General features: G+C 32.1%; 53 protein-coding genes and 1 pseudogene (2 of these 54 cut by a window edge). 35 read left to right on the forward strand and 19 right to left on the reverse strand.

The features are described from left to right. Position 1: a 1-nt sliver of a PTS cellobiose transporter subunit IIC gene (celB, locus tag J4T76_RS08325; protein ID WP_267340583.1), read on the forward strand. 1,343 nt of this gene lie to the left of the window's left edge; only 1 of the gene's 1,344 nt is visible here; the start codon falls outside the window, past its left edge; only part of the stop codon is in view: it crosses the left edge, with 1 base visible at position 1. A gap of 315 nt (positions 2-316) precedes the next feature. Next, positions 317-1,963: a gamma-glutamyltransferase gene (gene ggt / locus J4T76_RS08330; RefSeq protein WP_267345569.1), complete on the forward strand. Its 1,647-nt coding sequence runs from the start codon at positions 317-319 to the stop codon at positions 1,961-1,963. Positions 1,964-2,065: 102 nt separating this feature from the next. Here the strand turns inward: ggt and rplI are convergent, their stop codons facing one another. The 4 genes from rplI to rpsF are packed head-to-tail and all read right to left on the reverse strand — an operon-like array spanning position 2,066 to position 3,445. Then, complete coding sequence (gene rplI / locus J4T76_RS08335) at positions 2,066-2,515, reverse strand: 50S ribosomal protein L9 (RefSeq protein WP_039129438.1); 450 nt, start codon at positions 2,513-2,515, stop codon at positions 2,066-2,068. 22 nt (positions 2,516-2,537) lie between these two features. Further along, complete coding sequence (gene rpsR, locus J4T76_RS08340; RefSeq protein WP_025314965.1) at positions 2,538-2,765, reverse strand: 30S ribosomal protein S18; 228 nt, start codon at positions 2,763-2,765, stop codon at positions 2,538-2,540. Between the two features lie 4 nt (positions 2,766-2,769). Beyond that, complete coding sequence (priB, locus tag J4T76_RS08345) at positions 2,770-3,075, reverse strand: primosomal replication protein N (RefSeq protein ID WP_416380308.1); 306 nt, start codon at positions 3,073-3,075, stop codon at positions 2,770-2,772. Next, a complete protein-coding gene (rpsF, locus tag J4T76_RS08350) occupies positions 3,062-3,445 on the reverse strand; it encodes a 30S ribosomal protein S6 (protein WP_267340580.1) in 384 nt (127 codons plus the stop codon). The genes priB and rpsF overlap by 14 nt, the downstream gene beginning before the upstream one ends. Before the next feature lie 478 nt (positions 3,446-3,923). Here rpsF and J4T76_RS08355 point away from each other — a divergent pair, with 478 nt between their 5' ends. The 5 genes from J4T76_RS08355 to J4T76_RS08375 all read left to right on the forward strand — a co-directional run bounded on the left by J4T76_RS08355 (position 3,924) and on the right by J4T76_RS08375 (position 9,322). Further along, positions 3,924-4,271, forward strand: coding sequence for an HIT domain-containing protein (locus J4T76_RS08355; protein ID WP_267340578.1), 348 nt, complete (start codon positions 3,924-3,926; stop codon positions 4,269-4,271). Between the two features lie 3 nt (positions 4,272-4,274). Next, positions 4,275-4,898, forward strand: a complete 624-nt coding sequence (locus J4T76_RS08360) for a penicillin-binding protein activator LpoB (RefSeq protein WP_267340576.1) — start codon at positions 4,275-4,277, stop codon at positions 4,896-4,898. After that, the gene (nagZ, locus tag J4T76_RS08365; RefSeq protein ID WP_267355636.1) at positions 4,898-5,941 is read left to right on the forward strand and encodes a beta-N-acetylhexosaminidase; all 1,044 of its coding nucleotides are present in this window, start codon (positions 4,898-4,900) and stop codon (positions 5,939-5,941) included. The genes J4T76_RS08360 and nagZ overlap by 1 nt, the downstream gene beginning before the upstream one ends. After that, a complete protein-coding gene (locus J4T76_RS08370) occupies positions 5,922-7,163 on the forward strand; it encodes a sigma 54-interacting transcriptional regulator (protein WP_267340574.1) in 1,242 nt (413 codons plus the stop codon). Before nagZ ends, J4T76_RS08370 begins: the two co-directional genes overlap by 20 nt. 626 nt (positions 7,164-7,789) lie before the next feature. Beyond that, complete coding sequence (locus tag J4T76_RS08375) at positions 7,790-9,322, forward strand: hypothetical protein (RefSeq protein WP_267354690.1); 1,533 nt, start codon at positions 7,790-7,792, stop codon at positions 9,320-9,322. A 99-nt stretch (positions 9,323-9,421) separates the two neighbouring features. Here J4T76_RS08375 and J4T76_RS08380 read toward each other — a convergent pair whose 3' ends face one another. After that, positions 9,422-11,713 carry a glycosyltransferase gene (locus J4T76_RS08380; RefSeq protein WP_267340572.1) on the reverse strand — a complete coding sequence of 764 codons (2,292 nt, stop codon included), beginning with the start codon at positions 11,711-11,713 and terminating at the stop codon, positions 9,422-9,424. A 187-nt stretch (positions 11,714-11,900) separates the two neighbouring features. On the opposite strand from J4T76_RS08380, the gene rfbB reads away from it, so the two are divergent. From rfbB to J4T76_RS08405, 5 genes are read left to right on the forward strand one after another with little or no spacing between them, the layout of a single operon-like run. Further along, positions 11,901-12,968 (forward strand): dTDP-glucose 4,6-dehydratase, encoded by a 1,068-nt coding sequence (gene rfbB / locus J4T76_RS08385; RefSeq protein ID WP_416380547.1) that lies wholly within the window; start codon positions 11,901-11,903, stop codon positions 12,966-12,968. Between the two features lie 16 nt (positions 12,969-12,984). Next, entirely contained in the window at positions 12,985-13,851 is an 867-nt protein-coding gene (rfbA, locus tag J4T76_RS08390) for a glucose-1-phosphate thymidylyltransferase RfbA (protein ID WP_267340569.1), read from the forward strand. 8 nt (positions 13,852-13,859) lie between these two features. Then, positions 13,860-14,390 (forward strand): dTDP-4-dehydrorhamnose 3,5-epimerase, encoded by a 531-nt coding sequence (gene rfbC, locus J4T76_RS08395; protein ID WP_267340567.1) that lies wholly within the window; start codon positions 13,860-13,862, stop codon positions 14,388-14,390. Positions 14,391-14,398: 8 nt separating this feature from the next. Continuing rightward, positions 14,399-15,265: a dTDP-4-dehydrorhamnose reductase gene (gene rfbD, locus J4T76_RS08400; protein ID WP_267340565.1), complete on the forward strand. Its 867-nt coding sequence runs from the start codon at positions 14,399-14,401 to the stop codon at positions 15,263-15,265. 13 nt (positions 15,266-15,278) lie between these two features. After that, positions 15,279-16,289 (forward strand): hypothetical protein, encoded by a 1,011-nt coding sequence (locus tag J4T76_RS08405; protein WP_267340564.1) that lies wholly within the window; start codon positions 15,279-15,281, stop codon positions 16,287-16,289. Between the two features lie 5 nt (positions 16,290-16,294). On the opposite strand, the gene J4T76_RS08410 is transcribed toward J4T76_RS08405, so the two are convergent. Beyond that, positions 16,295-17,311, reverse strand: a complete 1,017-nt coding sequence (locus tag J4T76_RS08410) for a glycosyltransferase (protein ID WP_267340563.1) — start codon at positions 17,309-17,311, stop codon at positions 16,295-16,297. 247 nt (positions 17,312-17,558) lie between these two features. Here J4T76_RS08410 and msbA (J4T76_RS08415) point away from each other — a divergent pair, with 247 nt between their 5' ends. The 4 genes from msbA (J4T76_RS08415) to J4T76_RS08430 are packed head-to-tail and all read left to right on the forward strand — an operon-like array spanning position 17,559 to position 23,489. Next, the gene (gene msbA, locus J4T76_RS08415) at positions 17,559-19,295 is read left to right on the forward strand and encodes a lipid A export permease/ATP-binding protein MsbA (protein WP_267340562.1); all 1,737 of its coding nucleotides are present in this window, start codon (positions 17,559-17,561) and stop codon (positions 19,293-19,295) included. A 34-nt stretch (positions 19,296-19,329) separates the two neighbouring features. Further along, the gene (gene msbA / locus J4T76_RS08420; RefSeq protein WP_416380310.1) at positions 19,330-21,078 is read left to right on the forward strand and encodes a lipid A ABC transporter ATP-binding protein/permease MsbA; all 1,749 of its coding nucleotides are present in this window, start codon (positions 19,330-19,332) and stop codon (positions 21,076-21,078) included. Positions 21,079-21,134: 56 nt separating this feature from the next. After that, the gene (locus J4T76_RS08425; RefSeq protein WP_267355641.1) at positions 21,135-22,250 is read left to right on the forward strand and encodes a glycosyltransferase family 9 protein; all 1,116 of its coding nucleotides are present in this window, start codon (positions 21,135-21,137) and stop codon (positions 22,248-22,250) included. A 39-nt stretch (positions 22,251-22,289) separates the two neighbouring features. Then, positions 22,290-23,489 (forward strand): glycosyltransferase family 9 protein, encoded by a 1,200-nt coding sequence (locus J4T76_RS08430; protein ID WP_267355643.1) that lies wholly within the window; start codon positions 22,290-22,292, stop codon positions 23,487-23,489. 7 nt (positions 23,490-23,496) lie between these two features. Here the strand turns inward: J4T76_RS08430 and J4T76_RS08435 are convergent, their stop codons facing one another. After that, positions 23,497-24,453, reverse strand: coding sequence for a glycosyltransferase family 8 protein (locus J4T76_RS08435; RefSeq protein ID WP_267340558.1), 957 nt, complete (start codon positions 24,451-24,453; stop codon positions 23,497-23,499). A 153-nt stretch (positions 24,454-24,606) separates the two neighbouring features. Between J4T76_RS08435 and J4T76_RS08440 the strand changes: the two genes are divergently transcribed. From J4T76_RS08440 to tsaB, 4 genes are all read left to right on the forward strand, one after another. Further along, positions 24,607-25,587, forward strand: a complete 981-nt coding sequence (locus J4T76_RS08440; RefSeq protein WP_267355645.1) for a glycosyltransferase family 8 protein — start codon at positions 24,607-24,609, stop codon at positions 25,585-25,587. Between the two features lie 11 nt (positions 25,588-25,598). Then, on the forward strand, positions 25,599-26,573 hold the full coding sequence (locus tag J4T76_RS08445) for a glycosyltransferase family 8 protein (protein WP_267355646.1): 975 nt from the start codon (positions 25,599-25,601) through the stop codon (positions 26,571-26,573). 364 nt (positions 26,574-26,937) lie between these two features. After that, positions 26,938-28,854 carry an ATP-dependent DNA helicase gene (locus tag J4T76_RS08450; RefSeq protein ID WP_267340554.1) on the forward strand — a complete coding sequence of 639 codons (1,917 nt, stop codon included), beginning with the start codon at positions 26,938-26,940 and terminating at the stop codon, positions 28,852-28,854. A gap of 17 nt (positions 28,855-28,871) precedes the next feature. Then, positions 28,872-29,552: a tRNA (adenosine(37)-N6)-threonylcarbamoyltransferase complex dimerization subunit type 1 TsaB gene (gene tsaB, locus J4T76_RS08455; protein ID WP_267345586.1), complete on the forward strand. Its 681-nt coding sequence runs from the start codon at positions 28,872-28,874 to the stop codon at positions 29,550-29,552. Between the two features lie 53 nt (positions 29,553-29,605). Here tsaB and J4T76_RS08460 read toward each other — a convergent pair whose 3' ends face one another. Further along, the gene (locus tag J4T76_RS08460; protein WP_267340551.1) at positions 29,606-29,872 is read right to left on the reverse strand and encodes a GrxA family glutaredoxin; all 267 of its coding nucleotides are present in this window, start codon (positions 29,870-29,872) and stop codon (positions 29,606-29,608) included. A gap of 714 nt (positions 29,873-30,586) precedes the next feature. On the opposite strand from J4T76_RS08460, the gene J4T76_RS08465 reads away from it, so the two are divergent. The 4 genes from J4T76_RS08465 (at position 30,587) to J4T76_RS08480 (ending at position 33,505) form a co-directional block, all read left to right on the forward strand. Continuing rightward, a complete protein-coding gene (locus tag J4T76_RS08465) occupies positions 30,587-31,276 on the forward strand; it encodes a DUF2884 family protein (protein WP_267340550.1) in 690 nt (229 codons plus the stop codon). Between the two features lie 69 nt (positions 31,277-31,345). Then, on the forward strand, positions 31,346-32,197 hold the full coding sequence (gene folD, locus J4T76_RS08470) for a bifunctional methylenetetrahydrofolate dehydrogenase/methenyltetrahydrofolate cyclohydrolase FolD (RefSeq protein WP_267345587.1): 852 nt from the start codon (positions 31,346-31,348) through the stop codon (positions 32,195-32,197). A 71-nt stretch (positions 32,198-32,268) separates the two neighbouring features. Beyond that, positions 32,269-32,760 (forward strand): peptidylprolyl isomerase B, encoded by a 492-nt coding sequence (ppiB, locus tag J4T76_RS08475; RefSeq protein ID WP_267340546.1) that lies wholly within the window; start codon positions 32,269-32,271, stop codon positions 32,758-32,760. Then, on the forward strand, positions 32,753-33,505 hold the full coding sequence (locus J4T76_RS08480) for a UDP-2,3-diacylglucosamine diphosphatase (RefSeq protein WP_267345588.1): 753 nt from the start codon (positions 32,753-32,755) through the stop codon (positions 33,503-33,505). The genes ppiB and J4T76_RS08480 overlap by 8 nt, the downstream gene beginning before the upstream one ends. Here J4T76_RS08480 and modC read toward each other — a convergent pair. The 3 genes from modC to modA are packed head-to-tail and all read right to left on the reverse strand — an operon-like array spanning position 33,484 to position 35,636. Beyond that, positions 33,484-34,164 carry a molybdenum ABC transporter ATP-binding protein gene (gene modC, locus J4T76_RS08485; RefSeq protein ID WP_267355648.1) on the reverse strand — a complete coding sequence of 227 codons (681 nt, stop codon included), beginning with the start codon at positions 34,162-34,164 and terminating at the stop codon, positions 33,484-33,486. The genes J4T76_RS08480 and modC overlap by 22 nt on opposite strands. A 2-nt stretch (positions 34,165-34,166) precedes the next feature. After that, positions 34,167-34,859 (reverse strand): molybdate ABC transporter permease subunit, encoded by a 693-nt coding sequence (gene modB / locus J4T76_RS08490; RefSeq protein ID WP_267340540.1) that lies wholly within the window; start codon positions 34,857-34,859, stop codon positions 34,167-34,169. 12 nt (positions 34,860-34,871) lie between these two features. Next, a complete protein-coding gene (gene modA / locus J4T76_RS08495; protein WP_416380305.1) occupies positions 34,872-35,636 on the reverse strand; it encodes a molybdate ABC transporter substrate-binding protein in 765 nt (254 codons plus the stop codon). A gap of 373 nt (positions 35,637-36,009) precedes the next feature. On the opposite strand from modA, the gene J4T76_RS08500 reads away from it, so the two are divergent. From J4T76_RS08500 to amtB, 9 genes and pseudogenes are all read left to right on the forward strand, one after another. Then, a complete protein-coding gene (locus J4T76_RS08500) occupies positions 36,010-36,789 on the forward strand; it encodes a TOBE domain-containing protein (protein WP_267340538.1) in 780 nt (259 codons plus the stop codon). Between the two features lie 15 nt (positions 36,790-36,804). After that, a complete protein-coding gene (gene modF, locus J4T76_RS08505) occupies positions 36,805-38,265 on the forward strand; it encodes a molybdate ABC transporter ATP-binding protein ModF (RefSeq protein ID WP_267355650.1) in 1,461 nt (486 codons plus the stop codon). Between the two features lie 394 nt (positions 38,266-38,659). Then, on the forward strand, positions 38,660-40,663 hold the full coding sequence (uvrB, locus tag J4T76_RS08510) for an excinuclease ABC subunit UvrB (RefSeq protein ID WP_267355652.1): 2,004 nt from the start codon (positions 38,660-38,662) through the stop codon (positions 40,661-40,663). Positions 40,664-40,688: 25 nt separating this feature from the next. Beyond that, positions 40,689-41,039, forward strand: a complete 351-nt coding sequence (locus J4T76_RS08515; RefSeq protein ID WP_267345597.1) for a RidA family protein — start codon at positions 40,689-40,691, stop codon at positions 41,037-41,039. 210 nt (positions 41,040-41,249) lie between these two features. Then, entirely contained in the window at positions 41,250-41,750 is a 501-nt protein-coding gene (purE, locus tag J4T76_RS08520; protein WP_267345599.1) for a 5-(carboxyamino)imidazole ribonucleotide mutase, read from the forward strand. A 7-nt stretch (positions 41,751-41,757) separates the two neighbouring features. Then, the gene (gene purK / locus J4T76_RS08525; protein ID WP_416380311.1) at positions 41,758-42,822 is read left to right on the forward strand and encodes a 5-(carboxyamino)imidazole ribonucleotide synthase; all 1,065 of its coding nucleotides are present in this window, start codon (positions 41,758-41,760) and stop codon (positions 42,820-42,822) included. Between the two features lie 18 nt (positions 42,823-42,840). After that, complete coding sequence (gene dgt / locus J4T76_RS08530; protein ID WP_416380527.1) at positions 42,841-44,337, forward strand: dGTPase; 1,497 nt, start codon at positions 42,841-42,843, stop codon at positions 44,335-44,337. Positions 44,338-44,815: 478 nt separating this feature from the next. Next, a complete protein-coding gene (gene glnK / locus J4T76_RS08535) occupies positions 44,816-45,154 on the forward strand; it encodes a P-II family nitrogen regulator (protein ID WP_267340529.1) in 339 nt (112 codons plus the stop codon). 95 nt (positions 45,155-45,249) lie between these two features. Continuing rightward, positions 45,250-46,458 (forward strand): annotated as a pseudogene (gene amtB, locus J4T76_RS08540) (ammonium transporter AmtB); the annotation flags it as partial. A gap of 187 nt (positions 46,459-46,645) precedes the next feature. Here amtB and J4T76_RS08545 read toward each other — a convergent pair. From J4T76_RS08545 to dsdX, 3 genes are all read right to left on the reverse strand, one after another. Beyond that, entirely contained in the window at positions 46,646-47,125 is a 480-nt protein-coding gene (locus tag J4T76_RS08545; protein WP_267340527.1) for a hypothetical protein, read from the reverse strand. 219 nt (positions 47,126-47,344) lie between these two features. After that, complete coding sequence (locus J4T76_RS08550; protein ID WP_267340526.1) at positions 47,345-48,676, reverse strand: D-serine ammonia-lyase; 1,332 nt, start codon at positions 48,674-48,676, stop codon at positions 47,345-47,347. A gap of 21 nt (positions 48,677-48,697) precedes the next feature. Beyond that, positions 48,698-50,035, reverse strand: a complete 1,338-nt coding sequence (dsdX, locus tag J4T76_RS08555; protein WP_267340525.1) for a D-serine transporter DsdX — start codon at positions 50,033-50,035, stop codon at positions 48,698-48,700. A gap of 233 nt (positions 50,036-50,268) precedes the next feature. On the opposite strand from dsdX, the gene dsdC reads away from it, so the two are divergent. Further along, positions 50,269-51,204 (forward strand): DNA-binding transcriptional regulator DsdC, encoded by a 936-nt coding sequence (gene dsdC, locus J4T76_RS08560; RefSeq protein ID WP_267340524.1) that lies wholly within the window; start codon positions 50,269-50,271, stop codon positions 51,202-51,204. A gap of 89 nt (positions 51,205-51,293) precedes the next feature. On the opposite strand, the gene J4T76_RS08565 is transcribed toward dsdC, so the two are convergent. The 4 genes from J4T76_RS08565 to fdhD all read right to left on the reverse strand — a co-directional run bounded on the left by J4T76_RS08565 (position 51,294) and on the right by fdhD (position 55,721). Then, a complete protein-coding gene (locus J4T76_RS08565; RefSeq protein ID WP_267355654.1) occupies positions 51,294-52,193 on the reverse strand; it encodes an EamA family transporter in 900 nt (299 codons plus the stop codon). Between the two features lie 188 nt (positions 52,194-52,381). Continuing rightward, positions 52,382-53,605 carry a nucleoside permease gene (locus tag J4T76_RS08570; RefSeq protein WP_267340522.1) on the reverse strand — a complete coding sequence of 408 codons (1,224 nt, stop codon included), beginning with the start codon at positions 53,603-53,605 and terminating at the stop codon, positions 52,382-52,384. A gap of 61 nt (positions 53,606-53,666) precedes the next feature. Further along, on the reverse strand, positions 53,667-54,485 hold the full coding sequence (locus tag J4T76_RS08575) for a purine-nucleoside phosphorylase (RefSeq protein ID WP_267340521.1): 819 nt from the start codon (positions 54,483-54,485) through the stop codon (positions 53,667-53,669). A 426-nt stretch (positions 54,486-54,911) separates the two neighbouring features. Further along, complete coding sequence (gene fdhD, locus J4T76_RS08580) at positions 54,912-55,721, reverse strand: formate dehydrogenase accessory sulfurtransferase FdhD (protein ID WP_267340520.1); 810 nt, start codon at positions 55,719-55,721, stop codon at positions 54,912-54,914. A gap of 192 nt (positions 55,722-55,913) precedes the next feature. On the opposite strand from fdhD, the gene J4T76_RS08585 reads away from it, so the two are divergent. Continuing rightward, positions 55,914-56,444 carry a DedA family protein gene (locus J4T76_RS08585; RefSeq protein WP_267340519.1) on the forward strand — a complete coding sequence of 177 codons (531 nt, stop codon included), beginning with the start codon at positions 55,914-55,916 and terminating at the stop codon, positions 56,442-56,444. Here J4T76_RS08585 and mscM read toward each other — a convergent pair. Further along, positions 56,441-57,671, reverse strand: partial view of a miniconductance mechanosensitive channel MscM gene (gene mscM / locus J4T76_RS08590; protein ID WP_267340518.1) — the 3' portion only. 1,391 nt of this gene lie beyond the right edge of the window; only the last 1,231 of its 2,622 coding nucleotides appear in the window; the start codon falls outside the window, past its right edge; its stop codon occupies positions 56,441-56,443. The genes J4T76_RS08585 and mscM overlap by 4 nt on opposite strands.

The raw sequence follows: 57,671 nt of genomic DNA on the forward strand, positions 1-57,671 counted from the left end.
AGCTTAATTGCTGATGAATTGAAAAGAGTGTAGATAATTGTATGTGATTAATTACGCTCTTTCTATTTTCCTGAGTTTCTACCTGAAAAGTAAATAAAGCCCAAAGTTAGATTATCCTGATTTTATTGTTGATTATTATTTGCTCACATCCTTGATTTTATATGGTACGTTGATTAATAGCTTTTCATTAAATACACAATCTCAAGTTTATTTATTTTTTATTTATGGGAAGAAATTAATCATTTATTTTAGGAGATCTAAAATGTTCTATTTTAAACATAGGTTGATCAAGTATAGCTGTTTTGTTGTGTTTTTAATGATAAGTTGGCAAGTAATTCCAACTGAAAATATCCAACCAAAATTTGAATCTGGAGCGGTTGCCTCTCCTGATTATTATGGAGCCATCGCTGCCAAAGAGATGTTAACCAAAAATGGTAATGCTGTCGATGCGGCTGTAGCTACAGCTTTTACATTAGCGGTCACTTATCCTGAAGCAGGTAATATAGGTGGTGGCGGATTTATGACACTTTGGTTCGATGGTAAGCCATATTTTCTTGATTATCGTGAAGTGGCCCCTGCCAAAGCAAATAAAGATATGTTTCTTGATGATAATAAAAATGTCATCGATAATTTGAGTTTATATTCTCATAAAGCGTCCGGAGTTCCAGGTACAGTAGCAGGTATGTGGGCTGTTCATCAACGCTTTGGTCGGTTAACTTGGAAAGAAGTTATGGCGCCAGCAATTCGATTTGCTCAAGATGGATTTATGGTTGATAAGCAATTAGTGACTCGTTATCAAGAAATAGAACAAACGGCACCTACCAATGGTCACTTTAAACACTATTTTGGTACTATGCGAGCAGGGCAGATGTTTAAACAACCTGAACTAAGTAAAGTATTACAACGTATTGCAATTCAGGGTAGTGATGGATTTTATAAAGGAAAAACCGCTAAATTAATAGCGCGGCAAATGTCAAATAATAATGGTTTAATCACCGAAAGTGATTTAGCTAATTATCAAGCAAAATGGCGCAATCCTTTAGTAGCTGATTGGCACGATATGCAGATCATTACAGCACCACCACCAAGCTCAGGTGGAGTAGGTTTAATTCAATTATTATCTATGAAACAAGAGTTATCTAATGATTTTAAAAATATTAAAGTTAATTCATCACAGTATATTCACTTATTGGCAGAGATAGAAAAACGTGTTTTTGCCGATCGAGCTGAATATATGGGAGATCCTGATTTTGTAACAGTACCCGTCTCTCAATTAATTGATACTCATTATATGGCTCACAGAGCAAAACAAGTTAATCCAAAAAGCATTTCTAAAACTGAACAGGTTAAACCTGGTTTGGATAGTCGTGAAAAATTACAAACAACCCATTTTTCTATTGTGGATAAATGGGGTAATGCGGCTTCTAACACCTATACACTTAATGGTTGGTTTGGTTCTGCTGTCGTTGTACAAGGTACGGGTATTATACTAAATAATGAGTTGGATGATTTTAGTAGTAAACCAGGCGTTGCTAACCAATTTGGCGTTATAGGTAAAGATGCAAATGCAATAGAACCATATAAACGACCTTTATCCTCTATGTCACCAACTATCTTCATAAAAGATAATAATGTTGTAATGGTTATTGGTACGCCTGGTGGCTCAAGAATTTTTACCTCCATCTTTCAAGTTGTAGCTAATGTTTTTGATAATCATATGTCTCTTAAACAAGCTGTACAGGCACCACGCTATCATCATCAATTATTACCAAGTAATATTATTTATATCGAAAGTTTTCAAAATAGTGTTCCAGAACCATTGAAGACTGAGCTAGAGCAGATGGGATATAGTTTTTATCAACAAGATTTTAGTGGGGATATTCAGGTTATAAAAATTAGAAATAATGAACCTATTGCAGTATCAGATATCCGTGGGCGGGGTAAAGCAATAATTGTAAAATAAAACATTTATAATAGTAATTTATTTGATTGTATCGAATAAATTGCTAGTAACAGATAATAAAAAAAACCCGCCAATTTGACGGGTTTTTTTATTGAATGATAATTATTCAGGAATAATTTCAATAATAAGTTTAGCAAAAGCTTCGCTGTGTACTTGGAAGAACACTTCGTGTTCACCAGTTGTACGTAACACACCATTTGGTAAACGAACTTCGCTTTTTGATACTTGAACACCACGAGCTTTAACTGCATCAGCGATATCACGAGTACCGATAGAACCAAATAAACGACCTTCGTCACCAGCTTTAGAAGCAATGGTTACTTTTTCAAGTGCGTTAATTTCGTTTACACGTTGTTCAGCGGCTTTTAATGTTTCAGCAAGTTTTGCTTCTAAATCAGCACGACGCGCTTCAAAGAATTCAATATTCTTTTTAGTAGCTGGTACTGCTTTACCTTGTGGAATTAAAAAGTTACGTGCGTAACCCGCTTTAACATTAACTTGGTCGCCTAAGCTGCCTAAATTAGCAACTTTATCGAGTAGAATAATTTGCATTATATGTTCCCTCTGTTGCTAATTACTGATGGTTGTCAGTATATGGTAATAATGCCAAGTAACGAGCGCGTTTAATAGCGCGAGCTAATTGACGTTGATATTTTGCGCTAGTACCAGTAATACGGCTTGGTACAATTTTACCACTTTCTGTGATATAGCTTTTTAATAAAGAAACATCTTTATAATCAATTTCTTTAACGCCTTCTGCTGTAAAACGGCAGAATTTGCGACGACGGAAATAACGTGCCATTTGGCTATTCTCCTAATAGTTTAACTTGGTCAGCATGTAAAACAAGTTGGCTTGTTTTATTACGTTTTGTGTGAGTACTTATAAAACCACTCACTAAAACTTTGCTGCCTTTTTTTATGTAACTTAACTCTTGTTGTCCACTGACAATTACAGGTACTATGCACCATGCTTGTCGGGTAAGTTCTGCTTCAATTTGTTTAGAGACATGTTCTAAATAAAACTGACAATGCGAGATCCCACTTGGACTCACTTTTCGCATCGGTGTTTTTTTTACAATACCCGATAACACTAAACGATTATTCGTCAGAATCATCGTCCATGTTTACTTCGCTAAAATCTTCTTCAGAGTTACGACGCTCATCTTTAGCTTTTAACATAGGTGAAGTTTCAGTTACAGAATTTTTGGTACGCATAATTAAACTGCGAATTACTGCATCATTAAAACGGAAGTTATCTTCAAGTTCATTAACAGCTTCTTGAGTTGCTTCAACATTCATTAACACATAATGTGCTTTGTGCAGCTTTTCGATAGGATAGGCTAATTGACGACGACCCCAATCTTCTAAGCGATGAATTTTACCACCATCAGTGGTTAATGTACCAGTATAACGTTCAATCATACCCGGTACTTGTTCACTTTGATCTGGGTGAACCATAAATACTATTTCGTAATGACGCATTATCGCTCCCTACGGATTAATCAGCTTTCTGTCGGGGCAACCGTAACCCATTGAAAGCAAGGAACATGAAAATAAACGGTTGAAATCGACGGGGCATTATATATCAACTTATTTTAATTGACAAATGAATATATTAAGATTGTCTTCACGTAGACTTAAATTTATATTTAGAAATTTAAGTCTGGGTATAATACTAATGAATCGGTATAGACTCCTGAATAATTTTTACAAAAGTCCGTTTTTTTGATTTTAAATTTGTTTTTGTAAATCATTCTTGACAAAAATCTTGTTGCCTTTTGATTAAACATAAGCTATTTAATAAAATGGCTGGTAGGCTGGTTCTGATATTTTTTATATTTAAATAAAAGGCTACACGCTAAAATGTAACGATATCTATACATTATTGATATCAAAATATGTTATGCTTGAGCCAATACAATTTTTTACTTATAGACATACGATAAAAAGGAGAAACGTGATGGCTCAGGAAACTATTTTTAGTAAAATTATTCGGAAAGAAATTCCTTCTGATATTGTTTTTCAAGACGATAAAGTGACCGCTTTTCGTGATATATCGCCTCAAGCTCCGACACATATTTTAATTATTCCAAATAAACTTATTCCTACCGTTAACGATATTCAAGAAGAAGATGAGATTGTACTTGGGCATATGGTGCTTGTTGCCGCAAAAATAGCCAAACAGGAAGGTATTGATGAAAGTGGTTACCGTTTAATTATGAACTGTAATAAAGATGCGGGACAAGAAGTCTTTCATATTCACATGCATTTGTTGGGTGGAAAAAAATTAGGTCGATTAATAGGTTAATATATGAAACAGATAAAACGCATAGTTGTTACTTCGGCAATAGCTTTTGTTTTAACGGGTTGTCATCTTTTAGATAATATGAGCGGAACAGTAACGCCTCCAGTTATTGTAAAACCTTCTGATGGAGATGTGATTGAAACCCCACCTTTAATCACTATGAAAACGGATTGGTATACAATTTTATCACCATTTACAAATAAATTGATGAATGATTTATCTTCTTTAAATGATGAAAACAAAATTTTGTTAATTAGTGATATTCAAAATCGAAGTGGTGATTATCTGGTAAATAACCAAATTGATGAAGTGTTACATCAGTTAATGAATAAACAAAATAAATTTACTGTCGCCAGTCGACAATCTATCAATCAAGCTAAACAAGCGTTGGGCATTTCGCCTGATGATAAGTTGGTTTCTCGGGGTAAAATGATTGGATTAGCCAAATCAATGAATGCTAGTTATGTTCTTTTTACCACTATTTACAAAATACCGACTGAGAATGACGACGCTAATCTTTCTATGGAATTAATTTCAACCCGAACAGGTGAAATCTTAAATCGGGTAACATCTAAAGATTTTCCTAAGCAACGTACCATAGATAATCATTTTAGTGAGGCAAGTAAGTAATGGGGCCATTACTGATCGATCTTGATGGCATATCGCTTACCGATGATGATAAAAGATTACTTCAAAATCCATTGGTTGCTGGTGTGATTCTATTTAGCCGTAATTATCAAGAACCAAAACAGTTGAGCGAATTGATAAAGCAGATCCGTGCGGCATCTAGTGAGCGATTATTAATTTCAGTCGATCATGAAGGCGGGCGCGTTCAACGCTTTAAACAGGGATTTACTCTTATTCCACCAGCACAAGCTTTTGCTGCACTTAACGATATTGAACATGCTAAATCATTAGCATTTGATGCGGGTTGGGTATTAGCTATGGAGCTGATTGCTTTTGATATTGATCTCAGTTTCGCACCGGTGTTAGATTTGGGTCATGACTGTTTAGCGATAGGGAGTCGATCCTTTCATTCTGATATTAATATTGCTTATCAAATTGCTTCAGCTATGATTGATGGTATGCATGTGGCAGGGATGAAAACTACAGGAAAACATTTTCCTGGTCATGGTCATGTTATTGCTGATTCACACAAAGAAACACCTATTGATGATCGTAAAAAGTTATTGATTGAACAAGATATGCAAATTTTCTCAAAACTTATTATGGATAATCAACTTGATGCAATTATGCCCGCACATGTGATTTATCCTGCATTTGATGATAAACCAGCCAGTGGGTCGTCATACTGGCTCAAAACAGTGCTTCGAAAACAGTTACATTTTAAGGGTGTGATTTTTTCTGATGATTTATCAATGGAAGGTGCATCAGTAATGGGAAATCATGCTCAACGAGCACAGGCTGCATTAGCCGCAGGGTGCGATCTGCTTTTAGCTTGTAATAATCGACAAGGTTCATTAGCGATTTTGAAGCAGTTGATGTTTTTAAATAAAATTCAGCCTCTAGCAACAAATAAAGCAAAACTTTTATTATCCGAGACTAAAATAACCTTTGATGAATTAACTAAAAGCCTTGAGTGGCGGCATCGTCGTGATAAATTAACCAAATTAAATGAAAAATGGGTAGATTATGCAAGCAGCAATCATTGAAATCAATAATAACCAACAATTAGTTACCTATAATCAACAAGCTGGTCAACTGATTTCGTCTGATATGTTAAATTTAAATCAACCTTTTAATTATCAAAATGTATTTTCTCTCGATAACACGGTTAATTTGGACACGCAGGATGACACGATTATTGTAATAAATAGTCAATACTATTTATTACAAAAAGTAGTGGAATCGTTAAGAACAATATTTATCATACAATCAATTGAGTACTTAAAAAAACGGTTATCGAAAATTAATGTCGTTGATCAACAGGCTTTTGATATTTTTGCTACACAAAGCGCTATTATGCAAAAACTTATTGCACAGGCAAAAGCATTTTCAATGCAGCGTGAACCATTATTAATATCGGGTGAAACAGGAACCGGCAAAGACTTGCTTGCCCATGCTTGTCATCAATACAGTTCACGAGGCGATCAAATCTTTTTAGCATTAAATTGTGCCGCTATGCCAGATGACGTGGTTGAAAGCGAGTTATACGGTCATGCTGCGGGAGCTTATCTTGGTGCTGTTGAGAGCAAAAAAGGTTTTTTTGAGCAAGCGAACGGCGGTTCAGTTTTACTAGATGGTATTGATGAAATGTCATTTCAAATGCAAACTAAATTACTACGTTTTATTAATGATGGCTATTTTCGACGTGTTGGTGATGATGATGAAGTTTATGTAGATGTACGTATCATTTGTGCAACTAAAGGTGATTTAGCTGGTTTAGTTGAACAAGGTAAATTTAGAAAAGATCTTTATTATCGTATAAATGTTTTACCTCTTAATCTACCGTCATTGCAAGAACGTAAAGATGATATTGCCTCGCTTACACAAATTTTTGTGGATGAATTTGCTCATAAACAAGGCATTATTTCACCTACTATTGATGCTAGTGTGATTGATTGTTTTAAACGCTATCCTTGGCCAGGCAATGTAAGACAACTTAAAAATGTCCTCTATTCAGCTTTGGCACAACTGAAATCGTCAACATTAACAGCCAAAGATATTGTGTTACCAACAGAAAATCGTGCCCAATTATCATGGGTTAATAATATGGAAAATAAAACTCTTGATGAAATGACGAAACAGTTTGAAAAAGAAATCTTAAAAAGCTTGTATATTGAATACCCAAGTTCCAGAAAACTTGCAAAAAGATTGGGGGTTTCACATACTGCTATTGCTAATAAGCTTAGGGATTATGGAATAGGTAGATAAATACACTTAGCGATTGATTCAAATTGAATTATTTCAATTAAATCAATCTATTTATTATCTGTGCTTGAAGTTTTTTAAAAAAAGTATGTTAAAATGATATAAAAATTAAAAAAACTGTATCATGAGTAAGGTAATTATAGGAGTTTTATCTAGCCTTTATTATTATTGGCTTCTGTCTATTTGATTATCGAAACAAAAATGACTTCACCAATGTTAAAGAGAAACAGAAAAGAAGAAAAACTAGTCCTACAAGATTCATTTAAAGTAAACGATTATATTAATATAGGACTTACTACTAATGTTGCCTCCATGATTAAATATACAAAATAGCAAATAAGCTATTTAAAGTTGTTATGATAATAGTGGTTATTTTATTGTACTTTATAAGGTAGAGATTTTACCCAATTACTTCAAGGATGACATCAATCACGCTAAATTAAAAAATAATAGGGTCTATCATTCTTATGCATATTTCAAAGCCATTTATGACGTAATGAGCAATAATTAATTGGATTCTAATAATTAATATTATTTTTATCCCTCATTGTTTTATTTCTCATACTGAAAATAAACTAGCTTTAACGTCAAAAGTTAATTTATTAATTGAATAGTAGGGTTAAGTGTTTATGTTAAAAGTATTGATATGTACTAATCATATGGCAAGCATTGGTGGTTCTGAAATAGTTGCATTAGAAGTTGCAGAATCCTTCAAGAAAAACAACTATTTGGTAGATATTGTGGCGAATTACATAGGTTCTCCTATAATTGAGATCGCTAAAAATTCTGATATCAATTTATTCACAACCGATGAATTACCAAATCCCTTTAATTACGATATTGTTTGGTCTCAACATCAGGTATTACCAATTCTTGTAAATCATTATATTGAAAGTTTTAATAGTAAAACTTTCTTTGTTTTTGCGCATTTATCCCCTTATGAACATTTAGAGAGTTTTGGTTTATATACTGAAAGGTTATTAGCTAACAAAATTTTATTTAATAGTGAAGAAACTTATAATCATTTTAGTAAATTTGGGATTCCTACTAATCTTTGTGAAGTTTTTTATAACGCTGCTCCCTCAGAGTTTTTTTGTGAAAAAGATTCTAATAATGAACAATTAAAGAATATACTTTTAGTTAGTAATCATCCACCACAAGAGATGTTAGATGCACTAGAAATTTTAAAAAATGAACATGGATTAAACATAATAAATATTGGTGTAAGAGGAAATGTAGTAAGATTGACATCGAAAATGGTTGAAGAAGCTGATGCTATTATTACAATAGGAAAAACAGTACAATATGCCATTGTTAGTAACACTCCTGTTTACTGCTATGACCATTTTGGTGGAGTAGGGTGGATATTGCTCGAAAATTATAAAATCGCAGAACAGTTTAATTATTCTGGAAGATGTTGTTTAAGGCGAATATCTTCGAGTGAAATTGTTGAGGAAATAATAACTTATTTTCCAAAAGCTAAATGTGATGTATCAAAAATCAAGAGTGAAACTTTAGATAAATACAGCTTAGATAAATATATTAGAACTATAATCATTAACTCTAAAGAAAATATTTTAAGAAAAACTTTAAATTTGGGGGAACGTCAAAAGATAAGATTGGAATCAGAAATCGTAAAATCTATTAAGCAATATTATAATGCATACAATAGTCTATTATTAGAGCATAAACAACTGTTGTATAATAACAATGAATTAATCATTAAAAATGCTGAATTACAATCTCAAAAAAGTGTGATGTGTTCAAAGGTCGATGATCAAAATTTAAAACATCAAGAACTTTTAACGAAATACGAAGAACTTTTAGCAACGCATCAAGAGCTTTTGTCGAAATATCAAGAATTTTCAACAAAAATTCACTATCTTTCAAATAATTATGAAGAACTTTCAATAAAAAATCAAAAAATATCTGATACTAATAAGGTATTAATAGAGCAAAAAGAATCTATTTCAAACAAACTGAGCCAATTACTTGAAGACTATAATAATCAATTATCGAAAAATCAGCTCATTTTAGATAACTATAACCTATTACTTAATTCATACAATAAATTAGAAACTCGATATTATAAATATAAAAATACATTTTTTAAAAGATTAGCACGAAAAATTAAAAGACTTTATAACAAAAATGTTGATTAAGTTTATTATAAGAAAAACAATCTTTTATATGTTATTCAGTGATAAAAAACATAATAAAAAGATTGTTTTACATTGATTAGTCGTCAAAAATTAACCATGTTACATTTTTGAAGCTTCTTTCCATAGTTTATCTAAGTTTAAATTTAATATTAAATCCGAAATGCCTCTTGGATTATGCATCAACAATGGATCTAACTTTACAACCCAACTGTGGTCTTTGCTTCTCTCTCCTTGCGCTCCAATATCAAACACCAATGTCGGTATTTTTAAAGCTAAAGCGATTGATAATGTATAAGAGAAAGTCTCTTCCCATATACTAGGTAACAATATCAAATCAGGGGAAATCTCTCTGAGCAAGTTAATACATTCTTCATCATTTTGATATTTACCAGTCACTTGGACATTATTTGTTTGCATTACATGTTGATCATCAGAATTACTGTAACCAACTAAAAAATAAGATAATTTCAAGTCTCGGTTTTTTGCATCGATGGCCAATGTAGCTAATAATTGTGATCCTTTTTCAATGCTTAATGCGCCTATAGATGCAATTTTTATTATATCTTTATTTTTATTTCGTTGTGCCGGAATAATATTATTGAACACATTTTCATGTGGAATAACATCAATATTTATTTCAGGAAAATCAAATAATATTATGTCACGAGCTCGATTAGATGGCGCTTCGATCTTAGAACATTTATTAAAAAACAGGTTGTAAGCCTTATGCTTTGCAATAGCATCGGAAATATTCATCTCATAATCAGCAGGTAACGATTTTCCGTTGTTCCAAATATTTCTTTGAGCAATAGTTGGTATACCTTTATAAATATGTTCTGGACTCAACAGTTTATAATCATACGACATGCATGCGTAGTCATGGACGATAAACTTATAAATCCAATCTGATGATGCAAAATAGTACAGAAGTTTTTCATGATGATGCCAATCAAGACCAGCAAAACTATTGATATGTATTAAAGTTGGTTGAATAGTTTTTAAAAAGAAGTTTAAAAATGCAAAATCACAACTTAAAGATAAATTCTTTAAATTAGGTATTTCTAAGTGATAATTTTCTGGAATTTCAATTGAATAACATTTTTTATCATGAACTTTTAATAGAATGCAATCAATATTTTGATTTCTAAACTGTTTTACTATTTGTTTTAGATAAGTATTGATACCACCATCCCATGCATGAGAGACAATCACAACAGTTTTTCGATTTTCAAGTTTTAATTTTAATCTGGCAATATCTAAATTACGTCTAAGGACTAAAACCGGATCAACATTGATAAAATGATGCACCATGTTTAAATAATTTGGATGCTTCAGTTTTAAGGCATTTTCCCCTTTTTTCATATTTTCGGCTTTTATAGCAGAAAAAGACACAGAACCAACATGAAATACAAAGACATCTCCGATAATAATATTCTTGAAACCGGCGTGAAGTGCCCTCATGCAAAAATCATTTTCTTCACCGTATCCAACTTTGAAAGCATGATCATCTAACAAACCAATTTTATCAATAACTTCTCTTCTCATATAAAAACAAAAACCTACGCCAGTTGGCGTTTCAACATAGCTCCCTTTGTTTATCTTAGCGGCTAATTGATCCAATTCAGCAGGAGTGACTTCAAGAACCTTATTATTATCTTGACAGGTAAATGGATAACTACAAATAGTGGCATTATTAGACATAGGTGTAATGGTGGCTATCGATTTATCATTATCAGCATATGCAATCATTCTTTCAAACCAACCTTCAAATACAAAGGCATCAGAATTTAATAAGATTACATCCAGATTATGAGATAAATTGCTTATGGCAAAATTAATAGTTTTAACAAATCCAAGATTTTCTTTATTGAGATGATAATCAAATAGCCCTTTTTGAGAAAGCTCTTCAAGTTTTAGATTTAATTCTTTATCAGGGCCTGCATCATTGATGACTAATAAACTATACTCATCAGTAGTTCTACTTTTTAGTGCATGATAAATTGAACATAAGGATTCATCTAAACCTTTATAAATAGGTAAGATGACGACACATCGTGTTTTAGAAGAATATTTAGCAGGTTGCAATTCATCCCATAAATGATCCTCAGGAGAAAATGGTGTAAACCATAATTTTTTTTGTAGTTCAGATTTTATTTCGCATTGGTTAAACAAATTACTACTATCTGGATTTAAGACATTACTTTTAACTGGTAACTTTTTTGATAAAATATTAAAACCAAGAAAATTTATTTTTTTAAAGCCATTCTCGCGTTTTATCACTAAGATTTTTTTTAAAAAAAATTGCTCATTTGAGTCAAGTTTTCTTTTATAAATAGTGATTCCTAAACATTTTATTTTCACTGCGGATTTTGACTTAGTTCTTTTTAACATCTATTTCCTCACCATTTATAATTCAGATTTCTAAAATTATAACGCTATTTTTGATTCAATTAAACATGTAATATTATTTATTTAAGTTCAATTAACCATATGAATATTAATTCATTTAAATTCATGCTAAAGCATGATAAACTAATCCATTAATTATATTAAGTTAAACTAATTATTTCGGATTCAAATTATGAAAATAATAATTACTGGCGGTGCTGGTTTTATTGGTTCTGCAGTTGTTCGCTATCTCATAGAGCAAACCGACGATGAAGTGTTAGTTATTGATAAATTAACTTATGCAGGGAATTTAGAGTCTTTAGATAAAGTATTTAATAGTAATCGATTTCATTTTAAACAGATTGATATTTGTGATAGAAACTCTTTATCGAAAGCAATTAATGAATTTCAGCCTAATATTATTATGCATTTAGCTGCTGAAAGTCATGTTGATCGATCAATTGATAATCCGTCTACCTTTATAGAAACCAATGTAATTGGTACTTTTTCGCTTTTGGAAGAAGCATTAGCTTATTGGAAAAAATTAGATTCAGATAGGCAAAAACATTTTCGTTTTCATCATATTTCTACCGATGAAGTATATGGTGATTTACATGGTACAAACAATCTTTTTACTGAAAAAACGCCTTATTCTCCAAGTAGTCCGTATTCCGCATCTAAAGCATCGAGTGATCATTTAGTTCGTGCTTGGCATAGAACATTTAATTTACCTACAGTTATAACCAATTGTTCAAATAACTATGGTCCTTATCATTTTCCCGAAAAATTAATTCCTCTGATGATTTTAAATGCTTTAGAAGGTAAATCTTTGCCTGTTTATGGTAATGGACAACAAATTAGAGATTGGTTATATGTTGAGGATCATGCTAGAGCACTTTATCTTGTTGCCACTCAGGCAAAAAATGGAAAAACTTATAACATAGGTGGACATAATGAGCAGAAAAATATTGATGTGGTCAATATTATCTGCGAATTACTTGAAGAATTAGTGCCAACTAAGCCTTATAATATTAAACATTATAAAGATCTCATTACTAATGTTACTGATAGACCAGGTCATGATCAAAGGTATGCGATTGATGCTTCAAAAATCCATCATGATTTAGGTTGGAAGCCACAAGAAACATTTGAAAGCGGTATGCGTAAAACAGTTGAATGGTATTTGCATAATCGAGCTTGGTGTGACCATATAAAAGATGGTTCTTACGCCAGATCTAGACAAGGCATTTTAAATTAAAAGGTTAGGTTAATTTATGAAAGGAATTGTGCTTGCAGGCGGTTCGGGAACTCGGCTATATCCTATAACACGAGGTATTTCAAAACAATTACTTCCCATATATGATAAGCCTATGATTTATTATCCAATATCTGTTCTTATGATTGCTGGTATTACTGACATATTAATTATTTCAACTCCAGATGATTTACCGATGTTCAAACGATTATTAGGTGATGGTTCACGATTTGGAATTAAGCTCAGTTTTGCCGAACAACCAAGACCAGAAGGCTTGGCTCAAGCTTTTTTGATTGGTGAAGAGTTTATTAAAGGTCAAAAATGCAGTTTGATTTTAGGAGATAATTTATTTTTTGGTGAAAGTTTTGGTAAGAAACTACAAAAAGTGATGACACAAACTGAAGGAGCAACCATTTTTGGATATCAAGTTGTAGATCCAGAACGTTTTGGTGTCGTTGATTTCGATGAAAATTTTAAAGCATTATCAATAGAGGAAAAGCCAATAAAACCAAAATCAAATTGGGCTGTCACAGGACTTTATTTTTATGATGAAAATGTTGTTGAGATGGCCAAAGAGATTAAGCCTTCGTATAGAGGAGAATTGGAAATAACAACACTTAATCAAATGTATTTAGAAGCAGGATTATTAAATGTTGAAATACTTGGTAGAGGATTTTCTTGGCTCGATACAGGAACCCATGATAGTTTAATTGAAGCTTCATCTTTTGTTCAGATCATTGAAAAACGTCAAGGATTGAAAATAGCGTGTCTTGAAGAGATTGCCTATCGTAATGGTTGGTTAACTTTAGAGCAAGTAAAACAAGAAGCAGCTAATTTAGGTAAAACATTGTATGGACAATATTTATCTCAATTAATTAAAGAATAGGTAAATAAATGCAAATAATTGAAACAAAAATTCCTGATGTGAAAATAATTAATCCTAAAGTTTTTGGGGATCAACGCGGTTTTTTTTTAGAAACTTTTGAACAAAAGCGTTATCAAGAAAAATTAAAAATCAATTTAACTTTTGTTCAAGATAATCATTCTCGGTCACAAAAAAATGTTTTAAGAGGTTTACATTTTCAAAAACAAAATCCACAAGGCAAGCTTGTTAGAGTTGTTAGAGGTGAAGTATTTGATGTGGCTGTAGATATCAGAAAAGATTCATCAACTTATGGTAAATGGGTCGGTGTTCTTCTTTCTGAAGAGAATAAGAGTCAATTGTGGATTCCTCCTGGCCTTGCTCATGGTTTTTTAGTCTTGTCTGATATCGCAGATTTTGAGTATAAATGCACCAACTATTATGATCCTAACTCCGAAGGATGTCTACTTTGGAATGATCCAACAGTAAATATTACTTGGCCAATATCAACGCCAATTTTATCTGAAAAAGACAAATTAGGTAAAACATTACAGGAGCTATAATAAATCATATGAAAGTTTTGTTAACTGGAGCTAATGGTCAATTAGGTAATTGTTTTGTAGATATTTTCCCATCTAAATGGGAACTAATTAAAACTGATGCTGAACAACTTGATATTACTGATGAATATGCGGTCGATTGTTTTATCGCTAAATATAAGCCTGATGCAATTATCAATGCTGCGGCATATACCGCTGTTGATAAAGCAGAAGATGAACCTCAACTGGCATATAGCGTCAATGTTATAGGTCCTAAAAACTTGTCTATATCATCAAGAAAATATAATGCAAAATTTTTTCATGTTTCTACTGATTATGTTTTTGATGGAACTAACAATATTCCTTATATTGAAGAAGATATTACTAATCCTATTAATATCTATGGTGAAACAAAACGTAAGGGGGAAATAGCAGTTTTAGATAATGACCCAACAGCTATTGTTATTCGAACTTCATGGGTATTTAGCCCTTATGGTAATAATTTTGTTAAAACGATGTTGAGATTAGCTACTGAAAAAAAACAATTATCCATAATTGATGATCAACTCGGTAATCCAACTTACGCAGGCGATTTGGCTCAACTAATTCTTCAATTGCTTCATAAAAAAATAGATGGAGGCATTTATCATTTTTGTGGTGATAGTTCAACATCTTGGTTTTTGTTTGCCAAAAGAATCTTTGAAATTGCTTTAAACCAAAAAATAATAACCCAATCTCCAGAAATCATCCCGATCAAAACTGAAGCTTTTCCTACAAAAGCCACAAGACCAAAATATTCGGTAATGAGTGTTGAGAAATTAGGTAAGCACGGATTATCAGCCTCAGATTGGAATAAAGGGTTAATTGACAGTATTTCTAAAATTCATTTTGATAATTAAATTCAATGATCTCATGACTATTTATTTTGCAGAATGGAATGCGGATTATGAAAAGTATATGATCAACTCTCTCAAACATGAGTATGATGTAGTACTTTTTAATAAATTAATGAAGCATTTTAGAACTATCAATTTTTCATTAGAAAGAAAAAATTTTCCTCGAAAATGGTTTATCAAATTAAATCAATTAATAAAGTTAAGAAAGTTAAAGCCTGAAGATATTTTATTATGCAGTGGTTTTGGCATATCAGGATTTATAGATTTAGTTAAAGATGTGAATTGCCATCGAGTGTTGGTTTTAAGAGATACTATTGATGTATTAAACAATAGTATGAAAAACAAAAAAAAATGGCTACGTCAGGATGAAGATTTTATCTCTAAAATTACGCCTCACTTTGATAAAATATACAGTTTTGATTTTGACGATTGTAAAAAATATCATTTTATCTATTTGAATCAGTTTTTACCTTTTAGTCTCTCTGAGATGAAAAAAATTCGAGAAAATACATTTGATAATAAAACAGTAAAAAAATGTTTTTTTATTGGTGAATATTGGAAAAATCGAGTCGAGGTGATTAATAAACTTGCGCCTATATTGCAACTTAACAATTATGAAACTGATTTTAATTTAATCAATTATGAAGCACTTAATAAAGCGAATGCAACTATTGAGCAATCAAAATATTACACTTTAGGAAAAAAAATAAGTTATTTTGACAATATAGAAAAGGTAAAACAAAGTGATATTATTTTAGAAATAGTACAAATTGGTCAAACAGGGGTAACCTTAAGGGCCATCGAAGCGATTTTGTTTAATAAAAAATTAATCACTACAAATAAATCAATTAAAAAATATGATTTTTATAATGCTAATCAGATTTTTATTCTTGATGATCAGAATGATCAAGACATCATAAATTTTTTACATACAAGGTTTACACCTGTTTCATTGAATATTTTGTATCAGTATAGCGCTGATGCAATGTTAACGACTATTAAAAATGATTTAATCCGGTATGTTTGATTTTATTAATGTTTAATTAGTTTTTTAAGGCAATAAATAATATTGCAAATTATTCCAGAAAAATATTTTTTCTGATGCATTTTATGTTTCGAACAATATCTCATTTGAGTAGCAGTACTAGCAGGTAGTAGTGGTAAAGATCTCAATGGTGATTGTTGTTTTGCTTTTATAAAGTATTGTGCACATTTATAATAGTTAGCCCATACATGCCAAGGTTTAGTTGGTCCAATATAATGTATTAATATAGCTTGATCTAAATGAGGTGAATAGGTGCTATTTTTATATTTCAATTCATAATTAATGCTTACTTGTTGATTGTACTTTTTATCAAGATATTTCACTTTATCCAGAAGCAACAAATTCAAAACATCCTGATCGAGATGGGTAAACTTTTTTGATTTATTGGTATCAGAAAGTAGTTCTAATGCTTTACCATTTATATTGAATTCATGCCACTTATCTAAATTCATAAGTAAAAAACCGGCATTAAAATAACTTTTTGTCAATTTATCTTCATCAAGCCGAGTTGCACATTTATTCCACCAGATAGCATCTTTGTCTGTAACAACATAAGCGATATTTTCTTCAAAGGGTAACGTGAATAATTCTTCTATTGATCCTTTGCATATTATATCTGCATCAATATAAAGAATTTTATCAATTTTTTGATAAAAATAATCGGCTACTATAAATCTAAAATAAGTTGCTATGGTCCAGTTTTTTGTTGTTGGAAGTTTAGACAAACTTATATCATCAACTAAATATAAAGTGATATTTGTTTTATATTGTTCAGTCAGCAAATTTAGGTTTTTTTCAAACTCATTCGTTAAATGATTTGTAAATATATGAAAAGAAAAATTGAGATTAGGGTTAAAGATTAAAATGGAAGAAATCGAAACAGCACAACCTAAGAAAAAATTCTCATCTATTCCATAAGCTATATCAAGCTGATTAGTATTGCTACTATTATTACTATCAAAAGTTATTTTTTTTTTAATAATATGATTAGCATCGAGATACATTGCTGATTTCCTATTTGTAATAATCTACAAATAAACGCATTCTATTAAAATAAGCGTACGGTTGGTGTAAACATTTAACATACTGATTAAACATCACATGAAATAAATTAAATTATACATGAAATTTAATTCATTAGTTATTATATAGATAATACAAATTATTTCTAGTTGAAAAAGAATTGAAATAAAATATCAAACAATACTGTTTATGTAGTATAATTAATGTTTTGATGAATTGTTCTCTTTTATGAAAAATAAATATAGCTCATTAAACACAATTAAACAATTGTGGCCATTTATTTCTCCATATAAAAAAGCTTTAATAGTTGCTGTTATTGCACTTTTATTAAATGCTGCAACTGACGCAACATTAATTTCACTAACTAAACCATTGTTAGATAATGGATTAATGGATAAAAATTATGAACTTTTGGTTCTTTTTTCAATTGGTATTATTGGCTTGATTGCTTTACGTGGGTTATCAAATTATTTTTCTACTTATTGTCTCTCTTGGTTATCAGGAAAAGTGGTAACTAAATTTCGCCAATTAATTTTTAATCATCTAGTCAAAAGCCCAACAAGTTTTCTCCATAAAAGTTCAATTGGGGATCTCGTTACTCTAATCACTTATAATACGCAATTATTATCAAAGGCGTCATCGGATGCTTTAATTATACTCGTCAGAGAAATCGCGTATGCTATTGGTTTATGTGTAGTCATGTTTTATGGCAATTGGAAATTAGCTTCTGTATTAATTGTTGTTGTACCTGTAGTTATTTTTATTGCTCAATTTATTGCAAAGAAATTTCGTAAAGCTCTAATTTCAATGCAAAAAGGCATTGGCACCATAACAACTGCAGCTGATGAGATGATTAAAGGGCATAAAGAAATTCTGGTTTATAATGCCCAAAAATATGAAAAAGAAAACTTTTATACTATTAACAAAATTTTTAGGCGAGGTCTATTAAAAATCGTTTTAGTTTCTGGATTGTCCTCACCTATTATCCAATTAGTTGCTACTGCCGCTTTAGGTTTAATATTGTTTCTTGTTGCAAGTCAAACTTTAGATATCACACCCGGCTCATTTACTGTTGTTTTTTCCGCAATGGTGGCTATGATGAGACCATTAAGAGAATTAACCAGTGTTCACCTTGAATTACAAAAAGGTTCTGTTGCTTGTGAATCGCTATTTGCTCTTTTAGCCACTCCTTTAGAAGAAGATAATGGAACAATTGAATTAAAAGGGGTAAAAGGTAATATTGTTTTTCGTCATGTGACATACACTTATCCAACAAATAGTTTCCCTGCATTAAAAAATATCAGTTTTACAATTAAGAAAGGTGAAACCGTTGCATTAGTGGGTCGATCTGGAGCAGGAAAATCGACAATAGCAAGTTTATTACCAAGATTTTATGATATTGTTAAAGGTGAGATATTAATTGATTCTATTAATATCAAACAATATACGCTAAGATCATTGCGTGACCAAATTGGATATGTATCTCAGCAGGTGCATTTATTTAATGGAACCATTGCAGAAAATATAACGTACGGTGCCAAAAAAGAGTATAGCATACAAGATATTATTGAGGCAGCTAAGCAGGCAAATGCAATGGAATTTATTGATAAATTAGAAGATGGAATACATACTGAAATTGGCGATAATGGTGTTTTATTATCTGGAGGTCAGCGTCAACGCATTGCTATTGCAAGAGTTCTTTTGCGTAATAATCCAATTCTTATCTTTGATGAAGCTACATCTGCTTTAGATAATGAGTCTGAAAGGTTAGTGCAACAAGCAATTGAACATTTAAGAAAAAATAGAACTTCTATTATTATTGCACATAGACTATCGACAATCGAACAAGCTGATCGCATTTTAGTTATTGATGGGGGAAAACTTGTAGAAGAAGGTACTCATCAAACGTTGTTATCCCAAGATGGCATTTATGCTTCAATGTATCAACTACAATTTAACTCTTAATTAAAATTATATTATGAAATACAATAGCTCAACGATGAATAATGATATTGATCGAGATTTTTCAACATTACATACGTTTTCTAAGCTATGGCCCTATATTGCCAAGCATAAAATTTTGCTCTTTTTTTCAATAATATTATTAATTTTAAGTGCATTTGCAGATACTTCACTTATTGCAATATTGCAACCTTTACTTGATAAAGGTTTTGTCGAAAATGATCAAACCTTTTTATTTATGGCACCATTTTATATTTTTGGTCTAGTTTTTCTTCGAGGTGCAGCCAATTACGGTTATGCCTATTTTTTATCCTTAATATCATCCAAAATTGTACTTAAAATTCGTCAACGCCTTTTCAATCATTTTGTTGATTCTCCAGTGAGTTTTTATGATAAAAATTCTGCTGGGCGGTTATTATCGCGTATAACGTATGATACCGATCAAGTTGCCTCTTCATCTTCTGATGCTTTGATTACTATAGTGCGTGAATTTGCATTTATTTGTGGATTATTCTATACAATGTTTAGTAATAGTTGGCAATTATCTCTATCATTAATTTTTATTACGCCTGTGGTTATTGGACTCATCACATTTGTATCAATAAAGTTTCGTAAAATGGCTAAAAACATGCAGAACTCAATGGGTAATGTCACTATGTCTGTTGAACAAATGCTAAAAGGTCATAGAGAAATCATTCTTTTTGGTGCTCAAGATGAAGAATCGACTAATTTTGAAAAAGTAAGTAATAAATTTAGAAGGGATACTATGCGATTAGTTTCCATTTCTGCTTTATCTACGCCAATTGTTCAATTAATTATATCATTTGCCATTGCTTTTGTGTTATTAATGGCGAGTAATCCAGAGTTAAATATTACCCCAGGACAATTTACCGTTGTGTTTTCTTCTCTGGTGGCTTTAATGCAACCAATCAAAAGTTTAACAAGTGTCAATGCTGACTTTCAAAAAGGGATGGCTGCTTGCCAGACTTTATTTGCGATATTTGACCAGCCTATTGAGAAAGATAGCGGCAAAATAAATATCGAACGTTCAAAAGGTAATATAGAATTTAAACATGTTTCTTTTACTTATGAAACACGACAAAAACCTGCTTTAAAAGATATCAATTTTACAATAAAACATGGTAAAACCATTGCCTTTGTCGGTCGTTCAGGTTCAGGCAAAACCACTATAGCAAGTTTACTTACTCGTTTTTATGATATAAGTGAAGGTGAGATCTTAATTGATAACCATAATATACAAGATTTAACTTTATACAGTTTACGAGACCAAATTGGTTTGGTTTCTCAAAATGTTCATTTATTCAATGATACCATAGCCAATAATATTGCTTATGGGCGAATAGGTGAGTATTCACAAAGTCAGATTGAAGAAGCAGCTAAAAAAGCTTATGCCTACGATTTTATACAAGCACTGGAAAAGGGATTTGACACAATTGTTGGAGAAAATGGAGTATTATTATCTGGAGGACAACGTCAACGTATTGCCATAGCCAGAGCTTTATTGCGTGATAACCCAATTTTAATTTTGGATGAAGCTACGTCCGCATTAGATTCAGAGTCTGAAAATGCAATTCAAGAAGCGTTGAATGAATTGCAAAAAGGACGAACTTCAATTGTTATAGCACATCGACTATCGACTATTGAAAAAGCTGATAAAATTCTTGTTATAGATAGTGGTGAAATTATTGAACAAGGAAATCATCATGAATTATTATCCCAAAATGGCTTATATTCAAAATTATATAAAAGTAACTTAGCAGATTAATATATAATATTTTATTTATGAATAATATTTATGCACTATAGGATATTAAAGGAAATATGATAAATAAGTTAATGGGTTGTATTAAATATTTAAATAGACAAAGAAATTTAAAGATAAAACCATTAAAGTCAGCAATTAAACTATACTTATTGAACCGAAAAAAAAAAGAACGATCTTTATTAACACTTGAGCATTACTCTAGCGTTGCTATTCTTATGAATGATCAAGGTATTGGTGATGCAATCGTTACATCTTATTTAATTGAGTCTCTGAGAAAAAATAGTTTTAAAGTTTATGTTGTAGTAGAGAAAAGAATTGCATTTTTATTTGATGAATTCATAACTGTTGATGGTATCCTATTTTATGATAGGAATAAGAACATCACAAAGATAAAAGAACAGCTCGATAATATTAAAATTGATGTTGTTGTTGATCTTGTAGATAAGGGGCCAAATAGCGTTAGGCGTTCTCAAATAATCAAACTCATCAATCCATTACATACAATAGGGTTTAATCAAGAGAAATATAAATTGTACGATTCTTCTATCGATTATCATGAATATACTTCGCACATAACCATGCGGAGTCAGAAAGTGCTTGAATTGATAAATATTAAAACCGAAAGCATTAAATACCATCTTAATATTCCAGCCAATATTGAACAAGAAGTAAAAGATTATTTAAACCCACTTTTCACATTAGGGAAGAAAATCATTATTTTTAACCCTTTTGGATCCAATACTGCAAGAAGTTTTTCGAATTCCCAAATTGAAATAATTTTATCTTTTTTAGCACAATTAGAGAACTATATAACAATTGTAGTGGGTGAATCAGATAAAATTTCTCGAATAAAAGTTCCTCAAAATATTATTATCAACCAAATGTCTTGTTTTTTTAATACGGTGGCATTGGTTAAATATTCAGACTTTGTTATTACCGTTGATACCTCAATTGTCCATGTAGCATCAACGTATGATAAAAAAATGATTTGTATATACAATAATAGAATTATTGATAGCAAGTTTATAAATAATATGGTGTGGGGACCAAATTATGCTAATGCAATTCAAATTTTTACAAATGAAAACGTAAAAACAGGGCTTGGCGATTTAATATCAAACCTTGATGTTAATATTATTTTAAAACAATTGAATAAAGAGCTTAACAAATAATAAGAATACTCACTGAAAAAAGGAATTTATTTCATAAAAATGAAAAGAAAAATACAAAATTTGAATTGGAAACGTAATCTGGTGACTAAAAAAATCAAATATCTGATTTATATAAAATTTATTTCAGTTATTGTCTTGTTTTTGAAAAAACGAAAAAAAATAATCAATGACAATACAATAAAAAGAGTTCTTGTTATAAGAAATGATGGTATTGGTGATATGATTGTTACTACACCATTTATTCGTTATTTGTCCAACGCTGGATATGAAGTTTATGTTTCTTCTAGAAAAAGTAGCTTAGATATTCTTGATGGAAATACCAATATTGCTGGTTGTTTTTTATATTATGATAAAAAGCTAATTGATTTGATAAAATCAATTAGAATGATAAGAAAACAAAAATTTGATTTAGCGATAGATGCAAGGTTTCACCGAAGATTAGACTTAAAGCACTTATTTTTTTGCTGTTTAATTAAAACAGATATATTATTGGGTTATAATAAAAGTAATATCAAATCGTTCAATATCTCGTTACCTTATTATAAAATCAATGAACATGTAACAAATCAATTAAAATATTATTTAGACAGTCTTAATATTAAATACCATTTATTTGATTATGAAATTTATATCAATCCTTCTAAAAGTCAATACATTAGTGATTTTGTAAATCGTTATATTGGTTCCAGCAAATTAATTGTCATTAATCCTTATGGTGGTTCCGAATATCGTTGTTTATCAAATTCTCAACTGCAAGGAATATGTGATTTATTTAAAAGTAATTATCTTGATTATAAGATAGTGCTTATCGGAAAGGGTAACAACTTTGAAAAATTGTTATTGCCCAATACAATTAAATTCAATTCTACAACAATTATGGATGTGATTCCTTTAATTAAAACTGCAGAATTAGTGATTAGTGTTGATACGTCAGTTGTTCATATAGCTTCTGCATTTTCAACAAAGTGTATTTCTATATATATGGAACCTTTAGCTCCAAATACAAATAATTTGAAAGCTATCTATAGCAGACAATTCAGTAATTATAAATATCGAATACAAGATTTATTCCTTGATGGAAAATATATAAAGAAAAACAAGCCTAACCTTGATGCGCAAATTAATAAGGATTTATGGGCTCCAAATGATGTAAATGGTAAGCAGATCGTTTTTATTGCTAATAGCATTAAATCAATTGAAACAGAAAAATTAGTAGAATCGATAAAAAAATGTATCTAGAAAAAAACTATTTACCTTTCAATTTGTAGAGAAAATAAAGCAAATAATACTTTAAGCTACTCATCAAATTTTTATCTTTAAGATGAGATTTTGCATAAATCCGATAATCATTGACTCGCATTTTCGATTTATAACTTTTTAACCTACAGTTACTCCAAGGTGTAAAATGCCTATAAAAGCAGTAAAGATTTTGCGCTAGACCTTTATGCTCTTGATACCAAATCTTTCTTGCACCAGTAAAGTGAATAAAACAAGGTAATCTTTTCTTATTATCAAAAAAAGTTTCTTTTTCTTGATTATTTATCCAAGTAAATAAATAATTCCATTTCACATCAATATAAGAAACTTGATTTTGTAAAACAATGTTTAACGCATCCTGATCAGGATATAATAAGTGATAATTTTGAGGTGATAGTAATATTTGATTCGCTTTATTTTCGGTATCAAATTTTTTCCAATTCTGGATATTTATGTATAAAAAACCGGAATTAAAATATTTCTCAGATGCTAGATTTAAGCGTTTTTTATTTTGTAACATATTATCAGCATCTAAAGAGTCGGCTGTTACAGCACATACCACGGAATCAATATTAACATTCAAAATTGAAGAAATATCACCAAAGCATAAAATATCTGCGTCTAAATAAATAAATTTATCAACATATTTAGGCAATAATCTTGGTACGGATAAACGAATATACATTGAACGATTGATATGTTTTATTTTATCGTTTTGTACATCGAAGTATTTATTTAACTCATCAATAGAAACTGAATAAAGAGTAATCGAACTGCTGATTTCCTGTAATTTGTTTTTCTCTTCTTCTGAAACATCATACAAAAAAACATGAAAATGAATATTATGGCGCTTATTATTAAGTAGGATTGAGGTTATAGATACCCCAACATGTTCAAGATAGTTTGAATCAGTACAATATACAATATTAATAAAACTATTATTCATTTCAAATACTCATTAATACAATATTTCAAATATAGCATAGCTATTTATGTATTACAAAATAGTTATACAAATATAAAATTGATAGTTAATTTTTTCATAATAATTGGTTATGCTACAATAAATCAAATTCTAAATTCTCGGTATGACTTTAACATGTTAGCAGAAAATCTCTTTATCAGTAAGACTACAACATTATTTAATAATTCTCTGACCTCTTTAGATACCTTACACGTTGCACTTTGTTTTGATGATAATTATGCAATGCCCGCAGGTATCGCAATGTCCTCAGTGATATTAAATAATCCAAATAAAAATCTAGTTTTTCATTTGTTTGCCAATAATGTATCAAATGAAAAAATCTTGCGATTTAATCAATTAAATAAAGAAAATACTTCAATACTTTGTTATGAAATTAGCAATGAATTTTCAATAAATCCTGATACACTAGTTTTACATGTTTCTGCCTCGACGTGTCTTAGATTTGTTGTTCCACAGATCTTGAATAAAGTGACTTCTCGTGTTTTATATCTTGATTGTGATGTACTATGTATTAATAACCTCGATGAACTTGTTTCCATTGATTTAACAAATAAGTTTTCAGCTGTTGTAGCTGATATTGGCAAAACACAAGAAAAACAATGTGCAGCTTGCGATATTCCTTATGGAGATTATTTTAATGCAGGTATGATGTATATTAATACGGATATGTGGGTTGAAAATAACCTAACCAAAAAAGCTTTTGACATGATAAATAGTGGTAAAGTTTATAAATTTGCTGATCAAGATGTTCTCAACATCTTAATGCAAGGTAAAACAGTATTTTTACCCAAACATTTTAACAATATTACCTCACTTACTGTTGGAGGTAACGAAGATAATCTGATTGAAGCCAATACGGTTATTATTCATTATGTAACAGGTAATAAACCTTGGTATCAACTCTACATTACATCACTTTATCAATCCTATATAGCTTCATCACCTTGGGCGAACGATAAATTGTTACTCGCCAATGAAAATGCCCCATCAACAACAAGAAGATATGCAAAATTACTTGCTAGTCAACATAAGTATTTAGCCGCGGTTAAATATTATTTGCTTTACTTAAAACATAAAACCACTAAAAAACGTTAAGGAAGAACTTTGTGATTGAAGTTGATAACTTTATTACTAAAAAAAACGAATTATTATCATGTAGTTTTGCATGTAAACAAAATGTATTGCATATTCTATTATGTTTTGATGATAATTATGCTTTGTCGGCTGGTGTGGATATAATTTCTATAATTGAAAATAATAAAAAACATCAGCTTCATTTTCATCTGTTTACCCATAACTTATCAAAAATTAATAGGGAAAATATCGCTAAAATCAAATCTGATAATAGTTCAATAACTGAATATATCATTAATGATCAGTTTAATGTTGATCAAAAAAATACTAAACAGTTTCCTATTGCGGCTTGCATGCGATTAATTGCGCCAGAGATCTTAAAAGATATTACAGAAAAACTACTTTATATTGATAGTGATACCTTATGTATTAACAGTCTTAATTTTATAAATGAAATCGATTTAGATGATGCAATTGTTGCCGCTGTGGCCGATGTAAAATACATGCAAGAATCTCAATGTAGCAAATATGATATCGTTAAGGGAACATATTTTAATTCTGGAGTGATGTTGATAAATATACCGCAATGGTGTCAGGAAAATATCACAACCAAAACATTAACCTTATTGAATAATGGTGAGACATATCAATATCCTGATCAGGATGTATTAAATATTGTTATTGGTCGAAAAAGAATCATCTTAGAAAAACAATATAATACTCTTTTAGCCCTCTCGATAAATGGTAATGAGGACTCCAATGTTTCAGAAAATACCATTTTAATTCATTATATTACCAAAAATAAACCTTGGCATCAGCCTTACCGTTCGAAATTATTTGATTTTTATTTGGATAGATCTCCTTGGAGGCAATCTCCATTGCCTCTGTATAACCGAAAAAAAACTTCGTCAATACGCGCTTATTCTCGATTGATGTTTAAACAAAAAAACTATTTGTTAGGAATAAAGCATTATTGTATTTATTTAAAAACCAAATTCATTCAATAATTGCTTAAAAAAGTTTTTTGCTTTACCGTTAAACTTATTGAGTTTAAAGAATCGTATTTAAAGTCAGAAGAGTGAATTTAGCTATTTAATGATCGTTTGTTGATTAACTTGATGATTAATTGATGATATTATGATATAACTTATATCATAAATGTCATATTTGGTATTTGTAAATAATCGCGTATATCTTTTTTACTTGATTACTGTTATAGTATATTCGTAAATTAAGTTTTTAATCGTTCAATTCCATTACAATAAACTCATCCCTTTTGATATGAAATCATGATATTTTCATAACATTGTATTATTCCTTTAATCTATTTTTTTGTGTATTGAACTTATCTTTATATTAGGTGTATTTTAAGTGATTGATGATTTTTCAGAAAGCGGTTTGCTGGCTAAAGCTATTGATGGATTTGTAGCACGAGAGCCTCAGCGCAATATGGCAATCAAAGTTTCTGAATCGATAAAAAATAACCATTCGCTTGTTGTTGAAGCTGGAACTGGAACAGGCAAAACATTTGCTTATTTAGTACCCGCTTTGCGTAGTGAGAAAAAAACAATTCTTTCAACAGGATCAAAAAATTTACAAGAACAACTTTTCAGTAAAGATTTACCCATTATAAAAAAAGCACTTAATTACACAGGTAAAATATCACTTCTTAAGGGGCGAGCAAATTACCTTTGTCTAGAACGGTTGTATCATCAATATGCAGGTGCAGGCGATCTTGATAAAGACTTACGCGTCGATCTTGTTCGAGTTAAAAATTGGTCAATAAAGACTGAAGATGGTGATATAAGTAAATGTACTACTGTTACCGAAGAAAACCCGATTTGGTCAATGTTAACCAGTACCAACGACAATTGTTTAGGCAGTGATTGCGAACATTACAATGATTGTTATGTTGTCAAAGCTCGCAAACGTGCCTTAAATGCGGATGTAGTGGTGGTAAATCATCATCTATTTTTGGCTGATGTAGTGGTAAAAGATACTGGTTTTGGGGAGCTTATCCCTAAAGCAGATGTTATGATTTTTGATGAAGCGCATCAACTACCCGATCTAGCTTGTCAGTACTTTGGTCAACAGTTAACTAGCCGTCAACTGTTCGAACTAGCTAATGAAATAAATCTAACTTATCGCACAGAAGTAAAAGATATGGTGCAATTACAGCAATGCGCTGATAAACTTCAAAAATGTACGCAAGATTTACGACTATTAATTAGCCAACAATCACCTAAAGGCAACTTACGTTTTTTATTCAATCAAGAAACAGTTAAAAATGAGTTATCTTATCTGGTTGATGCTTTAACTTTTTGTCGTGAAGTTGTGTTATTAGCCGTTGGGCGATCGTCAACGTTGGATAACTGTTTTGAAAGAATAAATCAATATATTACTCTTTTAAATCGATTACAAAAGACAAATGTAACGGGTTTTAGTTATTGGTATGAAAGTACTAATCACTATTTTATTTTTGCTTTAACTCCTTTATCGGTGGCAGATAAGTTTACTCAATTAATTACTGAACGTAATGGAAGTTGGATATTTACTTCTGCAACGTTATCTGTTGATAATCGATTAGACTATTTTACTAAACGTCTAGGTTTAGATAACGTAGAATCATTAATACTTGAAAGCCCATTTGATTATGTAAATCAAACTATTATGTGTGTACCACGTTATATTCCCTCACCCAATGAACAAGGTAATGCAAAGACATTAATCGATATTTTATTACCAGTTATAGAAGCGAATAAAGGACGTTGCTTCTTTTTATGCACTTCTTATGCAATGATGAACGCATTAGCCAAACAATTTCGAGAATTAACTTCTTTGCCGGTGTTGGTTCAAGGCGAAACCAGTAAAGTTAAATTGTTGGATCAATTTATCCTAAAAGGCAATGCATTACTGATTGCAACCAGTAGCTTTTGGGAAGGGATTGATGTTAGGGGAGATACCTTATCTTGTGTTATCATAGATAAGTTACCTTTTACGTCACCGGATGATCCTCTAATGAAAGCCCGTATGGAAGATTGTCAAATGCAAGGTGGTGATGCATTTAATGACGTACAACTACCTGAAGCCGTTATTACCCTAAAACAAGGTGTCGGACGTTTGATACGTCATCATAACGACAGAGGTGCAATTATAATTTGCGATAATCGATTAGTGATGCGATCTTATGGTGCAACATTTATTAATAGTTTGCCTCCTTCGCCAAGAACACGCGATGTAAATAAGGTAATAAATTTTTTATTAGCTAAAAGTGAATTACAAAAATAAATTATTTTGGGAAAAAAATGAGTACTATTTTAGCCATTGATACTACAACAGAGGCTTGCTCTGTTGCATTACTCTATTGTAATGAAATCACATACGATTTTAAAATATCTGCTCGAGATCATACTAAGCAGATTTTACCTATGATTGATAACCTTTTAAAACAATCAGATTGTTCACTTTCTCAGGTAGATGCGGTAGCCTTTGGTGCTGGTCCTGGTAGTTTTACTGGGGTTAGAATAGGTATAGGAATAGCACAGGGATTAGCACTTGGTATTGATAAACCTATGATAGGGGTTTCAACTTTGATGACTTTAGCTCAGGGGGTATATCGTACTAAGCAGGTAACGAATGTTATTGCTGCGATAGATGCCAGAATGAATGAAGTCTATTTAGGTCAATATCAATACGATAATGATCATTGGCAAGCAACTATTCCTGAGTGTGTCATTACTCCAGAACATGTTATAGAGAAAGTTAAAGATTTTTGTAATAATTGTTATAGTGCTGGTACTGGATGGCAAACTTATCCAAATATGCTAGAAAATATTCACTCAAGCGATATTGTGTTACCACATGCTCAGGATTTGATAGTCATAGCCGAAAAGAAGTGGCAGCAAAATGAGTGGGTTAGTGTTGAAAATGCTGATCCAACTTATTTACGTAATGAAGTGACATGGCAAAAACTGCCAGGTCGTTAAAAAGAAAAAGCCACCTAATGGTGGCTAAATTATTCTCGAAAATCGAGTTTCGATTATTCTCTGAAAAGTCCTAAATGCTCTTTAGCATAAGCTTCAAAATCTGTACAACCACCAATCGGCTTTTCATCGATAAAGATTTGTGGAACGGTTTCTACTGGTTTGCCAACACTTCTAGATAGATCTTCTTTCGTAATGCCTTCAACATTAATATCTACATAACGGTAAGAAAAGTCATCACGCTCTTTAGACAGTTTTTCGGCTAATTCTTTAGCTCGTACACAATATGGACAACCTTCGCGACCAAAAATTACAGTATACATTTTTCACCTCTGATAAATTATTTTATGAATGTATATACTATACATTACTTTTTAAGAAGAAAAGCAAATATACGTAGTTTCTTTAATAAATTATATCTATTGATGCTATCAATTAACCATCAAGATCATTGTGAAATAAAATAATTTTAATGTATTTATCTATTTTCTCTTAGTAAGTATTGAGTTAATTTATTCTAATATTCAGAAAACCTAAAGTTTTTTACATCTTTTTCTTGATTTTTCATATAAACCATAATGATACAGTCATAAAAGTGAAAGACAATTGTAAACTGGAATAGTTAAAATAAAATTAATGAAATGAGAGGAAAAGAAAGAAAACTAAAATAAATTTTTTAATTGTTGTAAAAAAGTTTCAGGTTAACTATACGTTTCAATATATATAAGATATTTGTTTGGAACTTTATTCATTAACACTGTCATAGAGTTTTGGCAAGATACATTGCAATGCTATCTAAGCATAGAGTGAAAAAACAACTTTATAAATGAAGAAAGATAAAAAGACCTTAAAGAAATCATTTGAACCATTTTGAAAATGAACTGTATTTTTCATTAGCTATTTTATTGCCATTTATGTTTAAAAACCTCTCCAATAACTTTGAGATAAAGTTAAATGACATCACAAAGATATTTTTATTATATTAATTAAAATTTAATCGTTATAATTTACTCTAATGAAAAAAGCTGGATATAGATATGTTAAAGAAATTATTATTGATGGTCATCATTTTTCCCACTACATTGTTTGCTGCCCAAAAAGAGTGTCCGGTCAAGCCAAGTTATAACATCATAGTAACTAGAGAAAATGTGCATATTTTCGATAAAAAAAATGATTTAATGATTAAACCTAACGGTGAAGTTATATTTAATGAAAAAAATCTTATACTCCAACCATCATTAGAAAAACAAACACAAAAATTCCAGGCAAATTTACGACAGCAATTACCAAAATTGGAACAGGAAGCTTTGAGTATTTTAACCGAAGTTAAAATAACATTTGAAAAAGCCATAAAAAATAAATTAGGCAATGATAATGAATTGCATGATGAATTAAGTAAATTATATAAGAGATTAGTTAAATTACTTCACAAATCTATAATGACTGAAAGTGGCAATACTCAATTTTATTACCAAGATTTTAATAATTTAAAAAAAGATGGTGAAGCGATCGGTAAGCGTATTTTTTATAACGTAGTAGGGGGTAGCATCATCAACTTTGATTTTTTCAAAAATTATGGCGCAATAAAACAAATCTCGAAAAATGAATGGAAAGATCAGAAACCTAAACTAAAAGCTTTCGATGCTCATATTTGTTCCGTTATCACTGATATTGATGACCAATATCAGCTAATATTAACTCAACTTAATCAATCAACCTATAAGTGAATAGACATTAATAAAAACTTTTGCGAAAATACTTTTCTATTATCAACCCAGTTGAAGATGCAGAAGTTTATGACAGCAAATATTATTGATGGAAAATTATTAGCCAAGCAAATCAGAGATGATATTGCTAGTAAGGTAAAACAACGAATTGAAAATGGTTTATCTGTTCCAGGACTTGCTGTCGTGCAGGTAGGCTCAGACCCAGCTTCAAAAATTTATGTTAGAAATAAGCAAAAAGCCTGTGATGATGTAGGATTTGCTTCTTTTTCTTATGATTTTCCCACTTCATCAACAGAAGAGTTATTAACTCTTATCGATGAACTTAATCAACGTGCCGATGTACATGGTATTTTAGTCCAGCTCCCTTTACCGGATAATATTGATAAAACTAAAGTCCTTGAGCGTATACATCCTAGTAAAGATGTTGATGGTTTTCATCCATACAATATTGGTCATTTATTACAACGAGATCCGCTGTTACGTCCATGTACTCCTTATGGAGTGATTAAAATGTTAGAGTCAACAGGCATTAATTTATCTGGATTAAATGCCACCGTTGTGGGAGCTTCAAGTATTGTTGGTCGCCCTATGGCCCTAGAGCTTCTATTATTAGGTTGCACTACAACTATAACTCATAGTCGTACCGTAGATTTAGCTAAACATATTAGTAATGCTGATATTGTTGTTGCCGGAGTTGGTATTGCTAATTATGTTAAAGGTGAATGGATTAAACCAGGTGCAATTGTGATTGATGTTGGTATTAATCGATTACCTGATGGTAAACTAGTAGGGGATGTTGAATTTGAAACCGCAGTTGAGCGCGCCGGTTGGATAAGTCCAGTTCCTGGTGGCGTTGGTCCCATGACTGTAGCAATGCTAATGAGTAATACGCTAGAAGCATGTGAAAAATTTGGCAAGTAAATAGAGAAACATTCTCTTAATTTTGGATATGTAAATTTAAATTAAAAAATGAAAATAATAAGGAACCGTTTATGATTATATTTCACACTACTTTAGGTGATATAAAAATTGAGACTTTTGAAGAAAAAGCGCCACAAACAGTTAAAAATTTTGTTGAATATTGCCAAGAAGGTTTCTACAACAATACAATCTTCCATCGTGTTATTAATAATTTTATGATTCAAGGCGGTGGTTTTGAGCCTGGTATGAAGCAGAAAAAAACCAAAACACCGATCAAAAATGAAGCGGATAATAATTTAAAAAATAATCGTGGAACATTGGCCATGGCTCGTACATCCGATCCTCATTCCGCTACTGCACAATTTTTTATTAATGTTGTTGATAATGATTATTTGAATTATCGTTCATCTGACATTAATGGATATGGTTATTGTGTTTTTGCTCAAGTCGTTGATGGTATGGACGTAGTTGATAAAATTAAAGGAGTAAAAACAGGACGTAGTGGTATGCATTCAGATGTGCCTGTTGAAGATGTAATCATTATGAGTGTAACGGTTGAATAATCCAAATCGTTATTTTATTGCAGATATTCATCTAACTGATAATGAGCCTGTTCAGGGTTATTTTGATATAACCGCAGGCTTTTTATCTTTCTTAGAGAGCTTACCTGATTGCTGTGAACTCTATATTTTGGGTGATTTATTTGATTACTGGATAGGTGATGATGTTAATTCAAAATTACATCAAAAAATTGCCCTTGCGTTGCGATCACTCACGGAACGGCAAATAAGAATCTATTTTGTTCATGGTAACCGTGATTTCTTATTAGGTAAAAAATATGCAAAGTTATGTAATATGACAATTCTACCGGATATTAACTGTTTACCTACTGGAGAGAGTAAAATCCTCTTTTTACATGGTGATTTGCTATGCACGGATGATCCTCAGTACCAAAAATTTCGTAACATCATGCATAAGAAGTGGTTACAAAAAGTTTTTTTGATGCTTCCTCTATTTATTCGTTTAAAGATTGCTAGCAAATTGCGACAAAAGAGTTGTTTACATAATAGAATTAAGTCAGAAAGTATTATGGATGTTAATCAACAAACTGTTGAAAAGATGATGATCAAATATAATGTCAGTACTATGGTACATGGTCATACACATAAGCCAGCAATACATCAATTTTTAGTTAATGGTCAGCCCGTTAGCAGATTAGTTTTAGGTGCTTGGCATGATGGTGTGTCTTATATTAAACAAGATAGTAATTGTGATGCATTACAACTTTATAACCATTCTTTTAAATAATCACACTGTAATATATTGTTAGTGTCTCCATAACTCAGTAACTTTCCTTGTTCTAAAATAACCACATTGTTTGCTATACGCTTAACTTCATTAATGTTATGAGTGACATAAATAATAGGCACTTTTAACTCGCTAACTAATGTATCAATATAAATTAATAGCTCTTTTTTTCGTGGCATATCTAATGCTGATAGTGGCTCATCCATTAATAATAATTCAGGATTGGTTAATAATGCTCGACCAATTGCCACGCGCTGTTTTTCACCACCAGATAACATTGCAGGGTAACGTTTTAATAAGTGGTGAATGTTAAGCACATCAATGATTCCGTTAAATCTCTCTCGATCAATATTCTTTGTACCGTAAGTTAGATTCTTTATCACTCTTAAGTGAGGAAAAAGTAAAGCATCTTGAAAAACGGTACCAATATTCCTTTGTTCTGGGGGAATAAAAATATTTTGATTGGTATCAACTAATTTTACATCATTAAGTGAAATTTTACCTTTATCTGGTTTAATCAAACCATTTATTAAGTTAATCAGCGTTGATTTTCCTGCACCAGAAACACCTAAAATGGCTGTAACACCTTGACAAGGAATTGATTGCTCAAATTCAAAGGAAAAAGTAGGCAATTGTTTAACAACATCTATTTTAATCATCATTAATTGCCTAATAATTTCCGTTTATGCCAGCGGTTTAAAACTTCTGATAAAAATAGAGCAACCAATGATAGTGTAATTGAAATGATGCATAGCCTTAAAGTGGCATTTTCTCCATTAGGCATTTGTAATAATGTATACATCGCAAGGGGTAGGGTTCTTGTTTCACCTTGAATATTCGAGACAAAGGTAATAGTAGCGCCAAATTCGCCAAGACAACGCGCAAAACCGAGCACAGTGCCCATTAAAATACCAGGAAATGCCAAAGGTAGTGTGATTGTCATAAATACTCTTAAACGATTTGCACCTAATGTTCGTGCTACATTTTCCAAACGTGTATCAATCGATTCTATCGCTAAACGAATTGAGCGAACCAGTAGTGGAAAGGCCACCGTAGCAGAAGCTAATGCTGCACCTTGCCAGTTAAAACTAAAGCTAATACCCAAATAATGAATTAACCAGCCACCGATTACACCGTTGCGTCCCATCGTCAATAACAATAAATAACCAAGTACTACTGGTGGTAGCACTAAAGGTAGATGTACAATGCTATCGAGTAAGGATTTGCCATAAAATTGACATCTCGCTAGGATCCAAGCGGTCAAAATACCAATGGGCAAACTAAACAAAATTGCTGCTCCAGCTATTTTTAGACTAAGTAGCAATGTTTGCCATTCATATAAGGTCAATATCATATTAATTCGTTACTATTTTGTTACAAATCCATATTTTTCGTAAATCATTTTAGCATATGGAGATTTTAAATATTGATAAAAATCGTTTGCTTCAGGTTTTAATAAAGTAATGGGATACTCAATAGATGCAAATGTTTCGGCAGGAAAGACTCCTACAATTTTTACTTTATTGCTTACTTTTGCATCAGTAGCGTAAACAATACCTAATGCGGCTTCATTACGTTCAACTAGCATTAATGCATCGCGCACATTACTCGCAGGGACAAATTGTGGTGTGAGTTTATCAAATACGCCTAAATGAATTAGTGATTCTTTAGCATAAAGCCCTACTGGTACATGATCGGGATCACCTATTGATAACCTTTCTCCTTTAGGAAGAATCTCATTCCAATTGGTACGCATATCAATTTCAACTTTCTTTAATTTTGATTGCGCAGGTGCAATTAAAACTAACTTATTTTTTATTAAATCCTCTTTATCTTTGACTAGTTTTTTTTCAATAAGATAGCTCATCCATTTTTGATCAGCTGACATAAAGATATCAGCAGGGGCACCTTGTTGAATTTGTTTTGCCAAAACCGAAGATGAGGCAAACGAAAAAACAACATCCACATTTTTATGACTGATTTTATATTCTGAAGCAATATCGAGCATCGCATTCGTTAATGAAGATGCCGCAAATACCGTTACTTTTTCAATAGCCTGTGTAGTAAAAGTTGGTATCAAAGCCGTTATGGCAAACATAAATATAGTGCGCTTTTTCATTCTATTCCTCATTCCTAAAAAGAATTTATCCTATTTGGTTAAAAATGTACGTCATGGTTATGATGCAAATGCCTGTTATTTTTATTATTTAATAAAACTCTTTTTATAAATAACAATAAAAAATATAGTAACATTTCGTTATATAAAATAAAACATATCGATGTAATTGATCGTAGTGATAATCAACAAATGAATTAGAAAAGACCTGATTTTGTATCACTAATGTATTAAAAAGAAAAAATTGTAAATCAGCAAATTGATTTATTGATTTCCTTTATTAAAAAAGAATTGTTTCTCGCAAATTTTGTAGGAAGCGATAAAAGGGTCTACAATACCTAAATTGTTTTTTTATAAAGCTATTTTTAAAGTTTATCAAGGTATATAAATGAACTTATCGCCTGACATATTGTTAACACTAAATTTGAACCAACAGCTTTTTATTGATCCAAGGCGCATTGCTTTACTTAAAGCAATTGATCAAACCGGTTCATTAAGCCAAGCGGCCAAACAAATTGGGCTGAGTTATAAAACGGCTTGGGATGCAATTAGTGAAATTAATAAACTAACAGCCAAACCTTTCTTAATAACAGCAACTGGAGGAAAAAATGGTGGTGGTACTAAATTAAGTGCTTATGCAGTGAGATTTATTCAGCTTTACGATCTTTTAACCCAATTACAGCATAATGCCTTTAACATATTAAATGATGATAATGTACCTCTAGATGATATTTTAAAGGCCACTGCAAAATTATCATTACAAACCAGTGCTCGAAATCAATTATATGGTTATGTTAAACATATTGAAGCGAACCATATTGCTGGGTATGTTGATGTTAAATTAAGCGATAACCAAACAGAATTAAAAGGTTATATCACTCAACAAAGTATTGAAAGATTAAAGTTAAGTATGAATAAAACAGTACTTTTGTTAATCAAGGCCCCTTTAATTGAGTTAAATGATGCTAATGAAAATTGTTTATCAGTTGAAGTCGAAACAATCAAAACTGACGGTGAGTGGACTGAAATTAAATTCTTGTTACCATCAGGTATACAACTTTATGCAAGCAAAGTAACCCATGAAGTTAAGCAGTATGCTTTATATAAAGGGAAACGGCTAACAATATCAATTCATCCTCAACATATTATTGTTGCCACATTAGTTTAGTAAATCGAGGTCATTATGTTAACCATTGAAAATGTTCATTATAAAATTAATGATTACAAAGTTTTTACTATTGAATTGCTTACTATCAGTCCAGGTCAAAGCATTGCTTTTGTTGGTCGTAATGGTAGTGGAAAGTCTGTATTGGCTAAAGCACTTGCCGGTGAGCAAAAAGTATTATCAGGTTCGGTAATTAATCAATTTGAGTCAGTGTCCTATATTTCGTTTGAAAAGTTACAAAAGTTAATTGAGGAGGAATGGCAGCGTAATAACACTGATATGCTTAGTGAAGGTGAAAATGATACTGGATTAACCACTCAACAAATTATTCAAGAGAATAGAAAAGATGAAAAACTCTGTCAACAGCTTGCACAACAGTTCGGAATAAGCCATCTGCTACCACGGCGATTTAAATATCTTTCAACAGGTGAAACACGTAAAACACTAATTTGTCGAATGTTAATGTCAAACCCTCAATTAATAATTTTGGATGAACCCTTTGATGGATTAGATACCTTATCGCGGGAAAATTTAGCAGAAAAACTTAGTGAATTAGCCAAACAAGGCATTTCAATGGTATTGGTATTAAATAGATTTAATGAAATTCCTTCTTTTGTTGAAAATATAGGGCTTCTTGTTGATTGTCAACTATTGAAATTTGGTCCTAAAGCATCCATATTAGATGATGAAATCGTTAAGCAGCTAGCAGATTTAGAAAACCTGCCCAATCTACCGTTACCTGAAGCAGACGAGCCACCAATTCAGTTAGCCGATCAATTAGAGCGAGTAAACTTTAATAATGTTTATGTTCAATACGATGAAAAAGTTATCATTAATGGATTAACCTGGCAGGTAAAAGCTAATGAGAATTGGCAAATTATCGGTCCAAATGGTGCAGGTAAATCGACAATTTTGAGCTTAATAACAGGTGATCATCCACAAGGTTATTGTAATGATCTCACCTTATTTGGTTGCAAACGTGGTTCAGGCGAAACCATTTGGGATATTAAACGACATATTGGTTATGTAAGCGGCAGTTTGCATCTTGATTATCGTGTAAGTACAAATGTTAAAGCCGTGTTAATTTCTGGATATTTTGATTCAATTGGGATGTATCAGGTTGCTACTGACAAGCAGTCGAAATTAGCTGATGAATGGCTTAATTTACTTCAACTTAATGATTATGCTGATAAGCCTTTTCAATCATTATCATGGGGACAACAAAGATTAATATTAATAGCTAGAGCATTAGTTAAACATCCAACATTACTTATTTTAGATGAACCTTTACAAGGATTAGATCACCTTAATCGAGAATTAGTAAAATGTTGGGTAGATCGCTTAATAAAAGAAGGGCACACACAGCTGTTATTTGTTTCCCATCATGTGGAAGATGCTCCAAAATGCATCACTCATCGATTAACATTTGTGCCTAATTTTGATCATAGCTATCAATATAAATTTGAAACACTGAATTAGTTATTAGTTTTTAACTATTAAAATAGATTTAAAAATAGAAAAAAACTTAAAAAAAAAAGTGTTTTCATTATGGATTTTTTGCGTAATATCAGAAAAAAGTTTATAGCTATTACACTTAGAGAGTTATCCCCGTTGCCTGTGGATAACTCTGTGAGTAGTTTATTGAAAAAAGCTCAGAACCCAATAGCTATCAGGTTTTAAGTTGATTTGGTTACATGTTAGTCATGATTTATGTTTTTTTTATTTATCAACAAGTTAACTTAAATCAAGCTGTTATTTTTAAACGAATCTGATAAGCGTTTTGGTTAACTGAACAAAAAATATAAGATTTTAAAAGGTCAAGCCTTTTTGGGGATAATTTTTATTAATAGGTAAAATATTAGGTTACGATGTAATGAAAAAATTCAAATTGTGTTCCGAATTTAAACCAGCTGGTGATCAACCAGAAGCAATAAAAAGGATTAATCAAAACCTTGATGATGGAATTGCACATCAAACATTATTGGGTGTAACTGGATCGGGTAAAACGTTCACTATGGCAAACGTTATTGCCCATCACAATCGGCCTACAATTATTCTTGCGCCGAATAAAACATTGGCAGCTCAATTATACGGTGAAATGAAGGCTTTTTTTCCTGAAAACGCTGTTGAATATTTTGTTTCTTATTATGACTATTATCAGCCTGAATCATATGTACCAACAACCGATACATTTATCGAAAAAGATGCATCGATAAATGAACATATTGAGCAAATGCGTTTATCAGCAACCAAATCATTGCTTGAGCGTCGTGATGTTGTGATTGTTGCCTCAGTGTCTGCTATTTATGGATTAGGTGCACCTGAGACCTATATGTCCATGATATTGCATTTAACTAAAGGTACAATAACCGATCAACGAGCAATTCTAACCCGCCTTGCAGAACTGCAATATACTCGCAATGAAATTGGGTTTAGTAGAGGTACGTTCCGGGTTCGTGGTGATGTTATCGATATTTTCCCTGCAGACTCTGATGAACTTGCTGTGCGCGTTGAGTTATTTGATGATGAAGTTGATCGTATTGTGATGTTCGATCCTCTAACTGGTGGTGCAGTGAGTGAAGTATCACGTATCACCATTTATCCAAAAACTCACTATGTTACACCAAGAAATATTATGGATAATGCGATAGCACAAATTAAGCAGGAGCTAAAAGAGCGTCAAAAGGTACTTCTCGATAACAAACGCCTTTTAGAAGAGCAACGTTTAACGCAACGTACACTCTTTGATATTGAAATGATGACAGAACTGGGATATTGCTCGGGGATCGAAAATTATTCGCGTTTTCTATCACAGCGTAATCCAGGTGATCCACCTGCAACATTATTTGATTATTTACCAGCAGATGGGCTACTGTTTATTGATGAATCGCATGTAGCAATTCCACAGCTAGGTGCCATGTACAATGGTGATCGATCACGTAAACTGAATCTGGTTGAATATGGATTTCGTTTGCCATCTGCGTTAGACAATAGACCTTTGAAGTTTTCAGAATTTGAAAATATTATGCCACAAACGATATACGTATCGGCTACACCTGCAAAATATGAAATTGAAAAATCGGGGGGAGAAATCATTGAGCAAGTAGTTAGACCAACAGGTTTATTGGATCCCATTATTGAAGTTAGACCAGTTGCAACACAAGTGGACGATCTCTTGTCGGAAATTAAACTCCGTATTAATAATGATGAGAGAGTGTTGGTTACGACATTAACTAAACGAATGTCAGAAAACTTAACGGATTATTTGTCCGAACATAATGTGAATGTTAAATATTTACACTCAGACATTAATACCGTTGAACGAATGGAAATAATTCGAGACTTAAGGCTAGGTAAAGTAGATGTTTTAGTTGGCATTAATTTATTGCGTGAAGGACTAGATATACCCGAGGTTTCGCTTGTGGCTATTTTAGATGCCGATCGTGAAGGCTTTTTGCGCTCGGAAAGTTCATTAATTCAAACCGTTGGCCGTGCGGCACGTAATGTGAATGGTAAAGCGATTTTATATGCGGATAAAATTACACCAGCAATGCAGAAAACGATTGACGAAACCGCTCGTCGACGTAAAAAGCAGCAGAATTTTAATATAAATCATGGTATAACACCAAAATCAGTACGTAAAGAAATTAAAGATATATTGGATGCAGGATTGAGCACTAAAAAAGCGACAGCTAAAATACAGGCTTTTGAGCCAAGTAAACCATATAATTATGTGTCTGTCAAAGAAGTACAAGCAAGAGTTAAAGAACTCGAAGCAATGATGTACGAAGCAGCACAAAATCTCGAGTTTGAAAAAGCTGGCGTATTACGTGACGAGATTAAAAAACTGCGTGCGGATTTTATTAAAGTATCCTAACCATCCATTGAACAAGGAAATTATGATGACAATTATTCGAATTGATCCACAAGATCGTTGGTCCGAAGCAGTGATCCATAATAATGTTATTTATTACACTAGTGTGCCAAATAATTTAATCAATGATGCTTACCATCAGACTAAGAGTGCTCTTGAAGAAATCGATAAAATTTTAGCGAGTATAAACAGTGATAAAAATCATATTTTAGATGTGACGATATTTTTAGAAAATAAAAGCGATTTTGAAGCGATGAATAAAGCTTGGGATGAGTGGGTTGTTAAAGGATTTGCGCCGGTACGTTGTACTGTACAGGCAGGTTTAATGAATCCTGATTACTTAGTTGAAATAAAAATCATTGCTGCGATAAAGCAATAAATTATTGTCATTCCGCCATCATAGATGGCGGATCCATTTTAAATATTTCGTTTACATACTTAAATCTTAGGAACTAAAAATGTTTTCTTAGGTGAACTGATTGAATTTTTTAATATAGATATTTCAAATCCTGTTTATTCTTATCCCCATATGTTAAAATTTGGTGTATACTCCTACAACATAATATTTTATATACACATATAATTTTATATGCATATTCAACCTAAAATTGCCATTGTAATGGGCTCTAAAAGTGATTGGGCAACCATGCGATATGCTGCTGAAATCCTTGATGCTTTAACTCTCACTTATCATGTTGAAATCGTTTCAGCTCATCGAACACCTGATAAATTATTTCAATTTGCCCAAGAAGCCAAACAACGTGGTTTTGATATCATTATTGCAGGAGCGGGTGGTGCGGCGCATTTGCCAGGTATGTTAGCGGCCAAAACCTTAGTACCAATATTAGGCGTTCCTGTTCAAAGCGCCGCATTAAATGGTATTGATAGCCTGTATTCTATTGTACAGATGCCAAAAGGTATACCCGTTGGAACACTAGCTATTGGTAAAGCAGGAGCAGCCAATGCTGCGCTATTAGCAGCACAAATTCTTGCTTTGCACGATCAAGAGCTTCATCAGCGTTTAACTACTTGGCGATTAACCCAAACAGATGAAGTATTAAATAATCCTGATCCAAGAGTAGATGCTTAAAATGATGATTAAATCCGTTTGTGTCTTAGGAAATGGACAATTAGGTCGAATGTTAAAACAAGCTGGTGAACCGTTAGGTGTTCATGTGTTTCCTGTTGGTTCAGATGTTGATCCAACAACTATCCCATACCAGCATTCGATCATTACTGCCGAAATTGAACGTTGGCCGGACACGCCTTTTACTCAAATTCTGGCCAATCATTCTCATTTCATTAATCGAGATGTTTTCCCGATTATTGCTGACCGTCTAACTCAAAAACAGCTATTTGATGAACTAGCTTTGCCTACGGCGAAATGGTCTTTATTGGATGATCCTCAAAATTGGAAAAAGTTATTTGCAGAGCTAGGTAAATCATTAATTGTCAAACGTCGAACCGGAGGATACGACGGTCGAGGGCAGTGGCGTATCACTAATGATCACAATATAACAATACCTAATGATATATACCACAACGCGATTGTAGAACAGACTATCAAGTTTGAAAAAGAGATCTCTTTAGTCGGTGCGCGTAACAAAAATGGTGAAACCGCTTTTTATCCACTGACCAACAATTTGCATCAAAACGGTATTTTAAAAGTGAGTGTCGCAATCCCTAATCAATATCCAGTATTACAAGCTAAAGCAGAAAAAATGCTAACAGTCATTATGAATAAACTTAATTATATTGGTGTATTGGCAATGGAATGCTTTGTCATTGGTGATAACTTATTTATCAATGAATTAGCACCAAGGGTACATAATAGTGGGCATTGGACACAAAATGGTGCATCTATTAGTCAATTTGAATTACATTTGCGATCGATATTAGCATTACCACTTCCACAACCTAATGTATTTGCACCTTCGGTTATGATCAATTTAGTTGGTACAGAATTGAACCTAAATTGGTTGTCTATTGATTTAGTTCATTTACATTGGTATGAAAAAGAAGTTAGAGAAGGTCGTAAAGTTGGACATCTAAATTTGACTCACAATCAATCAGATAAATTGAAACATTCTTTATCGCTTTTAAGAACGCTTTTACCTCAAGAGTATCAATCATCGATTGAATGGGCGAAACAACAGTTGTAGCAGCTTAAAAACAAAGGATTGAATATGATAGACTTTTCCAGAAAAATCAATTATCAGCGTGATGCTCGTAGAACAAACGAGATTTTAACTGATCCCTATTCAATTGTTCGCCAGTTTGAAAGTGATCGTGGACGGATAATCAATTCTGCTGCGATTAGACGTTTACAACAAAAAACACAAGTATTTCCATTAGAAAGGAATTCAGTAGTCAGAACTCGTCTCACTCACTCAATGGAAGTTCAACAAGTCGGTCGATATATTGTGAAAGAAATCATCCAACGACTAAGCGAATCAAAAAAACTCAAAACCTTTGGATTAGATAATGCTGTTACGTCGATAGAAAGTTTAGTTGAAATGGCTTGCTTAATGCATGATATTGGTAATCCTCCATTTGGACATTTCGGTGAAAAAGCAATAAATCACTGGTTTGTTAAACAGTTAGGAATGGATTGTCTACCAAAATATTCCGTACTTCAACCACAAGAGTTGGATGATGACACGATTAAAGAATTAAAAATCAAAATCCGTCGTGACTTATCAAACTTTGAAGGTAACGCTCAAGCCATAAGATTAGTCCATAGTATCCAAAAATTAAATCTTACTTATTCACAAGTTGCCTCAATCTTAAAATACACCAAACCCGCTTATTGGCCTAAAGAAGATATACCAACTGAGTTTTCTTATTTAATGAAAAAACCTGGTTATTATTTATCTGAAGAGCCATTTATAAAAAAATTATCCGAACAATTGGAAATTAAATCTTTTCATCGTTATCCACTGACTTATATTATGGAAGCTGCCGATGATATCTCCTACTGTATTGCGGATCTTGAAGATGCAGTTGAAAAAAAACTCTTTACGGTTCAACAACTTTATCATTGTTTAGAAAAAGCTTGGGGAAGTGTTAAAAATGGTGATTTATTTGATAAAGTAGTAAAACGTCCATACGCAAATCTTATGCAAAAGAAATTTAACTCAATCGCTGTTGGGCAATTTTTTATGTATTTACGTGTAAATACCATTGGCAAACTTGTTTCTCATGCTGCTGAACGTTTTGTTGAAAATATTGAAGATATTTATCATGGTTCGTTTAATTATGCATTATTAGAAGATCATGGGGCAGAATATCAATTATTAAAAATATTTAAAAGTGTGGGGGTTGAACATGTTTTTAATCATGAATCAGTAGAAAATATAGAATTACAAGGTTATCGCATCATTAGTGGATTATTGGATATTTACAGCCCGTTATTAAATATGCCAACTTTTGAATTTTTCAAACTTGTCAAGGAAAACAACCATCAGCAATACCCTATCGAAACTAGACTTTATCATAAACTCTCTGCTAAACATTGTGATGCTTATTTACAGGCAACAAATTCAATTGAGAAAAATGATCCTAAATTTGCCTATTGGGAATTTTATTATCGCTGTCGATTATTACAAGATTATATTAGCGGTATGACCGATCATTTTGCTTATGATGAATATCGTAAATTAATGGTAACTTTTTAATCCTACTATCCTTTTATCGGGATTAGCACCAAATAGAAGCATAAGCACTATTTTTGTGCGTAATAAAAATTATCTCTATTATTGTCATTAATAAAAATTTTAAAGTGAGTCAATTCACACAACAAGCTTATTGTATGACTGATAATCTCATCTCAGTTTACAGCAATTTTGATAACGTTCAGATCAACATTTCCGGTTAATTAATAAGCATTTTTACTGCATCATCCAAAAATAGCACAATATTTCAATTCAATAGCATATTAATTAAATAGTATTTTTATGCATTGAGTTTTAAATAAAAGAAAATTTACAATTTGTTGTAAGTCGAAATAATGACGGTGAAAACAAATCAGATTGGCCATTCCAAGTAATTTATTTATTAATTTTATTAGATAGGTAAAGTAAAAGCTTAAAGTTGGTTTTATGGCACGGACTTTGCATGATTTCATGCATATACCATATTCTTGGGGAGTAATTGATGAAATTAGTCACAGTAATTATTAAACCTTTCAAGTTAGAAGAAGTCAGAGAATCATTATCAAATATCGGGATTACCGGATTGACCGTTACTGAAGTTAAAGGTTTCGGTCGACAAAAAGGACATGCAGAACTCTATCGCGGAGCGGAATACAACGTTAATTTTTTACCTAAAGTGAAAATAGATTTAGCCATCAATGATGAAGAACTTGATGAAGTTATTAGTACTATTTCTAAAGCTGCTTATACTGGCAAAATTGGTGACGGTAAAATTTTTGTAACTTCACTTGAGCATGTAGTTCGTATTCGTACCGGTGAAACGGATGAATCAGCTTTGTAATCATAATTAAGGATAATATTATGTTGAAGAAATGTATTTTACCATTATGTTTTATCTTCCCAACGTGCGCTTTCGCAGATAATGTTATGGAACATGCGGACAACGCAGATAATGGTTTTATGATGATTTGTACCACATTAGTATTTTTTATGTCTATTCCTGGGATTGCATTATTTTATGGAGGTTTACTACGTTCAAAAAACGTGTTATCGATGCTTTCACAAGTTTTAGTTACTTTTTCACTTATTTCTGTTTTATGGATTTTTTATGGCTACACGCTTACTTTTGGTGAGGGGAACTGGTTTTTTGGTAATTTTGAACACTTGATGTTAGCAGGCATTGATATAAAAGATGTTTCTGGTTCAATTTATGAATTAATTTGGGTTGCATTTCAGGGATCTTTTGCTTGTATTACATGCTGCTTAATACTTGGTGCTTTCGCAGAAAGAATACGTTTTTCTGCTGTATTAATCTTTATGGTGTTATGGTTTACATTTGCATACATACCAATGGCACATATGGTATGGGGAGACGGTATTTTAGGAGAAGAAGGTGCATTAGATTTTGCCGGTGGCACAGTTGTTCATATTAATGCTGCAGTGGCTGGTTTAATGGGTGCTTATCTACTAAAGAATCGAATCGGTTTTAATCGTGAGCCATTAAAACCATTTAATCTTCCTTATGTTTATCTTGGTGCTGCAATTCTTTACATTGGTTGGTTTGGCTTTAATGCAGGATCTTCAACTCATGCTGATGAAGTTGCGGCATTAGCGTTTATCAATACTGTCACTGCAACAGCCGCAGCAGTTTTATCTTGGTCGTTTGCCGAATGGATTTTACGAGGAAAACCGTCATGTTTAGGTGCAGCATCAGGTGTGGTAGCTGGATTGGTGGGAATCACACCGGCAGCCGGATTGGTTGGTGTGGCTGGTGCTATGTTAATAGGTTTTATCTGTGGTTTTGCTGGTGTTTGGGGTGTCTCATCACTAAAACGAATTTTAAAGATCGATGATACTTGTGATGTATTTGGTGTGCATGGTGTGTGTGGTATCGTTGGTTGCTTATTGACGGGTATTTTTGCTTCAAAATCATTAGGTGGGGTAGGTTATGCCGATGGGATAGGTATGACTACTCAAGTTGGAATTCAACTCATGAGTGTGATTACCTGTGTCATTTGGACTGCTGTTGTTGCTTTTATGGCTTATAAAATTGCGGATATTTGCGTTGGTTTACGCGTCAGCGAAGAACATGAACGTGAAGGTCTTGATATTAACAGTCATGGTGAAAGTGCTTTCAACAGTTGAGTTAAATTCGTTTAATCGTTAACTGAAATAGAATCCCTTTATTAAAACAATTATCAGCTTATTTTAAAATAAACATGAAAAAGAAAAGTTGAACGTATAAACTTATTAATTGGATTACTAAAGTGTTATCAGTAAAATCTACAGCATAACTGCTGTAGATTTTTTCGTAAAAATTAATATTAACTGATTAATCATCCCAAAGCATAATGGCATTATCATCCGTTAATATTAATGGTGGGGCAAAAAGATGTTCTTTAATTTTTGTTGGTATCACATTGATATTATTTAGATCAATTTCAACGCAAGGGTAAATTTTTGCCATTTGTTTTAAACGGCTACCAAGTAATTGTTTAACTTTATTTGATTCTTTAGCTAAAGCTAATTCATCTTTTAAGATACCAATTTGTTTCTTATGGTGCTCTGACTCAAAGTTTTCACCAAATATAAAACGAAATTCTTTATTGCTATCATTAAGGTGTTTACAATTAAATTCCTTATCTTTGTATTCACCGTGATGTAATTTATGCTCTTTGATGCGCAACGCAATAATTTCATTAATACTATCAGGATAATTTAATTTAGAGTCTAAAAAACTTAACGTATTTGTTTCCGGTATTGATTCACTGCTCTGTACTAAGGTAAATAATGGTTTTTTATGTGTCTTCATTCTATAACTTCCTTTTTATTCAGGACAATAATATGACAATATGTAGGACAATTAAAAAAACGATTGTTACTATGTTGTAAAGATGTTTTAAGTCAACAAAATGATCAACTAAAACTGCTAATTTTTACTTTCACTTTATTATTAACTTTCATGGTGTTATTATTTTAATAAAATAAATCACCATGGAATTGATTGCTTATAAGATCAATATTCATTTTTTTATATTTTTGCAAGGCTAAGATATTTTCCCATTTCCTCCTTTGGAACCATGCCACCACCAGTTGCCCAAACTAAGTGAGTCGCATTTGTTAAAATTTCTGATGAAACATTAATTCTTTCTAAATATATTGAATTGTTTTCAACATGTAATGAACCAAGCATTCCAGCTAAAGCTGAGGGTTCTAATTGAATTTGTTGTTGTTTATTTAATAAACCGAGTAAATCATACATCTCTTGATCATTAATGGTGTAATAACCATCAATTAATCTTTCCATTGCACGACCTACAAATCCCGAAGGTCTGCCTACGGCCAAACCGTCAGCAGCGGTGACATTATCAATACCAATATCTTGAACAGAGATATGGTCATGTAATCCAGTATAAACACCTAAAAACATACAAGGTGAATGGGTTGGTTCAGCAAAAATGCAATGTACATCATCACCAAACGTCAGTTTTAATCCAAATGCAACTCCTCCAGGTCCACCACCCACTCCGCAAGGAAGGTAAACAAATAATGGATGTTGTTTATCCACCTTTATGTTCATCTCAGTAAATTGCTTTTTAAGGCGTTCACCAGCTACTGCATACCCTAAAAATAAGATCTTTGAGTTTTCATCATCGATAAAAAAACAATTAGGATCAGATTCTGCAGCTTTACGGCCTTTTTCAACTGCAACACTATAGTCTTGTTGGTATTCGATAACATTTACACCGTTTGAACGTAATTTCTGTTTTTTCCACTCGCGAGCATCGCTAGACATATGAACATTAACTTTAAAACCTAATTTAGCACTCATAATACCAATAGATAGACCTAAGTTACCTGTTGAACCTACTGCAATACTGTATCGACTAAAAAATTGATTGAATCTGTCAGAAAATAATTTGGTGTAGTCATCCTTTTCGGTTAATAAGCCATTTTCAATAGCAAGCTTTTCTGCGTGTGTCAGTACTTCATATACACCGCCACGAGCTTTTATGGAACCGGAAATTGGTAAATGGCTATCTTTCTTGAGGAACAGACTTCCTGTGATCTTGCGTTGATAACGGCTTTCAAGGGCCGCTTTCATATTGGGAATCGGAACAACTTCGGACTCAATTATTCCTTTTGTTACTGCTGTTTCTGGAAATGCTTTGCATAAGTAAGGAGCAAATCTCGCTAATCGATCACTTGCATCTTTAACATCCTGCTCATTCAATTTTACATATGATAATCCATTTGTCAAGCTCGTTATATTAGGATTAAACCAAGCAGTCTCTTTTAGTTGTATTAAATTAGCAATTAAAGGATATTTTTGTATCAACTTTTCAACATCTTTAGTGATCATAATTTATTCCTGTAATTTATTTTATATAATATAAGATAGTAAAAAAGTACTTGCTAATGCGACTAATGAAGCAATAAATGTGGCTGATGTGTAGTATTTAAATATTTCATTTAATGTTGCACCGCAATATTGCTTAACTAACCAAAATAAAGAATCTGTAACAATTGTGCACCCAATAGCTCCTGAACCGATTGCTAATGTGATGACTTCTGGACTCAAGTTAGGATAGTGAGATAACATTGGTGAAACGATGGCGGTTGCTCCCATCATAGCAACAGTGGCGGATCCCACAGCGGCATGTAAAATTATCGATACAGACCATGCCAATAAAATTGGGTGCATATCAAAATGAGACAAAATACCGGCTAAACCATCACTTAATCCACTGTTTTTTAGAATGCCATTAAATGCACCACCTGCACCAATTATTAATAAAATATTGGCAATGGATGAAAAGCAACTTTCTGTCTTAAATAACAACACGGACATAGTCATATTGCGCCGAATACCCAACATATAGTAAGCTACAAAGGCCCCAATAAACATTGCTGTAATAGGATTACCAAGAAATTCTAATATTAAGTAATTAAAAGAATTTTTATCGACAATAAAGTCTGCAGCTGTTTTTATTAGCATTAAAACAATCGGTAGTAATACGGTAAATAATGTTGTGCCTAAAGAAGGAAGTTCTTCTTCTGTTCTCACTTTCATATCTGAAAACTCTTCAGGCACAGTTTTAAAAGGAATTTTATTTTTTATGCAATTTAGAAAGATTGGTCCGCCAATTAGTGATGCTAATAATCCAATACCTAACCCATAAACAATTACTGTTCCAATATCCGCACCTAATGCATTTGTTACAAATAGTGCAGCAGGATGAGGTGGAACGATACAATGAACTGCCATTAAAGCAGTACAAAGTGGAATAGCTAGCGTCAAAAGGGACGTTTTAGTTTTTTTAGCAATTGAAAAAGCTAATGGAATTAATAAAACTACACCTACTTCTACAAACAGGGTAATACCACAAATCAGCCCAACTAGCACCATAGTAACTTGTGGAGATAACCAGCGACATTTTTGTAATGTCAACCCTATGCGCTCGGCAGCGCCTGAAATTTCCATCATTTTACCAAGAATGGTACCCAAACCTATTACTGTAGCTAGAAAACCTAATGTACTACCTATACCGTCTTCGATTGCTGCAATCATTTTTTGTGGAGGCATTTTCATCAATGCACCTACATAAAAGCTAGCAAGTAATAACGCTAAAAAAGGATGAAGTCTAAATTTTATAATCGAGATTACTATAAGGATAATGCTGGTGATTAAAACACCTATAATCCACAACTGCGAATCCATATTACCTCCTTTCTTTTATTATTAATTGCTAGCTTTATTAAAAGTTTTTGGCGATAATTTGACAAATGATCAATTATGGGTTTAACTTGAATTAAATTCATCTATAAATGTGATTAAAATCAAAAAAAGCTAATATTTCAATAAATTTCGTGTAAATAATTATTTAGAAGTGTAAATCTTGGAACGCAAATACATGAATTAATATACTAATGGATTAGTAAAGGAGAATTATTATGTATGATGAAAATAGGTTTTTAGTTAAAAATCATGTTGTTAATCGTTATCAGTTATCTAAACTGCATACTTTTGAGTCTGTTGCGCGTCATTTATCATTTGCATTGGCTGCTGAAGAACTTTGTATCAGTCCAAGTGCGGTCAGTCATCAAATCAATAAACTAGAAGATGAACTTTCATTTAAATTATTTCAACGATATCATCGACGAATAACTCTGACTCATGAAGGTATGAACCTATTTAAAGTGGTCAAAAAATCTTTAAATATTTTAAATCAAGAAATACTGGAGATTAAAAATCAAGAAGTTTTTGGTACTCTAACTATCTATTCAAGACCCTCATTTGCTCAAAATTGGCTAATCCCAAAATTATCACTATTTGCTCGACATTACCCTTATATATCATTGAACATTGTATCGGGTAATGAAATTATTAATTTTAGTCGTCACCGGATTGATTTAGCTATTTATTTTGATGATCTGATTTATGATGATTTAAATAGTGAACATTTATTAAATGAAACGATGGTTCCTGTGTGTAGCCCATATTATGCACAACAAAATGATTTATATAATAAAATTGAAAATTTATCGAAATGCTTTATATTGCATGACACCCAAGCATGGGGATATGACTCGAACTTTGATGAATGGGAAAGTTGGGCCAAACATTTTTCATTATCTTATGATTTTAACGAAATGCAAAACATATGTTTTGATCGTTCAGACTTGGCGGCAACTGCTGCAATAAATCATGCAGGTATAGCGATGGGAAGGAAGCAAGTCATAAAAAATTATCTCGAATCGGGCTTATTAATTACCCCATTTGAGGGGATGGAAGTGATGTGTTCTCAGCATTATTATATATGTACCCCAAAAGAAAGATATAATCCTAAAGCTGATTTATTTGTTAAATGGTTAAAAAGTTATGTATAAAATTTTTTCAAGATATTATGCTAATTGATATTAACAAACTCTCATTTGCTGAAGTGCGGTAGTGAACCGCACTCACAAAAAATAACTTATTATTTTTTTATATGTTTTAAATTGGATATAGCAATCGCCAATAAGATAATTATCACTCCTGTCCATTGGTTGAAATACACGAATTCCTTTAAATAAAAATAAGAACAGGTAACTGCTACGGGTAACTCTGCTGCTGATAATATTGCACTTAATGAAATCCCTATTTTAGGCATACCTACAGAAAATAAAAATGGTGGTAAAACTGTCCCAAATAAAGATAATAAAAAACCTAACTGATAAAGTTTATCACTCATATCTAGTTTAAAGAAAAACGTAGGTGGAAAAATTAAAAATGTCACAATGCAAGCACCGGTTATCATTAATGCACTTTTTTCTAATGTTGGTAAATCATTACCAATATTACTGCTGGTTGTGATGAATAATGAGTACATTAATGCAGCTAAAAATCCAAATAGACAGCCAGTTAAATTCAATTTTATGTCTTCATTAAAAATACCAGCAGCTAAACAGCTACCGAAAATAATTGCTATTACGGTTAAAATTTGAAGATTAGTCGGTTTATTTTTAAAGATAACAAAATCAATGATGATACTGATCCATAGATATTGCATCAATAATATTATAGCAATTGAAGCAGGAACTAATTGTACACATTGATAATAACAAATTCCTACTAACCCTGGAAAAATACCAACAGCGCAGACTTTCCATTTTTTCGTTAAAGGACGTTTTGGGGTTAAATCAATTTTAGATTTATTTATTGTTTTAACCAGAAAATGAATCAACCACAATATTAACATACCTAAAAAACATTGGACACCAGTCACTTCACCTAATGTATAGCCATCTTTATAAGCGGTTTTGACGATAGAAGAGAGCACTCCAAAGCTACAGGCTCCAAAAAAAACCAACAAACCACCCAAAAATTTCTCTTTCATATTTTAAATCTCATTACTCTAACAAAATATTTATTCAACAAACACAATTAGAGTCCACAAGGGAAATTCCCCTGCACCTCATAAATTATTCAATAATTAGTATAAAGGCTACTAAACGAATCAGAACAGAATGTACGCTATAATGTTTAGCTCATTAGCTTGACCAGCAAATTAATACACAATAGGCTCTAATTTGCTGTGCGCTCGTTAAATGTAAAATAAAAAACTATTCCTAATATAAGCGCATAAGATGCAAAAATGATCCAAATCATTTGCCAATCTTTAACACCTTTATGTGTACACATATCAACGACAAAACCACTTATTATTGATCCTAAATAAGCACCAATGCCATTGACCATAGTCATGTATAAACCTTGCGCACTCGATCGTATATTCGGATTCACTTCTTTTTCAATAAAAATTGAACCCGAGATATTGAAAAAGTCAAACGCACAGCCATACACAATCATTGATAACATTAATAATACAAAACCAAATGGTGTTGGATCACCAAAAGCAAACAGACCAAATCGAAGAATCCAAGCAACCAGGCTGATCATTATGACTTTTTTTATGCCAAATTTCTTGAGAAAGAAAGGAATAGTCAAAATAAATGCTACTTCTGCCATTTGTGAAAAGGATAATAAAATAGCTGGATACTTTACAATTAAACTATCTTTAAACTCTGAAATTTTACCAAAATCATGTAAAAATGCACCTCCAAATGTATTGGTGATTTGTAATATTGCACCAAGTAACATCGAAAATAGAAAAAATACGGCTAGGGTGGGATTTTTGAATAGTACAAATGCATCTAAGCCTAAGCGTGAACTCCAAGACTGTTGATGGATTTTATTTATGATAATATTGGGTAACGTCGCACTATACATTACAAGCAATACTGATGCTGCACTGGCAACATAAAGCTGAGCATTGCTTAATTCAAATTTCAGCAGGCTAATCATCCACATTGCGACAATAAAACCAATAGTACCAAATACTCTAATTTTTGGAAAAACAGTTATTGTATCAAAATTTTCCTTATCCAGACAGTGGTAACTGATTGAATTTGATAATGCAATAGTTGGCATAAAAGCCAATGCATTGCATAACATCACCCAAAATAGCATTGTCGAATTATTGACTGATGCTGCATAAAATAGCGCAAAAGCACAAATGCAATGGCAAAGCATATACAAATATTTGGGTTGCAAAAATTTGTCAGCAATAATGCCAATAATACATGGCATTATTAATGCGGCTAAACCTTTTGTACTAAAAATCATTCCTACTTCGGCGCCTGAAAAATGCAATGTATTGAACAGATAACCACCGAAAGTCACTAACCAGCTTCCCCAAATAAAATATTGGAAAAACATCATTATTTTTAATCTATCTTTGATGTTCATTATTTATTCCTAAAATAATGCGAACTTTTTATTTAACATATTAAATAATAAAAAGTATTGATTAAAAACGCGCTATAGTCTTAGTGATTAGCTGTAAAAATGTTGATTTAACACGCTCTGCTGTTTCAATCACTTCTTCATGACCTAAAGGTTGATCTAATATGCCGCATGCCATATTAGTTAAACAAGATATACCAATAGTTTTAATACCCGAATGATGAGCAATAATTGCTTCTGGTACTGTTGACATTCCCACTGCATCCGCCCCTAAAACACGAATCATTCTAACTTCAGCTGGTGTTTCATAAGTTGGCCCTGTCCACCATGCATAAACACCTTGTTGTAATGTAATATTAAGTTCGTTTGCTGCATCACACACAATCGAACGTAATTGCTTATTGTAAACTTCACTTACATCTAAAAATCGAACGCCAAGTTCTGGATTATTCGGTCCTATCAATGGATTATTGGCTGTTAGATTAATGTGGTCAGTGATCAGCATTAAATCACCGGGCTTAAAAGTCGTATTTACAGCACCACAAGCATTAGTAATAATCAGTTTTTCAACGCCGAGCATTTTCATTACACGAACTGGAAAAGTTACCTGATCTAATGAAAAACCTTCATAATAATGAAAACGACCTTTCATTGCGATGACGGTTTTATCTCCGCTTTGACCAATGACCAACTCGTTAGCGTGACCAACAGCGGCAGATTTAGCAAAATGAGGAATCGTATCATAAGCAATACGAACTGCATCTTCAAGAGTATCGGCAAAAGGACCTAAACCTGAACCAAGAATAATCCCAATCGTTGGTTTTTTATTGGTATATTGTTTAATAAAATTAACTGCTTGCTGTATATCAGATGTTTGATGCATGACTTTACCCTTTCAAATTAACAAAAAACGGAAAAATGGGTGATTAACGATAATCACAAAAAATTAGATGTCATTTTGCCAACAATCATTGTCAGTTATTGAGTAATAAGGTTATATATCGTTATGCTTTCAATAAATATCATAGCTAATATATATAATCCTTTTATTCATTTTCAGAAAAAGATCATCTAAAAATCTACAAGAAAAACAATGTATTTGTAATCCGTAGTTGTATATTATGCTGATCTTCATGAAATAAAGAAAGATGCTTATTAATTTATCTTTAATTTAATTGTGGTATAAAAAATTTATTATTATTATTCAATTTATTATTTGCAAATTGATTAGTGGCAATCATACAATAAAATAGCATTTTTTTGTATGATTCGGTTATTTAAAAGCTTTTAGCTCAGATTAAATTTAATCTCATTCAAGAATACGTCCGAAATCTGAATAAATAACTCCTTTATCACCTCGAAAGAATCCAATCAACGTTATGTTATTTTGTTTGGCATTTTCAATAGCCATTGAAGTTGCAGCTGAAACTGCCAAAAGAATTTCGATTCCACATATGGCTGTTTTTTGAACCATTTCGTAGCTAGCACGGCTAGAAACCAGAATAACTCCTTTCTGAACTCGATCATTCAATTGTTGTTGTTTAGCTCGATAACCAAGTAACTTATCTAATGCAACATGCCTTCCGATATCTTCAAAACCAGCTAGGAGTTGCCCATTTAAATCAAGCCAGACAGCAGCATGTGTACACCCAGTTTGTTTACCAACCGACTGGACTTGGGTTAAGTATGAAAGCGATTCACTAAAATTAGATAATACAATTTTATCTTTTATTTGAAGGGGAGAAATTCTTTGACAGACTTGTTCAATTTGCTCGGTACCACAAATTCCACATCCTGTTCTACCCGTTAGATTACGGCGTTTTTCTTTTAATTGAGCGAAACGTCTTGATGATAATTCAATATTAACTTCGATTCCTTTTGATCGTTCAATAATATCAATACCATAAATATCATTAACTGACTGAATTATGTTTTCTGTTAATGAAAAACCAATAGCAAAATAGTCAAGATCTTTAGGTGTTGCCATCATAACAACATGTGAAATTCCGTTATAAATCAATGCAACCGGTTTTTCGATGGCTATTTTATCCGTTTGTGGGTTTTGTAAAGTGCTGTTATTGAATTTGTTCACTTTTAATGAAGTTGTTCCGTTCGTCATAATTGATCTCTGACTAATATAAATGTTTACAACTAGGTTTGATTATGATCAGCTTATTAATGTTAACAATGAGTAAATCAATTTACTTATTATTATAAAAGTAGCTAATAATTAATGAGTTCAAATCCTATACTGTTAATATTATGGTAAAATAAGAAACTATAATCAATTGCTAATTTATTAATTTAAACTATGTCATTACACGAAATCACACAAATAATAATGCAGTTTATTCAAACTCAGCAAATATGGGCTTTGCCAATTATATTTATACTGGCTTTTGGAGAGTCACTGGCTATTATTTCATTACTTGTGCCAGCTACAGCCATATTATTGGGTGCAGGCGCCTTGATTGGTGGTGGAGCGATATCTTTTTTCCCTGTGTTGATTGCCGCCTCACTAGGGGCAATTTTAGGTGATTGGGTATCTTATTGGTTAGGTAAGTATTATCATCAACAAGTGATTGCTTCATGGCCGTTAAACAAACATCCAAAACTTATTTTTCGTGCTGAACAATTCTTTCAACGTTATGGTACTTTTGGGGTTTTTATTGGTCGTTTTTTTGGCCCATTACGAGCATTTGTACCACTCATTGCTGGCACTATGCATATGCCAGCAAGCAAATTTAATTTAGCGAATATCGCTTCCGCGCCAATTTGGGCATTTGTACTTTTGGCTCCAGGAGCATTTGGTGTGCCTTGGTTAGAAACCCTATTTGGTTAAATAGTGCCAACATGGTAACTACGACGCCCACTTTTACGACCAAGTGCTTCTAAATTGGTTTGTAGAGGTGGAAATGGTAATTGTAAATTGTGTTCACGGTAAGCTTCCAATATTAATTTATGAATAGCACTGCGTAGTCGCATACGGTGTCCCATTTCAGCCGCAAATACGCGTATTTCAAATAACTGAATACCTTCTTGAATATCAACTAGATATACTTGTGGTTCTGGATCTTTAAGTACATATTCACATTTTTCACATGCTTTCTCTAATAGTTTGATCACAAGATCGCTATTTGCATCGATGGTTGCTGGAATGGTTAATACAATTCGGGTTATTGAATCAGATAATGACCAATTGACGAGTTGTTCGGTAATAAATGCCTTATTGGGCATAACTATTTCTTTGCGATCCCAATCGACAATGGTAATAGCACGCGTATTGATTTTTGTGATATTACCCGTTAAATCCCTGATGGTAACTGTATCACCAATGCGTACCGGTTTTTCAAAAAGAATAATTAAACCAGAAATAAAATTTGCAAAAATTTCTTGTAAACCAAATCCTAAACCGACACCTAATGCTGCAATAAGCCACTGAATTTTTGCCCAATCAATGCCGATAAATGAAAATGCAATCATACTGCCTATCATCAATACAATATATTTTGAAACGGTTGAGATGGCATAACCCGTTCCTGGGGCTAGATCTAAATGTTGAAGTAAACCTAATTCAAGTAGTGCAGGCAGATTTTTGACTAATTGAATGGTAATAGTCATAACTAAAATGGCAATACAAACAGCACCTAACGTAATGTATTGTTCTACTTCGGTTCCATTTACTATTACGCTTGTACCCCAAAGTTTAATGTTATTCATAAAGGCAAAAGCTGAATGCAATTCTGACCAGAGTAAAATCATACTGATTGATGCTATAAGCATAATAATTGATCTAACCAATAGTAATGATTGAGCACTAATTGCATCTAAGTCAATCGCAGGTTCATCCATACCATCATTAATTGATGTTAAATCTTCCTCGTGACCTCTAGCGCGTTGCATACGTTCTAATCGGCGCTGTTTTGCTCGTTCAAATTTGATGCGACGTTTTTGGATCCACATCCAACGACGAATCATAAAATAAATAACTAATAAACCTAACCAAATAATGACTGAAGCTTCAAGGCGCCCTAATAAAACTTGCGCAGTAGATAAATATCCTAAACAG

It is taken from the genome of Gilliamella sp. B3022, from assembly GCF_028751545.1.
In the GTDB taxonomy this organism is placed as follows: domain Bacteria; phylum Pseudomonadota; class Gammaproteobacteria; order Enterobacterales; family Orbaceae; genus Gilliamella.

Excerpts from the sequence above, each read along its gene's own strand:
- ggt (WP_267345569.1), top strand. The coding sequence starts at position 317 with ATGATAAGTTGGCAAGTAATTCCAACTGAAAATATCCAACCAAAATTT.
- rplI (WP_039129438.1), bottom strand. The coding sequence starts at position 2,515 with ATGCAAATTATTCTACTCGATAAAGTTGCTAATTTAGGCAGCTTAGGC.
- rpsR (WP_025314965.1), bottom strand. The coding sequence starts at position 2,765 with ATGGCACGTTATTTCCGTCGTCGCAAATTCTGCCGTTTTACAGCAGAA.
- rpsF (WP_267340580.1), bottom strand. The coding sequence starts at position 3,445 with ATGCGTCATTACGAAATAGTATTTATGGTTCACCCAGATCAAAGTGAA.
- J4T76_RS08355 (WP_267340578.1), top strand. The coding sequence starts at position 3,924 with ATGGCTCAGGAAACTATTTTTAGTAAAATTATTCGGAAAGAAATTCCT.
- J4T76_RS08360 (WP_267340576.1), top strand. The coding sequence starts at position 4,275 with ATGAAACAGATAAAACGCATAGTTGTTACTTCGGCAATAGCTTTTGTT.
- nagZ (WP_267355636.1), top strand. The coding sequence starts at position 4,898 with ATGGGGCCATTACTGATCGATCTTGATGGCATATCGCTTACCGATGAT.
- J4T76_RS08370 (WP_267340574.1), top strand. The coding sequence starts at position 5,922 with ATGCAAGCAGCAATCATTGAAATCAATAATAACCAACAATTAGTTACC.
- J4T76_RS08375 (WP_267354690.1), top strand. The coding sequence starts at position 7,790 with ATGTTAAAAGTATTGATATGTACTAATCATATGGCAAGCATTGGTGGT.
- J4T76_RS08380 (WP_267340572.1), bottom strand. The coding sequence starts at position 11,713 with ATGTTAAAAAGAACTAAGTCAAAATCCGCAGTGAAAATAAAATGTTTA.
- rfbA (WP_267340569.1), top strand. The coding sequence starts at position 12,985 with ATGAAAGGAATTGTGCTTGCAGGCGGTTCGGGAACTCGGCTATATCCT.
- rfbC (WP_267340567.1), top strand. The coding sequence starts at position 13,860 with ATGCAAATAATTGAAACAAAAATTCCTGATGTGAAAATAATTAATCCT.
- rfbD (WP_267340565.1), top strand. The coding sequence starts at position 14,399 with ATGAAAGTTTTGTTAACTGGAGCTAATGGTCAATTAGGTAATTGTTTT.
- J4T76_RS08405 (WP_267340564.1), top strand. The coding sequence starts at position 15,279 with ATGACTATTTATTTTGCAGAATGGAATGCGGATTATGAAAAGTATATG.
- J4T76_RS08410 (WP_267340563.1), bottom strand. The coding sequence starts at position 17,311 with ATGTATCTCGATGCTAATCATATTATTAAAAAAAAAATAACTTTTGAT.
- msbA (WP_267340562.1), top strand. The coding sequence starts at position 17,559 with ATGAAAAATAAATATAGCTCATTAAACACAATTAAACAATTGTGGCCA.
- msbA (WP_416380310.1), top strand. The coding sequence starts at position 19,330 with ATGAATAATGATATTGATCGAGATTTTTCAACATTACATACGTTTTCT.
- J4T76_RS08425 (WP_267355641.1), top strand. The coding sequence starts at position 21,135 with ATGATAAATAAGTTAATGGGTTGTATTAAATATTTAAATAGACAAAGA.
- J4T76_RS08430 (WP_267355643.1), top strand. The coding sequence starts at position 22,290 with ATGAAAAGAAAAATACAAAATTTGAATTGGAAACGTAATCTGGTGACT.
- J4T76_RS08435 (WP_267340558.1), bottom strand. The coding sequence starts at position 24,453 with ATGAATAATAGTTTTATTAATATTGTATATTGTACTGATTCAAACTAT.
- J4T76_RS08440 (WP_267355645.1), top strand. The coding sequence starts at position 24,607 with ATGTTAGCAGAAAATCTCTTTATCAGTAAGACTACAACATTATTTAAT.
- tsaB (WP_267345586.1), top strand. The coding sequence starts at position 28,872 with ATGAGTACTATTTTAGCCATTGATACTACAACAGAGGCTTGCTCTGTT.
- J4T76_RS08460 (WP_267340551.1), bottom strand. The coding sequence starts at position 29,872 with ATGTATACTGTAATTTTTGGTCGCGAAGGTTGTCCATATTGTGTACGA.
- J4T76_RS08465 (WP_267340550.1), top strand. The coding sequence starts at position 30,587 with ATGTTAAAGAAATTATTATTGATGGTCATCATTTTTCCCACTACATTG.
- folD (WP_267345587.1), top strand. The coding sequence starts at position 31,346 with ATGACAGCAAATATTATTGATGGAAAATTATTAGCCAAGCAAATCAGA.
- ppiB (WP_267340546.1), top strand. The coding sequence starts at position 32,269 with ATGATTATATTTCACACTACTTTAGGTGATATAAAAATTGAGACTTTT.
- modC (WP_267355648.1), bottom strand. The coding sequence starts at position 34,164 with ATGATTAAAATAGATGTTGTTAAACAATTGCCTACTTTTTCCTTTGAA.
- modB (WP_267340540.1), bottom strand. The coding sequence starts at position 34,859 with ATGATATTGACCTTATATGAATGGCAAACATTGCTACTTAGTCTAAAA.
- modA (WP_416380305.1), bottom strand. The coding sequence starts at position 35,636 with ATGAGGAATAGAATGAAAAAGCGCACTATATTTATGTTTGCCATAACG.
- J4T76_RS08500 (WP_267340538.1), top strand. The coding sequence starts at position 36,010 with ATGAACTTATCGCCTGACATATTGTTAACACTAAATTTGAACCAACAG.
- modF (WP_267355650.1), top strand. The coding sequence starts at position 36,805 with ATGTTAACCATTGAAAATGTTCATTATAAAATTAATGATTACAAAGTT.
- uvrB (WP_267355652.1), top strand. The coding sequence starts at position 38,660 with ATGAAAAAATTCAAATTGTGTTCCGAATTTAAACCAGCTGGTGATCAA.
- J4T76_RS08515 (WP_267345597.1), top strand. The coding sequence starts at position 40,689 with ATGACAATTATTCGAATTGATCCACAAGATCGTTGGTCCGAAGCAGTG.
- purE (WP_267345599.1), top strand. The coding sequence starts at position 41,250 with ATGCATATTCAACCTAAAATTGCCATTGTAATGGGCTCTAAAAGTGAT.
- glnK (WP_267340529.1), top strand. The coding sequence starts at position 44,816 with ATGAAATTAGTCACAGTAATTATTAAACCTTTCAAGTTAGAAGAAGTC.
- J4T76_RS08545 (WP_267340527.1), bottom strand. The coding sequence starts at position 47,125 with ATGAAGACACATAAAAAACCATTATTTACCTTAGTACAGAGCAGTGAA.
- J4T76_RS08550 (WP_267340526.1), bottom strand. The coding sequence starts at position 48,676 with ATGATCACTAAAGATGTTGAAAAGTTGATACAAAAATATCCTTTAATT.
- dsdX (WP_267340525.1), bottom strand. The coding sequence starts at position 50,035 with ATGGATTCGCAGTTGTGGATTATAGGTGTTTTAATCACCAGCATTATC.
- dsdC (WP_267340524.1), top strand. The coding sequence starts at position 50,269 with ATGTATGATGAAAATAGGTTTTTAGTTAAAAATCATGTTGTTAATCGT.
- J4T76_RS08565 (WP_267355654.1), bottom strand. The coding sequence starts at position 52,193 with ATGAAAGAGAAATTTTTGGGTGGTTTGTTGGTTTTTTTTGGAGCCTGT.
- J4T76_RS08570 (WP_267340522.1), bottom strand. The coding sequence starts at position 53,605 with ATGAACATCAAAGATAGATTAAAAATAATGATGTTTTTCCAATATTTT.
- J4T76_RS08575 (WP_267340521.1), bottom strand. The coding sequence starts at position 54,485 with ATGCATCAAACATCTGATATACAGCAAGCAGTTAATTTTATTAAACAA.
- fdhD (WP_267340520.1), bottom strand. The coding sequence starts at position 55,721 with ATGACGAACGGAACAACTTCATTAAAAGTGAACAAATTCAATAACAGC.
- J4T76_RS08585 (WP_267340519.1), top strand. The coding sequence starts at position 55,914 with ATGTCATTACACGAAATCACACAAATAATAATGCAGTTTATTCAAACT.